Here is a 57671-nt window from a genome sequence, read left to right as displayed (position 1 = left end):
AAGATCCGGGGAAAATTACTTGGTGATGGATCGGTATAAAAAGAACGCATCATTCTTTAACTACATTTTTATCAGTTCGGCCAATACGCAATCATCAGAAGTAGCCCAGGTATTAGCGCATGAAGAAACACATGCCCGCCTGTTTCACTCTGCCGACAACCTGTATATGGAGGTTGTGAAAGCGTTTTTTTGGTTTAACCCATTCGTTTATCTTATTGCAAATGCTCTGAACGAGGTTCACGAGTTTGAGGTTGACCATTTAATGAAAGGCGTTTTCGACACTAAACAATATGCATCGTTAATACTCAAATTATCTTCTTTTTCATCTACAGGCCTCGTTAATCAATTCAGCGCATATAGCTTAAAAAGCAGGATTGTGATGCTATTTAGCGCCCATTCGCCGGCGGTAAAAAAGTTATGGTACCTGGCTATTGTACCGGTATTGGCAATGTACGGCTATTGGTCTTCGGTTGAAAAGGTGTACGGCAAAGCCCTGAAAAAGGATTTTGTATTGGTGCTCGATGCGGGCCACGGCGGCAGCCAGTACGGTACGGTGGGCACCGGAGGTTATACTGAAAAAGACCTGAACCTCCAGATTGTCAATCAAATCAAAGCCATAGCCGAAAAACAAGGCATCCGCACAATTTTAACACGGCCTGATGATAGCGAGCTGGATCTGCGCGGCAGGGTTGTGTATAAAGGTGACGCTTTCATCTCTATACACCTAAACGCGCCCGGCTATTGGGCCAGACATACCAATGGAATGGAGGTGATCATTGACAAAAACGAATTGTATCCATTGAATAAAAAACTGGCCCGCCATTTAAAAACCAGCTTACAACAGTTAAGCGGAATAAACACCCGGCGAAAAATGGTTATCAGTGAAACCTCGCCCGATAATACGCTGTATATTTTGCGGCACAATAAAGCGCCGGCAGTATTGTTAGAATTGGGCTACATGACCGATCCTTCCGATCTTAACTATATCACAAACACAGATAACCAGCATAAAATAGCCGAAAAGATCATCAATGCGGTAGTAGCTTACGGCACAGGCGAATAATATTTAAGCCTAATCCACATTTTAGGATTGATAGGGGTTCTGCAATAATCCACACATTTAATTCAATACCATGAAGGTGATTTTATCAGCCTTATTGCTACTGCTTTCCCTAAACTCAATGGCTCAAAATACCGGGAAAGTGGAAATAACAAGGGGCATCATCAGCGGAAAAGTTGTCACCGTAAAGGATGGCCTGGCGATTGAAGGCGCAACGATTATCATTAAAAGCCAGAAAGACAGCTTGTATAAAAATGCTATTAATAGCGACCAATCGGGAGCCTTTGAATTTAAAAACCTCCAAAGCGGAACTTATTCCCTGCAAATAAAACATTTGGGCTATAAGGAAGTTACCATCGGGCAGCTGATTATCAATGCGGTAAAACCATCCGCAAATCTGTCCGAAATTAAATTGGAGTTGGCCGAAAATGATTTAAAGGAAGTTGTGATCAGGGCCGGACAAAAACCTTATACCGAACAGAAAATAGACCGGACCATTGTAAATGTTAGTCAACTGCTTTCAAACAACGGTGTAAGCGCCGTTGAGGTTTTAAATAACGCCCCCGGGGTTAGTGTTACAGACGATGCCATATCATTGCGCGGAAAACAAGGCGTAACGATATACATTGACGGCCGGCAAACCTTTTTAGACGGAACACAATTGGTAAACTATTTAAAGTCCCTGCCTTCGGGCACTATCGAAAAATTAGAACTAATGCCGGTACCGCCAGCAAAATATCATGTGGAGGGCAACGCAGGTTTGATCAATATCATTACCAAAAAAAATCATACTGGGGGATTTAACGGCGGTTTGACAGCCACTAATGGGCGAGGACATTACGACAAAGCAAACTATAGCTTAAATCTTAATTATAAAACGGGGAAGCTAAATTTATTTGGAAATGCTGCTTACACATCTAATAATAATTATTACAAGGTAGACAGGGAAAGAGATTTTAGTTTTGCTAATCCTGCGGACAACTACACAATCAAACAAAATAACCTGGAAACCAATAACAGGAAAACTACACGGTATAAGCTGGGTTTTGATGCAGCGCTCGATACAAACACCAGCATTGGGTTGGTAATTGATGGTTCCGTAAGTCCCTATAAAGAACAGGGCAATTATTTGCTGCAATTTAATCATGCCTTGCCCGATTCAATTATCAAAACACAAAGTGACCTTAACAGGCCTACCAATGATGTAGCGCTCAATCTTTATTATCAGCATAAGTTTAAAAAAGCAGGAGAAAACATCAGGATAGATGCCGATTATCTGCACTACACCGACAACGCCCTGCAACTGCTGAACAGCGATACATACCTGCCCAACAGCACGGAGCTTGCAAACAATTATAACCTCATCACACAAAATCCTTTTGAGGCAAATGTGTACAGCTTAAAATCAGATTATGAAACAAAAACCTTTGCTGATATCAAATTATCGGCAGGATTACAAAGCATTTACTCTAAAAGGGGCAGCAACGGTATTTATTTCAACCGGCCCGGCATACCAAACGATTCATTAACAAGCAGTAATACCTACACAGAGCATATCAACGCCGCTTATATCAGCCTCAATAAAAATCTGAAGAAATTCAGCTTTGAATTAGGTTTGCGGTTCGAGAACAGTAGTTCGCAAGCCAGGCAGTATAATTATGCCGGCATACCCTATCCTGCTTTACATTTAAACTACAACAATTTATTTCCAAAGCTTTATGTTGCCTATAAATTAGATACCGCTTCGGTAAACACTTTTAATTTCTCTTTCGACTACCAGATCAACCGGCCCGATTATTCATCTCTTAATCCGTTTGCGTTTTATTTCGACAGGTATACTTCTTTCCAGGGAAATGCTTCGTTACTGCCCGAAAAAACAATTAACTTCGATTTATCATTTACTCACTCGGGCATTTTAACCGTAGGAACATCTTTTAAAAAAGGCCGCAATACGATCATCCAGTTTTACTATGTGAACGGCCAATCGCTGGTTAATACCTCATTGAATATCTGCAGCAATTATAATCTCGCGCTTTATTCCACAGTAGCTGTACCAATTTTTAAATGGTGGACGGCAAACCTTTTCGGCCAGGTTTCAGAGCAATTATTTCGGGGCGAAGCAATCAATAATGATTTTCTTTATAACAGGGTGTTTACCTTCGAGGCATCTGGTAATAATCAGTTTAAAATAAACAAAGGCTTGAGCGCAGAAATAAGTGGATTTTATCGTACCCGCACAACATTTGGACAAGGATATTATCTGCCGATGTTTCGGGTAAACACAAGCCTGCAAAAAAAGATATTTAACAACAAGGCTACTATTACCCTTGCCGGCTCAGATATTTTTCATTCGTGGAAGATCCGGCGTGAAATCCGGGTAAATAATGCATGGATAACAAGCAATATTATTAATGATACCCGGCAGATAAACCTAACATTGGCCTACCGGTTTGGATTGGAAGGCAAAAAGCGGATAAACAAAAGTGGTTTGGAAACGGAACGAGGCCGGGCTGGCGTAAATTAATATTTGATTGATAATGAAACTAACAATAAGCATCGCTGGATTACTTTTGGCTTCCCTTTTAGGCTTCAGAGCAACCGCGCAGGTAACGGATACTACAAAAGTTAACGCGTACCCTAAAAGAGAATTCAGAGGGGTTTGGATAGCAACTGTTGAAAATATAGACTGGCCTCAAACCGCTACAGAAAGCACTGCCCAGCAGCAGAAAGAACTCGTTGACATTTTTGACCAGCACCAGGCAGCTGGCATTAACGCCATTATGTTACAGGTAAGGCCTGCCGCCGATGCATTTTACGCTAAAAGCCGCGAGCCATGGTCAAAATGGCTTACCGGCAAACAGGGCAAAGCACCCGATCCCTTATATGATCCTCTCCAATTTGCTATAGAACAGGCGCACAAACGTGGCATGGAACTGCACGCCTGGTTTAACCCTTACAGGGCAACTAAGGATGCTAATTATGCTGCTTTAAGTCCGCACCACATTACCAACATTAAGCCCGAATGGTTTTTTACCTACGGCGGCCAAAAGTTGTTTGATCCGGGGATTCCCGAAGTTAGGGAATATATAGTGCGGGTTGTACTTGATGTGGTGGATAATTACGATGTTGATGGTATCCATCTCGACGATTACTTTTATCCCTACCATGTAGCCGGCCAGCAAATCAACGATTCACAAACATTTGCCAAATATGGGTCGGCATTTACCGATATCAGGGAATGGCGGAGGGATAACGTTAACCGATTGGTTAAAATGCTAAGCGATAGCATTCATCAGCATAATCCGCGGTTAAAATTCGGCGTAAGCCCCTCTGGCATTTGGGCCAATAAATATCAAAATCCAGAAGGCTCTGGTACACGTGGTGGCGACTCCTATTACGAACTATACGCCGATTCCAAAAAATGGGTAAAAGAAGGCTGGGTTGACTATATCAATCCGCAATTGTATCGTTTGCTTAATGACCGCTCGGTTGCCTTTAATGTTTTGGTTGATTGGTGGGGCAATAATACATACGGACGGCATTTATACATTGGCCAGGGCCCCTACCGCATTATTGAAAACAAGCTTGCAGGGTTCAGGCTGCCATCTCAATTACCTAATCAGGTTAAATACCTGCGCAAAAACCCACGCGTACAGGGCAGTGTTTATTTCAGTTCAAACTCGCTTATTAAAAACCCGCTGGGCTTTACCGACTCTTTAAAAAACAACTATTACCGTTACCCGGCGCTCCCTCCAGTTATGTTATGGCTCGATTCTGTAGCGCCAAATCCAGCCCACCGGGTTGCAGCTACTTCTTCTGCTGGATCAGTAACCCTTACCTGGCAGCAACCTTTGCCTGCCACAGATAATGAACCTGCATATGGCTATGTAATTTATCGTTTTGATGAAAGCGACAACCTAATAACCACCGACGATCCAAAGAAAATTATCCATATTCAATACAACACCGATACTACTTATACAGACAGAGGGATCATCAAAGGAAAAACATACCGCTATGTTGTTACCGCGATAGACAGACTTAAGAATGAAAGTGAACACTCCATTCCTATTTTGATTAAAGTCGAATAATCCAAACATATTAATTGCGAACAAATTCTACGGTAGATTTTATTGCTAATAACTATTATTTCAACGAACAAGATTTTTTGCGGATTTGGAACGGATTTTATTTCGCAGTGCCCTTTAGTAGCAACTAGTACGTTAAATGCTCTTAACATTTGTAATAGTTAGTACTCGAAATCGAGTACTACAGCTTTAGGGATCCCCTAAACTGGGTGGAATTCGAACCACTTTTTAGATCAAATGCGTGCTTTAAACGAATTAGAGCACTTTTAATTATCCCTGACTGTGCAATTTTCGAACCGCACTGTTTATTGTTCGAGTGATCATATGACTGAGGTTATTGGTAGTCCGAGTAGAAATAAAGCCAAACCGCTTATTGATTGATATAAAAATAATAGCAACCCTTTTAAGCTGCATCCAGAAATTAGCTATATTTTGGATATCAACAAGTTATGACTATCAAAGTATCAAACAAGTAACATCCTATTCAGTTATAAATATGATTCACTAAGTTCAATGGTATTGCAACTGATATTTGCTGCTTTAAAATTGAAGCCTGCACGTTTTACGGTTAACACGGCAATGTAGGGGATCAAATCTGGCGGAATGCTGTATTCCTAAATAAAAAATCTCATTCCAAATATTGGAACGAGATTCTGAGCTTATTTAATTTAACTTTTAACGCAGCTGTGTAAGCGACGAGGATTGATTTATTAATCGTGATTATCTGATGTATCGTAAGAATCAGATCCATCGTGGTCAGTGGAGTTATCCGCGGCCGTTGACGTATCATTATTCGTTGACGTATCGCCAATACCTGATGTATCATATGATACTGACTGTTGCCCGCCTAGCACTGCATACAAGATGCTGCCGGATTGTTCTTTAAAGTTTGATAAACTTTCTAAATTGATTTTTTTCATGATTTTCTTTTGATAAAATTAATCTGCTGATGCGCTGGTGTCACCGGCAGTACAATCGTCGTTATGCTGGCTCGAATCCGAGTATTCCGAAATATCATTCGAATAAGAGTAGTCGTTTTGATCCGATTGATCATTATCGTGTGATTGAAGAACACCACCGTAAGTTGCAAACAAATTGGTTGCAATTTGATTTTTTGTGTTGAAAATCTGAAGATTTTCTAAGGTAATTGTAGGTTTTGTCATATAAATTAGATTTAGATTATAAGCTCATTTAAATATAAAAATAAACTTTGATAATATAAAATAATACGACAAAACTTGATTATTTTTTTTTTAATAAATAAAGTCAATCATGGTTATCACTGCTATCCAAAGTTTCCGAATCATCCGTTGATTGCGAATTGTCATCCAATTGTGATACATCACCTGACGTTGAGGTGTCTTGTGAATAGGATACATCACCGTCGTGACAATAGACACCACCAAATGTCGTGGACAAAATTGTGATTTGTTGCTCTCCACTTCTAAAATCCAAGAGATTTTCTAAACAAATTGTTTGTTTTTTCATATTCTATTAATTTATTACGTATTTAATACAAGGTCATGCAAACAAATAAGATCGCCTTTTGAAGTAAATAGTTGTGTCGACTTTTTTTATTCAGATAATATTGGACATCGCGAATAGTTCATTGAGGACCTGGCAATAAAAGAGGAAAAAAGGCTTTTAGTTTGATAACTCCAATTGATTTGAAACCAATTTATAATAAAAGCCTTTATTCACCAATAACTCAACATGATTACCAGCCTCCACTATTTTACCGTTATTAAAAACATAAATCATATCTGCATTTTTTACAGTACTTAATCTATGAGCGACAACAACGAGCGTTTTACCCGTGCTGAACTCATTAATGTTTTCCATTATTATACGCTCGTTTTCCGTATCCAAGGAACTTGTAGCTTCATCAAAAAACAACACTTCAGGATTTTTATATAATGCCCGCGCTATCAAAATGCGTTGAATTTGGCCTCCACTTAAACCAACACCGGAACCGCCGATCTTGGTGTTATATTTTTTTGGCAAGGATTCTATATAATCCTTGATGTTCGCCAGATGGCAAACTTGCTTAACCCGTTCCAGATCCACTTTTTTCGAATCCAAGCAAATATTCTGTAATATTGTTGCTGAAAATATATATCCATCCTGCATCACAACACCGCATTTTTGCCGCCAACTGTTTGCTTCTAACTCTGCTAAGTCATTACTGTCTACGCTAATAATTCCTTTAGACGGTAGGTAAAATTTCAACAACAATTTAACCAATGTAGTCTTCCCGCTTCCGCTATTACCAACAAAAGCCACCTTTTGCCCCTTTTTTATTTCAATATTGATGCCGTCCAAAACATTAACCGGAGAACTTTTATCGTATTTAAAATTCAAATTAGAAATCAATATTCTTTCAAATGCCGAAACTGTTTTTAGGGTATGACCATGAGGGAGGAATTCATCATCCTCGTCTTGTCTCTCCTTTACTTCATTAATCCGATCAAAACTGAAATATGCCTCGTTCCATCCTTTAATAAATTCAAAAAATTGTGTAAAAGGAGATGATAATTGACCTAACATAAATGAAATACTTAACATTTCACCAATTGATATCTTCCCGTGGATGACCAAAAAAGCGCAGTAAAATGTTACTAATGCACTTCTGGTTTGATTTATCAAGACATTTCCTATATTTTGCCTCTGCTCCAAAAGCATCGACTCTTTGTTAATCGCGTAGATTTTTTTTTGATCAACACCCCAATCTTCTATTTTGGCTATTTGTGCATTATTCAACTTTAGTTCCTTCATTCCATAAATCACTTCATATGAAGAATTTGAGGAATCCTTGTATGCTTCAAAACGCTTATATTCTATTGATTTACGCCTCTTAACAAACATGAACATCCATAAAATGGAAAATACGGTGATGCTCAGGAAGATTAAAAAAATCTTATAATCATATTTTAAGATCAAGAAAGAAAAAAAAGCAAAGTTGAAAACCGAAAATATGGTTCCAATCAAATTCGTTGTCAGGAATTTTTCAATGCGCGAATGATCAGCAATTCTTTGCGTAATATCGCTCGCGACCTTATTGTCGAAATAACGAACGGATAGCCTAGTTAACTTTAAAAGAAATTCTGTTAATATATTTATATTAATTCTAGTCGTAACAACATATAATAACCTACCCTTAACCATGTCGAACACTGAACTGCCAATAAATGCCCCAATCTGAAACAACAAGAAAAGTGAGATAAGTGACAGGTCTTTATTCGGGATGCCCGTATCTACAATTTTTTGTGTAAGTACAGGAAATACCAGATTAAATAATGAAGAGATTATCGTTATTAACAATATCAATGAGAACGAGGCTTTGTGAGCTTTAACATATTCCCAGTAAAAGTGCCTCGATGGCTTCACGTAATTTAACGCATATTCATCGTATGTTTCCATGAAGTCCTCGCCCGGCTCGAAAAACACGATCAATCCTTCACCGTCGGCGTTGTCACTAACCCACTTTTCTCTAAATTTTTTTTCAGATACTTTATATTTTGAAAGTGCGGGATCGGCAATAAAGAATATGTATTCGCCTTTTTTTGTCTCGGAAATCTTGTAAAGTACCACATAGTGATCTGGATTCCAATATAATACCGCAGGTAACAAGTGCTCTTTAACCAAATTTTCCACTGTCCCCTTTGATACAAGTGTTTTTAACCTGATCGCTCCTGCACCATCTTGGATGCCAGCAAGGCTAGCCCCCTGCCTGGTTGTATTTACCAAATCTCTCAGATGTGAGACATCATAGTCTGCGCCGTAGTATCTAGCTACCATTCTTAAGCAAGTAGCAGCGCAATCCATATGATCAGCTTGGTGATAAAAGACAAATTTGCTTTGCAGACTCTTCATTAATGAATTAAATGATATTTTCCATCTATTAATTCTACATCTTGTGAAAACAAGGTCGCATACCTCGTTTCAGATTCTTTGACTTCCTCTATCATATCCGGACTAATAAACCATAATTTCTTAAACTCATCAGTTCTAACTACATCTGTAAGTGTATTATTTGTACTATATTGACCAAAATGCCTTACGTTCAATAAGGAGTTTTTAATATACCCATCTCTGGAAATACAGACTTTTTGGTTATAAAAAGTATTGAACTTCTGACTTTCCATAAAAAACTTCATATTGACAATGTACACATCATGGGGAAAATGTTTTTGCTCGACAGTTTTCCAATCGCTCTCAAGGAAGAAAATATTATTCTTAAAATCATAATCCGCACTTGCTGAATTATGAACGTTAATTGTTCTAAGCTTCTTAAACTCGCCTGCCAGACCGAGTAAATTGACTTTACTTATCTTTTCGTTTTGAGTCAAATGAAGCTCAATCGACCGTATGGTAGAATTGTTTGTGTATCCAATCAATGTTCTTAGTTCTGAGAAATCAGGGTTACAGTCAATATAACGGAATTCAATGTGTTTACAACGCAACATATTCAATTCATTAATTACGGACTTTAAATCAAATTTGTCAGCTCCGTATTCTATAACCGCTGTCGATATTTCCTCCGGCGAATGATATTGATCGGGAAGAGCAATAAATCGCTGAGGGTGATCGGTAAAAAATCCTAGGCCATTCGATAAAATAAAATCTACATGCTCCTTGAAAAACGCTAAAGAGTTGACCACTTTTCTAGTTTTATGATAGCTTTCGTCCCTCATATATTCTATCAAATCAATCATCGAATTTGGAATGAACATAAGTGACCCTTTTTGTAAATCATATATAGCCCCTTGTTCTTTACCTCGAACCGGGATACAATGGGCGTGGAGAATTAAATGCTTACTCATCTGTTTCAATGGTTTCTTGAATTCTTAAATCCAGTAGTAGATTCGAAATTGGTTTATGTGACGGGAAATTCGAGTACTGATTCGACTGAAAAAGCTTAGAACCACTAAACTTCACACGTCGATATAGTTCTCCAATAAATTCCGTTTCCTTTTTAACCATAGATCTATAACCTAATGGTATTTTAAGCAAGAGCTCCTCATCAAACGGAGTATCTTCATCATTTGAAACTATGCTAGCTGCAATTTTTTTATTAGCCATTCTGCGATTATTTTATCTATATAATAGTTGCTTTGATTTGAGGGTGCCAAATATTGACCGACAGGGTTGACTTCAATAAATGTAAAATTGTTCTCATCGTCTACCAAGAGATCAATTGAGCCTGTAACTAAATCAATTTCCTTCATTAATTTAGTAATATCCAACTTTACACTTTCCGGCAGAGCATAAGGAATCCAACGCAATTCCTTCGTATTAAAACTTCGTTTGATGTCAATGTTGCGATCTTTATTGCTTGAAACCGCCGCTGTCGCATAAAAATCACCGTCAATATAAAAGACCCTAACTTCATATTGACTAATTACAGCCTCCTGAAATAAAGAGGGGAAAAACGAATTTTGAAGCTTTTCAATCTTTTCCTCAGTATATTTTGTAGTGTAAGTGTTGTAAGTGTATCTGCCGAACGTATAGTAACTTAGTCTTCCTATCGGTTTATTTATGATACCCTGGCTGCACGAATTATGAAATTTGACAACATCATTTTTGTTATTTATTATAGCCGATTTGGGCGTTTTAATCCCTAATTTACTTGCAATGTAGGTAATCGTCAGTTTATTAACATTGACAACTTCAGGTCTGGGGAACCAAATTTTTTCTTCAAATATTTTATATAAAAATTGAGTCAATCCATTTAATTCTTCATTTGACTCATAAAATATTTTTCTGGAAATTTCCCCCAAGGTTTCTTTATTTTCGAATTGCAGATAGCGATAAAATCGTCTAAAAAATATCACCTTAATTTTGTCTGTAATGTCTGTCCCAGCTATGGAAAGCCTACCGGTATTGACGTCTAAATTATATTCATGACTCTTCGTCAATAAATCTTCGACACAAATTTTAACAAATGGAACCTTATAATATAATAGCCAGTCAATAACTGGATCTGTACCTTGTTCATAATAACTAAATGAGAGGATAACTATCATGGAAAATTAAAATCGCTAAGATGATAAGTGGTTAAGTAATTTATTAGTTTTTTATTCTTTCGTTAGTATCACTATTTTCCTGTCCCGGAGCGTTAATACTCACGCGTTTTCCTTTTCTTAATGAATAGGTTAAAGAAAGGCTGGCTCTTCTGTTGTCATAGAAATTTGAAAATGTTCCTACATATCCACCGAAATTGTTTGATCCACTTTCTTTATTGGCATTAAAAATATCCTCAACTGCAGCTCTCATGCTTAAATTACCGTCTAAGAACGTTTTTATATATCTTATCGTCACGCCACTTTTGTGGTTTATGGTAGATGATACCGTTATCACTTTAGGAACATAAAACGACCTGATTTCGAATCTGCTGGTCTTATCACAGCGATAAACCCCATTTAAGTTAAATGAAATATCACTGGTGTTCTTCAGCAGATTCTGAGAATTTATCGTCAAGTGGCTTGATGCGGATTCGGCATTCACGCTAGGTGTGAGGCTAACAGTTTTTATGTTGAATGGATAAGATACATTGATCGAGCGGTAATGCTCGGCACCAATGTTGATATATTGATTTGTAATAGTAGTAAGTGAATCGTCAATTATTGGCAACTGCGATATCACATTATGCATACTACTATAATTGGCGTTGATGTATACCCCTTTAATAGTAAATGACGCATTAAAATCGTCTATCAGTGTGGGGGATAACGTCGCATCTCCGCGGAATGCTTCATAAGGAGAAGTAAAATAAAGAAAAGGACTTAACGCCAGGAATGTGGGCCGAATAATTCTTTTCCTATAATTTACGGAAACAATGTAGTCATCGTTATGAAATTTCCGCTGTAAAGAGATGGAAGGGAATAGGTTAAAATATTTTTTATCGGTCACTGAATTATTATTTATCTCGCCCTTAGTACTCGAATTTTCCGCTCTAAACCCACCTTGAAAACTGAATGCTTTCTTGTCATATAAGAAAGAAACATATCCGGCAGCAACTGATTCATTATATGAATAGGCGTTATTTAAGTCATTTTGGCCGTCATAATACTCGTGGTCTTTGGTGGAAGTATATTTCAGACCAAGATCTAAACGCCCCGTACTTTTTATCAATGGTTTGCTATAGTTTATGTACACTGAGGGCACCCAGAGGCTAGAGTTGGAATGCGTTGATTGATCTAATCTGGTACCGATGGAGTCGACAGTTGAATAAATAGACTGATTTGTAAATAAGTAGTTTTGTCTGTTTGTAGCTCTGTTGACATCGACATTAAAAGAAATATATTCCTCATCTTCATCAAATGCATGTTTAAAATAGCCACTATAAATTGAATAGGATAAGTTTTGTTTACCCAAACTGTTGTTCAAGTATGAAGAGTCCGGAGATGTGTTATTTCTAAATTCAAAAAATGAGTTAGTTGAATTTTTCTGGTTTGACTGTGTGTTATAGAAACTTAGTCCTAAAATGTTTTTCTTATCAAAATTATAATTGATGTCAATTTTGTTTAGATAAGATCTTTTGCGGTTCAATGCTTTCGACTCATTGATGAAATTTGTCGTGTTTCGAAAAATTCGCGACGACTTCTCGGTAGAATACTCATTTGACAGATCGGCAAATGAAAGTAATTGAAAGGTGAATTTTTTAACTTTTGCCTGGGAAAATAAATTTATTCCAGTTCGCGCATACTTACCTTGAGAATATGTTAACCCTGGACTTAGCGTAAACCCATCTGTTGTTTGTTGTACAGTATTTATATTTAAAATTTTAGCCGAACTTTGGGCGTCTGACTTAGCCGAGGGGTTAATTATTTCGACCGATTTTATGGCAGAAGATTGAATCGACTTCAAGAATGATGAAATTGAATTACCAGAAATTGGAATATCTCTTCCGTTTATCTGAAATTTTACTGATCCATTGCCGTTGACAATAAGGTGATTATTGCCATCAATAGTAACACCCGGTATTTTTTCTAAAACTTCTTCAAGATTACTTCCTAAAAACAACCTGTTATTTTCGACTGTGACAATTGACCGGTCAACGTTTTGTACGAGCAATACCCTTTTACCCTTAATTGTAACCCCTTTTAACACGTTGTTTCTTAGTCGGGACGTATCGGCTTTTTGTTTAGTTGTATCTTTAATGATAATGTTTTGGTGCCTTCCTGTATCGAGTTGAATACAGCTACGTCTTCTATGGGCTTCATTTAGTTTCAAATCGCCTTTTGCTAAATATACTCCCGATGTGGCGAAGGAGTTGTTTTTAAAAAAAATGCAAATAAGAGTCGCTAAAAGTATTTTTAGATGTTTATTCATAAGGCTTAAATCACTTTGGCAATATATTTAATAAATTCAACAAAAAAATTATTTTTTTTTAAAAAAATTAATATTGATGTGAATTATCATATTTTACAGTGAATAATTTACATTTTTTTGATTATTTTTAGCAAATTTCACATGAATTTGTTTATTTATAATCTGCCTCGTTTATGAAAATTTTAAATCAAAACAAATATTTAAACAATATTTTTATCACGTTGTTATTCTCGTGCTTCAAATTGAATGGAATGGCACAAACCGTAAGCATCAAGGATTTGCCGAGAGTATCCATCGACCAAACCGTGAATACTTCAGCAAACTCTTCATTTGAAAAGCTTATTAATGAGATCCATAATTTTAATAATTATCCATCATTAGACAAATTCACAGGCGAACATATATTCTTTATGCAGGATTCCGTGTTTGGAAATGTTCCATTCAAACTTTATATCCCGGAAAACTATGATCCCAGTCAGCGCCATACTGTTATTTTATTACTTCATGGAGCAGTGGGGCAATCCAAATTTTCCGATGCTGAGAATTCAAAAGTGCAGCCGGATGACGATCCTTTTTATTCGAAACTTTGCAATTCCAATTTCATCGTCGTAAAGCCATTTGCTGATCCCGGTAAAGGGTTTGATTGGGCTGCAAATTCATTTGGAGGTAGTAAAAACTATACTTTTAGTACACTTGAAAATATCATTTATGAACTAAAGAAAACAATCAATTTTGATGACAGTAAGGTATTTGTGTTTGGACATTCTGATGGATCGGATGGTGCTTTTGCATTTGACTTGTATAAACCTACAATTTTCGCTGGTATGATTGCTTATAATTCTAAGCTTTCCAACATATTTGCTCATGATCTTTATATCGCTAATGCGGTCAACCGCCCACTTCGCCTTGTACATTCGGACAAAGACGATATTAGACCAATTCAACAAACGAGAGATATTGTTAAAATTCTGGATTCCTTACATGTGCCCTTGGAATACAAGGAATATTTTGGTTACACGCATGAAGACAAACATTTAGATATTGATTATCCCAACAGTATTAAATTCATTACGAATACATTCCGAAATCCATACCCCAAACAACTCTATTGGGAGACCAGTAATTCTTTGTTTGAAGGTCTTAGTTGGATAGAAGTTAATAGTTGGGATTTAAACTTACCCAGAGCTGCTTGGCACAAAATATTCAACCTTAAAGCATACAATAAAAAAATGCAATCCTATTTTCCGTTTGACTATTATAAGTTAGATGAAAGTGCAGCTATAAAGGCAGAAATTCACAATAACACAATTAACATTTTAACATCACGTATAACAAAATTTACACTGCTTATAAGTCCTAAAATGTTAGACTTGAATAAACAAATAAGCGTGGTTGTTAACAATAAAGAATTGTTCAAAAAATTAGTCAAGCCGGATAAAAATTTCTATTTAGGACAATTGAAAAAAAGTCAGGATAAAAGCATTGTTTGGGTAAACTCCATAACAATCAATCTTGTTAATTAGAATAATACTAATTATTGTGAAATTTAGGTTCGCAATAGAGTATTACAAAGTAACTCTTCGAAACTTCAAAGATTTATTCCCTGAAAAAGTTCCCGGTAGTACGCGTCACCGGGAACTGATAAAGAAATTTGTATGGCTGTTTAAATAGCGACTTACAATACGTTATCGTAGCTCAAAGATTCTGTGTCCGTGCTATTTGAACTATCATTGCTATCGGATGAGTCATAGCTGCTCGAACTATCGAAGGTGCTGGAATCATCATGATCTTGCGATGCTTTACCGCCAATTGTAAAATTAAAAGTTTCAGCGGTCAATGATTTGAAATTGGTTAGGCTTACTAAAGTTAAGGTTTTCATAAAATAAGGATTATTTAAAAATTAAAATGGAATGCAATTATTTCTACCAAACATTGTCCAAACTAAATGAAAAGTCATTTGAGACTGAATTGTCATTTTCATCAGATGAATCGAAACTTTGTGAATTGTCAAAGGTATTTGAATCGTCGTGGTCAGTAGACGCATAACCTCCAAATGTAGTGTTGTAGGTATCCGCTTTAAGGCTCTTGTAGTTACTTAAACTTTTTAAATAAAGGTTCTTTTTCATTTTTGGTATTGTTGATTTGTGAATTATTTATTTTTTTAAGATTTTTTAGGTTTTTGACTTAAATAACAGATGAAGATTAGGCTATTTAATAACATTCATCGTATGTATTAATAATAAGACTAGGGTTGACCACATATTAACTCTAGAAAAAAATGCTACTGATGTAAATCAAAGCAATATATGAAAATAGTATTAACTTTAAATAATTTATTTTTATAAATTTTTGATTTTTTCAGTGGCTATTACCTATCGTTTAAATATTCTAAAAGAATCGATAATAAATAACACTCGATCTAATTTCAATAATACATTCGATGTAGAATCTCAACACCATGTTTAGAAGAAATCATTTCATGGCTTATACAATCGAGTAAGGCGTGGTTACGCGAATTCCATTTAGGATGTATATTTTATCGAATAGCCGCGCAAGGCCGGTCGCCGAGTCCAGCTAAATCATTATTCTTGATTCTCAAACTGAACGCCCGCAAACTAAAAACAAAAGTTAAATACGCTACACCGAACAAAAACACCGGCCTAACATCAGGTGCGAATTTTGAGAAAATTAGTGATTCTTTTATGATGCCTTACTGGTCGGAATTCGAACCAACTATTAGAACAAATGCGGGTTTTAAGCTCATTAGAGCACTTTTAACATCCCCTAACTGGGCGGAATTCGAACCACTTAATTGATCAAATGCGTGTTTTAAGCGAATTAAAGCACTTTTAACAATCCCTGACTGGGCGGAATTCGAACCGTACAGTTTATGGTTCGAGTCCTTCTCGGGCTGCAAAACACCCTAAATGCTACCCAATAACTGAACCTTCCTAGTAATATTGGAAGGAAATTATTAAAACAGGTCATCGCTATTAGATCAGTGACATGCGCCTAATATTAATTGCTGGGCAGGAGAGCTTATAATCTGGCGAAGGGACAAATGGTTTGGCGATCAGTTTAAAGTTGCTTTATTTGTTTATTATAAACTAAAGTCATTTCGATTTGATTAACTTGCATACTTGTTTCCCCTAACCTTACAATGAAAACTGTAGATATAAATGAATTCCCGGCAGATGCTAGGCCTTATATAAAAGAGATCGCGGAGCGCCTCTGGTCGAAGCATGCGGCAGTCATGATCGGATCAGGTTTTAGCAGGAATGCCCAGAAAAATGACCATACCAAACCGGACTTCCCCACGTGGCCCGGTCTTGGCGATCTTTTATATGAAAAACTAAATGGCAAAAAACCAGGCACGAAAGAAACCTATCTTAATATATTAAAGATAGCTGATGAGGTCCAGGCCGCTTTTGGTCGACCGGTGTTGGACAAACTCGTCATTGATAGCTTACCAGACCTTGATCATAGTCCCTCCGATGTCCATATTGGGCTGCTCAACTTGCCCTGGACCGATATCTTTACGACGAATTATGATACGTTACTCGAAAGAGCAAGTCAAAATGTATATAATTATAAGTACGACCTTGTTGTCAACAAGAATGAACTAATATTTGCTGAGCAACCGCGGATTGTCAAGCTACATGGCAGCATGCCATCAGAACGGCCATTTATTGTCAGTGAAGAAGATTACCGAAAATATCCGCATGACTTTGCTCCTTTTGTCAATACGGTTCAACAGTCTCTACTTGAAAATACCTTTTGTCTACTTGGCTTTTCTGCGGACGATCCCAACTTCTTAAACTGGATCAGTTGGATAAACGACAATCTAGGCGTCAACAACGCGCCTAAAATATATCTCGTGGGGTCGTCGAATTTATCCGACGCCCAACGCCGCCTTCTTCAAACGCGCAATATTATTGTCGTCAAGCTGAACGAGGAAGGACAACAGCCGGCTCACCAGGAACTTTTACAGAAATTTCTCGATTACTTGCAGCACTATCGCGAAAACGAACGCCCTCTTGACTGGCCTGATAAGCCCGTCCATTATACTGAGAATGATCTGCCACATAAGACATCTGAAATATTGCAGCATTGGACTGATCTCCGTCTCAGTTATCCAAACTGGCTGATCGCCCCGCTTCAGCAACGCAAAGACCTTTGGAGCGTGACGCGTAATTTCCGATTAAGCAGGTCAAAAATTTCAGAGATTTTAGGCCCTGAAGATATCCAACTACTCTATGAATACAACTGGCGGATGGAGCGTTGCCTTTGCCCCATACAAGATAGTGATCTGCCGAGCTACGAGGCCTTACTTCAAAAATATGAACACCAAGTCACCGAAAACATCACGAACAGGCGAGGCGGTCAGCTAGAAGAGCAATGGTTGTCTATCTATTTCAATGTTTGGCGTTATTATCGTGAAGAAGGCTTTGTCAACCGATGGCAAGCCTGTGCCTCCACTATGGACAGCTTTCTTCCATTTTTAGAAGGGGAAAGGATAGCGAGTATCTGGTATGAAAAATGTCTTTTTCATCTTTATGCGCTGGATCATCAGGTTGTTACAAAATGTATTTCGGAATGGCCGCCAAATCCGGGCCTGCCTTATTGGGAAGGTAAAAGGGCCATGCTACTCGCAGAAACCGGTAACGCGAGCGAGGCGGCACTTATTTTGGAGCAGGCTTTGGCCAGCGTACGTAAGCGAACGCCGAGGGTCGATAACCTAACGGATTTCACATGGGTCTCACAAGAAGCGTTATTAATGCAATTGCTCCGGTATGTAACTAGAAGCATTACCGCTGCAAAGGACATACTACGCCTGGAGGCCGATAGCAAAGATTTTGTAGATCGCCAGAACAATTTGAGATTGTTTAATTGCGATCCGTGGCAGGAACTGGAAACCTTCGAGCTCATGCTTGAACATCCAGCCCGTGATTTCACAGAAGTTGAGGACGTGCAAGAATTTCGAATCGGCAAAAAATCAACGACACACCATCTCGGAAGCACTAACAAAGACCTGCTTTCAGCCTACCAGTTTATACGGTATTTGGAAGATACAGGTATTCCACCAAAAATCGGAAATTCGACCTATGGTGATAAACCCTTAAAAGAAGCCATACTTCGAATTGGTCCTTCTTCGACGTCATGGGCATTGGGATTGATCATGCGTTCCGGACAGGAAAAAAGTGCGAAGGAACTGCTCACAAGGAGTTTCATCAATAAAGTACCCCGGGCAGAATGTAACCGACTGATTAGCTATTTTCTTGATTTGGGTTATAAAGTGTTAGCTCAACCTATTGAAAGCAAAGAATCACAGAGAAAGAGACATGCTGTGCCGTTAATTTTATCGCGGCTGCTCGTTAAAAGCAGTTTGAAGAATAAACGGAACCTTATTTGGGGCGAGGGTATAACATTTATAGATGATGCAAAAGCGTTATCCGCTATTTTCATGATCATATTTTTTGCCATAAAGTCTTACGAAATGATGGTTGGCGATAAGCAACTTGAAATTATGCCATTGCTCAGGCCATTCAGCCTGGCGATGATCATTTTATGGTGGAACGTCTTCGTCAAGGTAGTCGCCTTTCCATGCGAGGTAGTGGAAAATCAATCCAAGGAGAAATGGAAAGGCGCACAGACCGAAGCGGATAACCTGCGGGTGAAAAGGGCGCAGTTGATGAAGGAAATGGCTGACAGCCTTTATAATTTCCAGGCACAGACGGAAGTTGCTGCCAAGGAATCTGATACATGGTATGACCAGGCCTGGGATCAAGTAACGAGTACCGTCAAAAAAGGAATTTCTACCATTGTTACCCCGATACTCGAATTGAAAGAGCGACTACAGATCAGCATACAATTGCTGCTTACGCAACTGCTTGAACTGCTTGCCGTATGGATTCTGCGAATAGCTACTTATTTTGTGTTCTTCATACAGGTGTTTTATTCAAGCATCCTTGTGCTGCTCGGGCCGTTTGCTGTCGCGGTCAGTATCTTGCCCGCGTTCCGGGATAGTTTTACCACGTGGATCGCCCGGTTCGTATCGGTGAACCTTTACGGGGCGATAGCTTATCTCATTATGTGGTTATCTGCCTATATTCAGCAATATGCTTTAACCGTTGAGATCAGCCGCTATGAAGGTCTGCTCCACGGAACCGAAACGATAAATAAAATGGCTGAATTAACTCGTTTCGCAGGTAACGGTATATTATCATTTGGTATAGTTATCATTACTTTCCTGATCGGCGCTATCGCTATGTTCACGGTACCCAGCATCTCTACCTGGATAATTTCCACTTCAGGTATCAGTTCTGCCGCCTCTACTTTCGGAAGGCAAACTGCCGCTGCAACAACGTTGGTAAAGAAAACCGTTGCCGGAGCGTTATAAGATTTCTAATAAGCCGCCTATCTCGAGATTGGCGGCTTACAAAAAACGATTTAATGAGCTTTATTAAAAGGACTAGTGCAACTACCGAATTTAATAGAGACATTATTGGTTATTAATAATACTTCATATATTTATTGAAAAACCTTACTCACTTAAAATGTTCGTTGATTATTATGAAATTCTCGGCATTGATTCCAATGCGACCGATGACCAAATAAAAAAAGCTTACCGCTCAAACGCTATAAAATTCCATCCAGACAAACATTTCGATGATCCTTTTTTTACAAAGAAGTTTCAAGAAATAAAAGACGCTTATACAATCTTAATTGATGCTGATAGTCGTTCAAAATTCAATTCTGTTTATAGCGAATATTTTAAAACCACTATAAACGAAACTCAAGAACAATCTACCACATACTCCTACTCATACCGTAACACAGAAAAACAGGAACGAAAAAAAACCAACGAGCAAGAAGAAGAAAGGTTTAGACATGACCCTTTTAAACAATTTTACTCGCCCTTTGATCGAGAACAGCAAGAAACTCCGAAATATAACCCAACACAAAGCTTTTGGGGAGAACCGTTGCCAAAGAATTTAGAGTTTTTTAAATTACCTGCAAGGATCGGTAAAATTATAGTTGGTTTTTCTGACCTAATTCAGGATGCACAGCCCATGAATTCAGGTCAAAAGGCTAAAAAAAATATCAAATTCTTTTTCTTTGGATTGATACCAGGTCTATTTATTTACTTTATAGCTCGACTTGAAGATCCTCTTTGGATAACCATTTGGTTTGCCGTTCCTTCACTTGGAGCCTTATTGTTAAGTGCCGCTAATAATGATTTCGCTCACACGAATCTGTACATTGGCATAAACGGCTTTGCCCAGTTTTCGTTTGTGGATAAACGGAAAAATTTGCCCATTGATTTAGAGGTTAATTTCAATGACATGACTGATTTTTATTCCCATTATACAGAAGTTAAAAGGAATTATGTATATCAACATACGAATTACGTTTACGTCTGCCTAAACAGAACAACCGGCAAAATACTCTTGGCTAGGGATGGTGATTTTAAGAAAACCACCGATATAAAAAACCAAGGGGTAATGTTGAACTTTTATAGAACTATTGAAAAATATTGGACTGTATATCTATTGGATCGGCTGGAAAGTGACTTGCAAAAAGATGGCTATATAATATTTTCACTTTATTCTCACGAAAAAAACGCTTTCCAAAAATATATAAAAGTAGGCATTGGTTTTATAACGTTTATCAAGCCAGCTGGACAAGAATTCACCTATAAGTTCAATGATATAAAGAAAATGTACTCAAAAGGAGGAGAGCTACGAATTCAACATAAAAACTTTGAAAAAACTTTATTTTTCTTCAAATCGGGAAATGAAGATGTTATCCCAATGGTTAACTTATGTAATAGATTATTTTTCTATAAGGCGATAGAAATTTTGTTAGGCTATTCAATATAATTGGCAGATATCATTGAAGAAAAGAAATAGTTCGAATAAACAGAAGAGAAAGTATGAATATATTGGTGCCAATTATTGCTCTTTATATTTATCGCTCTTAAAAAACGTAGAATGGTGATGCTGAAAAATATAGGGGTAAAAAATTATCGAAGCTTTGATTTGAACGGCGTTTTTTTAGATAACCTATCAAAAATCAATGTTTTAGTCGGAAAGAACAATAGTGGTAAATCAAACTTTCTCCGATTTTTAAAGCTTATTTCAGAAAACATAAATAATATATATAAGTTGGGTAATTTAAGCTACATCGACACCCATGTTAGCGGCGAAGTCGTATCTATAGGATTCAGCTTTTCCCATGCAGAGTTAGACTTCCCTCATCGAATTAATGATACTCAATTTGATACCTCAAAGTTAACCGATTCACTAAGTGATCCGTTCAAAGTTTGGCTTCCCTCAAATAAGGACAGAGTTAGCAGTGATATTCTACCACAAGAGCTACAAAGTCTTAACATCACGCAATTAATGTCTTTTAAAAAGGAAAGTGGGACATTTAGTACGGAAAGGATTTTGAACGATTTAGCTGATTTAATTGACCAGAATTTTTCTGCTCGAATCAAAACACTTAAAGATCTTATATATATACCCGATTTTCGTATTATCAATCCATCTCAATCTCATAATTCAGGGAATTCCAAAATTAACGGTTCAAACATAATCGAGGAACTGCACCAAATGCAGCACCCGAACCCCGGTGAAGATTATAAAAGAGAAAACTTTGACAAGTTGGAACGTTTGGTTAAATCATTGCTTAATACTAACGATTTGCAACTCGAGATCTCACATGACAAAAAATCTATCCTGATTAAGATGCATGGGAAAAGATTGCCCTTAGAGAATTATGGTTCAGGGATTTATCAAATAATTTTACTCTGTGGCGCACTGTTGGCTAACGACGATAAGGTAATATGCATGGAGGAACCAGAAAGTCACTTGCATCCCGAATTGCAAAGAAAGTTCTTCGATTTTATATCAAATGAAACGGAAAACATTTATTTCATTACTACTCATTCCAATACACTATTAAATTACTCATCAAATATTTCTATTTACCACATTGAACATGATAAAAATAAAAGCCATATCTCAAAAATAGAAAATAGCAAAGCCGCGTATAACTTATTAGATGATATGGGATATAAGGCGAGCGACTTAATCCAAGCAAATGGTATAATTTGGGTTGAGGGGCCAAGTGACCGCAATTATCTATTAAAATGGCTTTCGTTAATTGATGGTACTTTAAAGGAAGGATTACATTTTTCAATAATGTTTTATGGTGGAAAAAATCTCGCGAATGTTTCATTTATTGGTTCAATAGATGACGAAAACAAGGATGCTATGATTGACATTATTCCATTGTTGAAGATAAATAGACATGCATTTGTTGTGATTGACAGTGATAAACTTGGGCCGAAGACAGAAATAAACGATACAAAAAAAAGGATTCAAGCGGAGATTGGCGAAGATAGATGTTGGATTACAACTGAAAAAGAAATTGAAAATTACATTAGCGCAAATGTCATCAGAAGGTGGCTAACTAAGTTGGATAAATATAATGGGACAACCATAAACGACTCTCTTCCATTATTTGGAGACATCGTGAAATCGGCGGATCCGAAGAATCGATTAAACTATAATTTAAAAAAGACGCTTTTTTCTAAGCAAATTTCTGACGAGTTCCATTTGGAAGATTTAGAGACTAAAGCTGCTAAATCCCTTGATCAAGCAACATAGAAAAGTCGAAAGAGAAAATATGCCTTTAAACGCTAAAAAGGCCATTTTCTTATCGAAAATGACCTTTTTTATACTTGTGGTACCAACTGGGATCGAACCAGTGACACAAGGATTTTCAGTCCTTTGCTCTACCATCTGAGCTATGGTACCAAACCGTTCCCGTGATTGGGGAGTGCAAATGTAGGTTTTTTTTTATGTTTGAAAACTTTTTTTTGAAAAAAGTTTCTATTTAGCCGTGTTTTTTAAATAAGTACACAGGTAATCAGCCAATTAATTTTCAAATTTTTTTTCGATCTCAAAACATTTTGCACTTAGAACAATTCATTTAACTTTGATAAAATACTATGCACGCATAATGATTGCTCAATTTATATTTATTATCATCCTGGCGGCCGCTGTTTACCTGTTTAGCAAAAATGTGGCTAAAATAAGGCGTAACATTTTATTGGGTAAGGATACCGACCGTAACGACCAGCCCGCCCTGCGCTGGAAAACGATGGCAAAAATAGCCCTGGGGCAAACCAAAATGGTTAAGCGCCCCGTAGCAGCGGTAATGCACTTTTTTATTTATATCGGTTTTATCATTATCAACCTCGAGGTACTGGAGATCATGATTGACGGCATCTTTGGCTCGCACCGCATCTTTTCGCGCCCGCTTGGTGGTTTGTATGGTTTCCTTATAGGCGCATTTGAGATACTGGCAGTGCTGGTGCTTACGGCCTGTATCGTTTTCCTGTGCCGGCGCAATGTTGTACACCTGAAAAGATTTACCGGTACAGAAATGACCCAATGGCCAAAATCGGATGCTAATTATATCCTTATTACCGAGATTTTGCTCATGACGGCTTTCCTGACTATGAACGCCGCAGATTATAAATTACAATTACTACACTTTGGCCATTATGTTACTGCCGGAAGTTTCCCTGTAAGCTCTTTGCTGGCGCCGTTGCTTCCTGATGGAGCTTCGGCATTGGTAATTACCGAACGGGTTTGCTGGTGGTTTCACATCATAGGGATCCTGTGTTTTTTAAATTACCTGCCCTACTCAAAACATTTTCATATCCTGCTGGCGTTCCCGAATACGTACTATTCAAACCTGAACCCTAAAGGTAAATTTACCAATATGGCATCGGTTACCAACGAGGTGAAAGCCATGCTGGATCCCTCGTTCGTGCCTGAAAATACCGGCGAACCAGCGCGCTTTGGTGCCAAGGACGTAACTGATCTTACCTGGAAAAACCTGATGGAGGCTTATACCTGCACCGAGTGCGGCAGGTGCACCTCGGTTTGCCCGGCAAATATTACAGGGAAACTGCTTTCACCGCGTAAGATCATGATGGATACCCGCGATCGGATCACCGAAATCGGGAATAATATTGATAAACATGGCAAAGATTACAACGACAATAAATCACTGCTTGATAATTACGTTACCCGCGAAGAGCTTTGGGCTTGCACCAGTTGCAATGCCTGTGCAGAGGCTTGCCCGGTAAATATCAATCCGCTGGAGATCATAACCGAAATGCGCCGTTATATCGTAATGGAAGAATCGCAGGCCCCGGCAAGCCTAAACAATATGTTTGGCAATGTTGAAAATAATGGCGCCCCCTGGAAATACAGCCAGGCCGACAGGTTTAACTGGGCAGAAGAACAGTAGGCGGTTAACAGTTTTTAGTTAGCAGTTTGCTTTTTTAATTCAAATTTTAAATCCGAGATGGAAAATTCGAAATCCGAAATAAAAATACCTACCATGGCCGAAATGGCTGCTGAGGGCAAAGAACCCGAAATTTTGTTTTGGGTTGGTTGTGCCGGTAGCTTTGATGAGCGTGCCCGCAAAATTACCCGCGATATTTGCAAGATACTGCACCACGTAGGCATTAGCTACGCTGTTTTAGGTACGGAAGAAAACTGCACCGGCGACCCAGCCAAACGGGCAGGGAATGAATTTCTGTTTCAGATGCAGGCCATGATGAATATCCAGGTGCTGGATGGTTATAACATTAAAAAAATAGTTACTGGTTGTCCGCATTGTTTCAATACCATAAAAAACGAATATCCGGGTTTGGGTGGCAATTACGAAGTGATCCATCACTCGCAATTGATCCAGCAGTTAATTGATGCCGGCAAACTCAAAGCCGAAGGCGGAGAAAGCTTTAAAGGAAAAAGGATCACCTATCATGACCCCTGTTATTTAGGTCGTGGAAATGATGTTTATGAAGCGCCGCGGGCAGCATTGGAGATATTGGATACTGAGCTGGTAGAAATGAAGCGCTGCAAATCAAACGGCTTATGCTGTGGTGCCGGTGGTGCGCAAATGTTTAAGGAACCCGAGCCAGGCAAAAGAGACATCAATATTGAACGGATTGCCGATGTTATTGAAACTAAGGCCCAGGTGGTAGCCGCTGCCTGTCCGTTTTGCATGACCATGCTTACCGATGGCGTAAAAAACCAGGATAAAGAACAGGAGATAAAGGTGCTGGATATTGCTGAGATCACCGTGAGAGCTAATGGTTTATAGATATGTCAGGCAAAAGGCTGTTTTTTTACGCTGCATTAATCTTTTCGTTATTGCTCGCTGACGCAAAAAGTAATGTTCTTTTAGCCCAGTCTCTAAAAAACACTTCTGAAGAAGACCGATTGACTGATAAGTTGTTTGAATTGAAAGAAATAAAAAAGCTGGATAAAGAACTAAAGAAATACAAGGCCAATGCATCGTTCATGACGCGGGAAACACCTTCTGTCCAATCTCCTTATTATGAAATTTCGGTAGGTTACAATGGCCCTTGGCATTATGAAACACGGTATTGGTTCAGAATAAAGAACTCTTATGTAAACAAAGAAGACATCAGGCCTTACTTAGAAGTTTTGGATGTTGTATCAGGAAATTACATTTCATTGGCCAAATTCAGAAAGGCGCACAGAAATTAAACTTCTATAAACTCTTCACCCTCAAATAATTCAGCGCACTCTTCAGGCTATCAAACCGGGCCAAATTCATATTGTGCACCGGTAAGCCAAGTGTAGTAGCCATTGAGTCGATATTACCCTCAGGGTCTTCGTAGGTTTGTACAATGATATCATCAGCTTGCGTATTGAATTTTACTGTACCCGTAGTGTCGCTGCCCACGTAACCAACATTGGTTAAGCGGTGAAGGTTAAAGGAAAAATATTCCTGTTTACCCTGTTGATAAGTTTTTCGCAAACGTAAAAAATAGTCGCTGGTAAGGGTTAACTCCCACTTTTTGAGGTTGATATCAGGCGTGGGGTTAAATGAGCCGTTGAGGCATTTATTGCTCCAGTTTAACCATTCCTGTTCGCTCATTTCGGCTTTAAAACCGTAATTTAGCACACTAAGGGCTAAAAGTGATGTAATGAGTGCGTTTTTTCCAATTGATGGCAGAATTGATATTTTCATGACAACAAAATGTAACCCGAAGTTAATAAATTGATATTTTTGAAAATGAAATTTTCTCCACAGTCAAGAGTTTGGATCTATCAGTCGGACAGGAAATTAACCGACCAGGAAGTACAGCAGATCCAGCCCGAGCTGGATAGGTTTGCCGCCAACTGGACAGCTCATAACAACCAGCTTAAAGCAAAGACCGAGATCAGGTATAACCGTTTTTTTATATTGATAGTTGATGAAAGCCAGGCAGGCGCCAGCGGGTGTTCTATCGATAAATCGGTTCATTTTATGCAGCAGGTTCAACAGCATTTGGGCATCAATCTTTTCGACAGGTTTAATTTGGCTTATCGCGAAGGCGAGGAAGTGCTTTCATTACCACGGCATGATTTTGAGGCTAAACTGAAAGACGGCAGCATCAATAAGGAAACTGTTGTTTATAATAACCTGGTACAAAACTTAAACGAGCTTGAAACTAAATGGGAGGTGCCTTTCAAAGATAGCTGGCATATCCAGTTATTTCGTGACCTGGTAGCCAATTAATTAACCCGCTGATCAAATTTTTAAATTTTACTGTACTTAAGCCGTGCAAATGTTTACCTTTGGCACAAAATTTAGATATAAATCATCTATATTGATACTTTATAAATAAGCTATAAAAATGAAAGGCTTCATCTCAACCAAAACTTACGGATTTTTAAACTACGTTGTAGCCCTGTTAATGATTTCATCATTATGGACTTTTGATACAATTCATGTTGGCGGCGCTGCTTTATTCCTGCCTCTGATCATTGGCTGGTTACAGTTGATCATGGCTATCTTTGCTAAAAACGAAATGGGTTTTATCAAACAATTCCCGATGGTTATGCACAATGCCGGTGACGTACTTATGGGCTCGTTTTTGTTTTGCTCGCCATGGGTTTATGCCTTTTCTGATAAATTGGTAGCTCCGCAATTGATTTTTGGTGCTTACCTTTTAATTGTTGGTTGCTTTACCAAAGGCTCTCCATTTATTAACGTGCAAAAAGAAGAAGATCACGGCGTAAGCTATAACGCATAATTATTTTTCTAAAAAAAGATATAAAACAAAAAAGGCACTCAATGGGTGCCTTTTTTGTTTTATATACCAAGCTCCTTTGCTTGTTGCTCTTCGCGCTGATTGCGCATTATTTTGGTGAAGCCGCGGTGATTATGTTCTTCATCAAATAAGGGAAAAAACAATCCGCTCCCCCAAAAACGTGTGCCGTCCTTTCGCACATGGTAGCGCTCATCAATGGCCCTGCCCATACTTAATGCCTTTTTTAATTCTATTTCGGGTTTACCGGCGGCAATATCTTCAATAGTAAAAAATATCCGGACATTAAGGCCCAAAGCTTCCTGTTCGGCATAGCCAAGAACTTTCTGGGCACCGGTATTCCAGCTATTGATATTCCCGTTTTTGTCGGTAGTTATCACCGCGTAATCTTCAAGACTGTCCAGTACCTGCCTGAAAAATTCTTCGCTCATCCTAAAATAGGTATCATCAAAAATATCTTTGTCGGTCACTTCATCATCAAATGATTGGTATTCTATAAAAATACTGGTTTTGTCAACTCCGCATACCAACTGCATAGGCTCACGTGTTATGCGGTAAAATGTTTCAAAGCCAGCGGGCAAATTGTTAAGCTCCGGCTTAACTTTAACAGGTACAAGAGTAATATCAACAACCTCTTCGGTTTGTTGGTTTACTGTTACTTTTACCAATACATATTCGTAGCCCTTTTCAATCAGGTCACCAAGTAGTTGCGAGGTTAACGGAGTGCGCATTTGTGATAGATTACTTAATGAAAAACATTTTTAGAACAAAAATGACACCATTTATGGCGAAACGCCCCTTAACCCGGGGCAATTACAGCTAAAACACTTCATTAAGCCCTAAAAAGAAACCGCTTGAACCATAAGTTCCCCTGGCATAATCAATACAAAGATTGGAGCGCGTGTATTTATTAAACAACAGTCGCAATCCTGCACCGCCACCGGGTTCCCAGTATCTGAATAGTTTTATGCGTTGCTGATTGTCAGCTGTTTCGGCATTAACAAAAGCAACACCGCTGAGCAACTTATTGCTTGTTAACGGAAACCGGTATTCGGCCTCATTATATACAAACGACATGCCCTTAAAACGCCCTATGATAAACGCCCTGCCAATACGGCCATAGGCATCGCTGCCGGTTCCGGGCAGTTCAAGATAGGGCAACGCCCCGCTTAACAAGTAGTTTGACCAGTGCCACACGGCAAACACATGTTCGGGATGGGTTGATGACAGGCTCCAGTACTTTCTGAATTCGAATTTTAACTGCATGGCATTGCGGTTGCTGCCCAGCCAGGTTTGGTTGCTCCTCAAAACTATATCAGCATAAATACCCCTGAACGGGCGATTGGGTTGATCACGATTATTGAACTGGAAATTGAATAGTAATCCATTTGCCTGGTAAGAACTAACGGGGAAACCATTGCGGATACTATAACGGTAATTGTGTGTTTGGGTTATAGGAATATCCTTGCGGTCATCATCTATATGGCTATAATAATTAAAGCTTAGCCCCGCACCTACGTATATATGATGAGCCAATTTACGGTAGATGCGCTCGTTGGCTTTGATATACAAATAGCGGATGGGAAAGGCATCAGGGTTGTTTTCAAAGTGTGTATTATTCATAAAAAAGCTCCCTTCGCCAAAACTGCGCCTGCCGGTGCCAAGACCGTTATCCATGGCAACGGTTTTCCCTATTTGTACGGTGCCCTGCAGGTTCCATTGGTTTTGTGCCGAAAAAGCGTTTTGCTTAAATTCAAAAGTAGAAAGTCCGCTTGTTGACAAGTAAAAACCTGCATTGATTACCGAAAGGGTTGTATTTGCAGGATCACCAAAGTATTTCCCTCCGGATGAAATTACCCCTACAGCAAAACCCACACTTGGATTATAAGCGGCAGAAGGCAGTACCGACCAGTAAGTACGGTTTTGTGTTTGTGTAGTTGCTACTGATGGTTTACTGCTTTTGCCACTGAAAAAGGCAGCCAAAATACCGTTGGCATCTACCTGTGATTGTAAGGAGTCAACCGGATCGGCCAGGGTTTGGGCAAAAAGCTTACAGGTACTTAAAAGTACGAACAAAGTAAGGGTAAGCCGGTAAACAGCGGGAGCCAATTGATCAGGGGTTTATAAGTGTTCCTGCTAAGATATTTATATCATCCGAATGTAAAAAACTTATTACAAAATAAAACTCCCCCCTATTTCGCTGTTGATTTTCACCCGCTTAACTGCTCATTCAGCCTTAAAATTTATTGTTTTTAAATTGTATTTTTGAAATAAGGCGAATAACAACAAGGTGCCAGCCGTTATGAAAAAGGAAACAGAACGGAAATATGTAATGAAAATATGGCGGTCAATGAAACGCCATCTCCGCTCTTTTATCAAAAACGGCGAACAGGAAGATTTGCACCATTTTCGTACCGGGGTAAAAAAGCTGCGGGCACTTTTGATCCTCGCAGATAGCGCAGAAAAATCGCCCGGGCTGGAAAAACGTTTCAAACCCGTTCGTAAAATATTTAAGCAGGCCGGCGAAATCAGGAATGCTTATATAAACCAGGAGCTGGGTAAAGCAGTAGGTGAAAACACCGATTTTATGAGGGAACAGCAGCAGATCATGGAAACCGCTACCCTGGCCTTTAATGCAGATAAAGACCAACACCGGTTGAGGCTCCGAAAAACACGTCGCAGTATATTAAAGCGGATCAGGTCGGTTAGTAAACTACACCTTACATTGTATTACTACCAACAACTGGAAAGCATTGCAACAGCCTTAAACCAGCTGCGCTTTGATGAAAGCCTGCATACCTGTCGTAAACAACTGAAAGTACTGTTATATAATTATACGCTGGCCGGTCCGGAATTAGAGATTTCTTTCAATGAAGCTTATATTGACCAGGTGCAGGAAGCTATTGGCAACTGGCATGACAATCAACTGGCTCTTGAACTTTTTGCAACCGGGGAAACCGGCAGTAGCGACGGGATAGCTAATGGCCTGAAGAAACAGTCGGCCAGGCTCAAAAAACAACTCACTTTGCTCACCCGCAATTTTCAGGAACAGGCAACCACTGTAACCGAACTGCCCATTCCACAAGTTGATTAAAGCCTATGTTTGCTGCTGTTTGCGTTTGTACTCACTTGGCGTGCAACCGTATTTGGCTTTAAAAACGGTAGAAAAGTAATTAGGTGTAGAAAATCCTACCATGTAGGTTATTTCCGAGATCGGGTAACTCTCGTTCATTAATAAATACTTTGCTTTTTTTAGCCGGCGGTTTAATATGTAATCAGATATGCTGCAGCCAAGCAGCGCCTTAACTTTACGGTAAAGCTGAATTCTTGAAACACCTATCAATTTACATATCTCGTCGACATTAAAATTTTCATTGGCTAAATTTTGCTCTACGATACCTGCAAAATCATTCAGGAACTTTTTATCAAGCGCCTTGGATACAGGCACAGTAGTTTTACTTACGTCGCTGGTAAAATGTTCTTTTAGCATCACCCTGCTTTTAATTAAATTTTTTACGGAGGCAAACAGGTATTCAAAGTTAAACGGTTTAACAATATAAGCATCGGCCATACAGGTTATACCGTCAATCTGCTGTTCAACGCTGCCTTGTGCAGTTAAAAGAATAATGGGGATATGCGAGGTACGGATATCTGTTTTTAATTTCACCGTTAAAGTTTTACCAGACATGCCCGGCAATACTACATCAGATATGATCAGATCTGGAACGCGCTCAAAAGTTTCATTTAACCCGCTTATGCCGTTATCCGCCGTAAATATCTCGTAAGTAGTACCCAGTTTTTCACTCAGGTAATTTAACAGGTCTTTGTTATCTTCAATGATCAGGATAGATTGCTCCCTCGGGGCTCCGAATGTTTGTCCTTCATCCGCTACGGCAATGGGTGCGGCCAGGTCTGTAACATAAACTTTCGCCCGTTCCTCAATATCTGTTTGTGCGGTGTTAGCGTGCCCCTGCACATCACGGTCAAAGTGGTTATTACCCAATAATAAGTTAATGATAAACGTAGTTCCCTCCCACTTTTTACTTACTACATCTATACTGCCCTGATGCAAAGAAATAATTTCTTTTGACAAAGCAAGCCCCAAACCCGATCCCCCAGATAAGCTATTCTCGGCCTGGTAAAACTGCTCAAATACATGAGCGGTTTCCTGTGCTTCCATACCTATCCCATTATCCTGTATGGCAATATCAACCGAGTTATTTTCTTTCCTTTTGAAACTTACCTGTATCCTGCCATTATCGCTGGTAAATTTTAAGGCATTAGCTATGACGTTAAAAAATACCTTATCTAACAAGTTGACATCATACCAAACCACTATCTGTTGCTCATCGCTTAACAGGCTGATGCTGATATTGCGTTTCTGCGCATTTTCCTGAAAGCTGGTTATGATTTCCCTCGCAAATTCAACAATATTGTTAGGCGATACATTGATCTGCTGTTTATCGTATTCTATTTTACGATACTCTATCAGCTGATTAACCAGGCGCAACAAACGGTATACGTTTTTATGGATCAGTTTCAGACTTTTGCCGGCCACAAGGTTCAGTTTTTCATTGGCCATCATATCTTCTACCGGCGAGAGGATAAGCGTGAGCGGGGTGCGGAACTCATGGGAAATATTGGTAAAGAACTGCAGTTTGGCTTCTGTTGCCACCTCAGCTTTTGCCGACATCTCGATCAGCTGGTTACGCTGCTGTAAAATTTCGTTGTTTTTAACTTCCAGGCTTTTATTGATCTTCCGGTTTTCCATGAGCCAGTAAAATGCAAGGCCACCAAAAACAATGGCCAGCACCAGCGATATTACAATTACATTTAAAACCAATTGCTGGCTATTATACACTTCGCGCTGCTCTTCCAATAACGATTGTTGCCGCTCAATATCCTTTTGCTGGCTGTTTATTTTGCCCCATTGCATTTTCATTAACTGCACGTTTGAAGAGTCGATAACAACCGACTGCAACAGGTTTTCCCGGGCGAAAGATTCTTTATTCAGGATCCTGAAGGCAGTCATAATGGCTTCCTTACCTCCTGTAGGATATATCATACTGGCGTTGATGTTTTTTGAAGCAACCATTTGCAAGCCTCCTCCATTGCCTGGTAAGGCATCAACCCCCAATACTTTAACACCCCGGATTTTGAGTTCATCGAGCACTTCCCTTGTGCCATGGGCCATAACATCATTATGGGCAAATATCACATTAGCATTTTTTATAACCGGTGCTATCCTTATCAATTGTTTTTTAGCGCTATCCTTCAACCAATCGCCATATACCCTGGCAGCTATAGTTATATCAGTATATTTCTTAAGGCCATCAGAAAAGCCGCGGTCCCGCTCAATTGCCGGAGAAGAGCCTGGCAGCCCCATTACTTCTACAATGTTCCCGCTGCCTTTTAATATAGAGCCGGCATATTCACCTGCCATTTTACCAATCTGGTAGTTATCAGCACCAACATAAGCCGTATATAAAGCCGATGACGTTTTGCGATCAATCACAATTACCGGGATCCCTTTACTATAGGCCTGCTCCACTATTCCGGTAAGGGGTTGTGCCTCATTGGGCGATATGATCAGCAGGTCGATACCGTCGTCAAGCATCTTCTTTACCTGTTCAACCTGCCTGGCGCTGTTACCGTCGGCATCGGCATAAACGAACTGCGCATCTGGATGTAATGAAAGCTCCATCCTCATTTCATCAAGCATAGTACGACGCCACAGGTCAGAACCGATACACTGTGAAAAGCCAATTGTATACTGCGATGTTTTATCTGTCTTTTTACATCCGGCAGCAATAAGCACCATAAAACAGATCAGCAAGATGCCGGTCAGTAAGTTTTCAGCATGCCATTTGTTGAAAAAGGCCATAACATCAGTTTGGAAGAAAATGGTAATTAACAGGATTACTTATTGGTTTATTTTTTCCCTTTGAGGGTTAAACAAAGTAAAGATATCTATAAACGTTCCTGAAAAACAAATTTAAGGGGGCAGGCAGCCTTCGCAACAACCATGGTAATGTAACCAAATTGAAAGTAACGGGTAACATAAACAAACATCGGGCTACAAAATAGCAACATCAATAATTTTATCTAACTAAAAATCAACAAGTTAAATACAGATTGATTTTTATACTTTATTGATACGAAATCAATAACCCCTGCACGGCCTATTGCCCTACTTTGGCCTCAATAAATCCAATATAACACCTTTTATAATTATTATGAGAAAACACTCCGTCCTGGCCTGGTCCATGGTCGTGGCCCTTGGTGGCTTCCTTTTCGGGTTTGATACCGCTGTAATATCAGGCGCCGAAAAATCTATCCAGCAGTTCTGGCACTTATCCGTAGTAGAACATGGGCTTACCATATCTATCGCATTAATAGGAACGGTTATCGGCTCATTATTAGGGGCACGGCCATCAGATCTGTTTGGCCGCAAAAACACGCTTTACTTTGTAGCCGCAGCGTATTTACTATCATCATTAGGCACTGCACTGGCCGATAGCTGGTATGTGTTCCTGGTTTTCAGGTTATTGGGAGGCCTCGGCGTTGGCATATCATCAGTTACGGCACCTATCTATATTTCAGAAGTTTCACCGGCCGACCGCCGGGGCAGGCTGGTGGGTTTGTTTCAGTTTAACGTGGTATTGGGGATACTGATCTCGTACCTGTCCAACTACCTGATAAGCCAGGTTGGCGAAACTTCATGGCGATGGATGCTTGGTGTGCAGGCCTTTCCTTCAGCATTGTTTTTTGTGCTCATCTACTTTATACCCGAAAGCCCGCGCTGGCTGATCCTTAAAAAGGGCGAAATGGCAAAAGCACTCGGCATACTACGGATCATTAACCCGCTCAACTGCGATCAGGAGTTGGAATCTATCAAAAATTCAACTTTAAATGATACGGCTTTAAGCGGCAGCCTCTTTTCGGGTCAATATAAAACACCTGTTATACTGGCCGTGCTGTTTGCCTTTTTCAACCAGGTATCGGGCATAAATGCCATCATTTACTACGCACCGCGCATATTTGAAATGGCTGGTTTGGGTGCCCATTCATCTTTATTATCAACAGTGGGCCTTGGGGCAATCAACTTTGTATTCACCCTTGCGGCCATTAATATTATTGATAAAGTAGGGCGCCGTATCCTGATGCTTATTGGCTCGGTTGGCCTTATCATTTCCCTGTTCCTGGTAGCCTATACTTTTTACTCGGGGCACATGAGTGGCTTTGCCGTGCCTGCTTACATGATGCTGTTCATCGCATTCTTTGCGTTTTCGCAGGGCGCTGTTATCTGGGTATTTATATCAGAAATATTTCCAAACCAGGTACGGGCAAAAGGGCAAACACTGGGCAGCTCAACCCATTGGATCATGGCGGCATTGATCGCTTTCTCCTTTCCGTATTTCGCCGAAAAACTTGGCGGCACAATAACATTTTCCTTTTTCGGCACCATGATGATATGCCAGTTAATTTTTGTGTGGAGGCTGATGCCCGAAACCAAAGGCCGGTCGCTGGAGCAAATTGAAACTAACATGGTAATGCATTAATCAAGATCTGCGATGATGAACTTACATACAAATACCTTAACACCGGCCATTTGCTATGGCGAAATACTCTGGGATGTTTTGCCGGATGGCCCGCAGCCCGGCGGGGCATTGTTAAATGTTTCGTACCATCTTAATAAACTGGGCATGCCTGCAAGCCTGGTAAGCAAAATAGGTAACGATGCTGATGGCCAAAAACTTGAAAACCTGCTCGATAACTGGGGGATAAAAAAGCACCTGCTGCAAACAGATACCGAACACCCAACCAGCCAGGTGATAGCCAAAATGAATAATGGCAATGAGGTATCATACGAAATCATTTTCCCCGTGGCCTGGGATTTCATCAATGACAGCGAGCATATTAAAACACAGATCAAGCCTTCAACCTATTTCGTTTTCGGCAGCCTTGCGTCGAGGAACAGCGTATCGCGCAATACTTTGTTTGAGCTGCTGGAAAGTGATGCTATCAAAGTATTCGACATTAACTTGAGGCCGCCTTTTATAAGCCGCGATCTGCTGGCCGACCTGCTACACAAAGCCAACATCGTAAAATTTAACCAGGCCGAACTTGAGATGGTACAGGGCCTGTTCAGGGGTTCGTTTTGGAAAGAATCGGAACAGATCAAATTTATACAGGATCATTTTAACATACCCGAAATCATAGTTACCAAAGGCGAGTTCGGTGCTTCCTATTATAAAGAAGAAAAGGCCTGGCACATTGCCGGGCGCGAGGTAAAGGTAAGGGACACCATAGGCAGCGGCGACTCATTTTTAGCAGCATTCATAGCCAACCATTACCGTGGCGCATCACCCGAAATATTATTAAAAAATGCAATAGCTATGGGCGGCTTTATTGCAACAAAGAAAGGAGGTTGTCCGGATTATAAAATCAAAGAATACCAAGACTTTATAAACAAAATGTTTTAACCAAACCAATTACACTTAAACAAAAATCAATGAGAAAATTATTACTTATCTGTTCCTTTCTTATACTGTTAATAAGTGAAGGATACGCGCAATCCCGAACCATTACCGGGACCGTGTTAGATAACTCCTCGAAACCTATAGACGGAGTTACCATAGTGGTTGTTGAAACCCAAAAATCAACACTATCAGATGCCAGCGGAAAGTTCAGCATCGCAGTAAAAAACGGCCAGTCGGTGCGGTTTTCGTACGTGGGCGCAAAGCCAATAGTCATAACTATTACTGCCGATACCAAAACACTTGATGTAGTATTTAAAGATGCCGAAAACAAGCTTAATGAGGTAGTTGTAACCGGTTATACTTCTGAAAGAAAGAAAGACCTGACAGGCGCAGTTGCGGTTGTTGATCTGGCACCGGTAAAAAACAATAGCTCAGGAAATACAATGCAGGCATTGCAGGGCCGTGTTGCGGGTTTATACATCGAAAAAGACGGATCGGCAAATGGTGCAACCAGCAGAATCCTAATCAGGGGAGCCAATACTTTAGGTAACAATAACCCACTATACATTATCGATGGGATACCTACCACCAGGCCGGAAGTATTTCAAAACCTGTCGCCTTCAAATATTGCATCGGTGCAGGTATTAAAGGATGCTTCGTCCGAATCAATTTACGGTTCACGCGCATCTAACGGCGTTATCATCGTTACCACCAAAAACGGCGGCAATACAGATGGTAAGGTGCAGTTTCAGTTCAATAACAGCACTTCCATCCAGTCCGAAAAATCGTTAAGGTTTAAAATGCTGAACGCCGTTGACAGGGGCAAAGCTTTGTGGCAGGCATCGGTTAATGACGGGCAAGACCCCGCCGCAGGTTACGGAGAGATCTACAATTTTGACTGGAATAACAACTTCAATAATCCTGTTTTAAACAGCGTTACCCCTAAACCATACGTTGGCGGTGATCAAAATACTCCCGTTGGCGATACCGACTGGCAAAGCGTGTTGTATAAAACAGCCTTTGTTTACAACAATGATTTCACGGCTTCGGTAGGTAATAAAAACTCATCTATCCAGATAAACTTTGGAAACATAAAAAATACCGGTCTTGTGCGCTTTACCAAATACGGACGTACCACCGGGAGCATCAACGCCATAACCAAAGCCTTTGACAGCAAAGTTACTTTTGGCGTTAATATCAAAATCACCAACTCAAACGAAACCCTTACCACAACAGATCTGGGTGGTGCCACAACTCCATTCCTGGCAGTTACGCTGGCACCAACCATCCCTGTATATCAAAAAGATGGCGTAACCTATGCCGGCGAATCGGGTGCAGGCTACTCTGACAGGAACAACCCGCTGCATATGCAGGACCTTGCAAAATGGAATAACACCAACAAGTTAAACACTTTTGGCAACGTGTTTTTAGAAATACAGCCCATTAAGAATTTATTCTTCAGATCAAATTATGGCGCGGATAATTCCGACTACCTGAGCAAGGTAATTACACCAACTTTTTCGGAAGGTGCCCTAAACCGTACTACCAACAGCTTATTCTTTGATCAAAATCACTATTTAAGCACCACGCTTTCAAACACTTTAAGATATAGTTATGATTTAAACAACAAGCATCACTTTAAGATATTGGTGGGTACAGAGTACGTTAAAACCTTTACTGATTTTCAAACAACCTTAAAACAAGGATATGCCATTCAAACAGAAGACTACTTTACGTTAGATGCCGGCACAGGAAATACCATTGTTACCGGCAGATCGACTGGTAACCAGTTGTTTTCACAGTTTGGCCGTTTTGATTACAACTATGCAGGCAAATACCTGGTGTCGGCTACCGTTCGTCGTGATGGTTCATCAAGGTTTGGCGCAAATAACCAGTATGGTATTTTCCCTTCTGCTTCACTGGGCTGGAAAATAGACCAGGAAAATTTCATGAAAAACGGGAGCCTTTTTTCTGAACTGAAATTAAGGGCAGGCATAGGCCGCGTAGGTAACCAGGAAATCGGCGACCTGTCGCGTTATGCGCTTTACAACACCCGTTATGGCACTACCCAAAATCAGCTTACCCCCGGCTTTTGGGAGCAATATATGAATGTGGGTACTGCATATTCGTTATCCGGAGCCAATACAGGTTCATTACCATCCGGCTTTGTTCAAACGCAGGCAGAAAACCCTGCCCTTAAATGGGAAACTACCGACGAGCTAAACACTGGCCTTGACTTTGCCATATTAAACGGAAAAATCTCCGGTTCATTTGATTATTTCACCAGGAAAACCACCGGTATCCTGATTACCCCTCCGGTTGCATCGGCCTTGGGCGAAGGGCAATCTAAAACTGTTAACGGAGCATCAAAAACCAATAAAGGCTGGGAGTTTTCGGTTACCTATCACGGTCAACACGCAGGAGACTTTAATTACAACGTTACTTTAAACTTCTCTCATTTCAGGGACAAGATCACAGATTTGCCGGAGAATGTTAGACCCGCCTACCCTGGCAATATAGACAACACCATCATAGGCCATTCGCAGTTTGACATATTTGGCTATAAAACGGCCGGTTTGTTCCAATCGCAGGCCGAAGTTGATGCAGCGCCAACGCAAATTGGCGCAGGGCCGGGCAGGATCCGTTATGTTGATATCAATCACGACGGAAAAATTGATGCCAACGATCAAACATGGATAGGTACTACCCTGCCAGCCTTAGAGTACGGCGCAAGAATTGATCTGACATACAAAAAATTCGACCTTTCCATATTTGGATCAGGCGTTGCCGGTCGCAAAGGGTTTGATGTATATACGCTTTATAATAATTTGATGCACAGCCGCGAAAATGTTGGCCCCGGTGTATTTGACGGCTGGACACCGCAACATACCAACACCACCGTGCCTGCATTAACACTGAAAGACAATAACAATGAAGGCCGTACTTCTGATTATTTCATTGTAAACACTTCCTATTTCAAACTAAGGAACATTCAAATTGGATATACCATTTTACCTAAAGCTGTATTTACCAGGCTAAGGGTGTTTGCCATGGCCGAAAACATCTTTACTGTAAAAAGCAGCAAGTACCTGAGCCCCGATCCTGAGCGGATTGATCTTAATCCTATCCCCATCCCACGGATCTTCAGTTTTGGCGTCAACGCATCATTTTAACGAAAAAAACTATTCAATATGAAAGCGAAAATATTAGTAACAACTGTTTTATCGGGGCTGATAATTTTAAGCTCCTGTAAAAAAGCATTAGATTATACACCAAAGGGTGTACTATCATCTTCAGATTTAAAATCACCCGATGCTGTTGAAGGTTTGGTAACTGCAGCTTATGCAGCTATCGGAAACGGCGATATGATTGGGCCAATATACAGCGACTGGGCTTACGGCAGCGTTCGCTCAGATGATGCCTACAAAGGCGGTGGCGGTACAGGCGATGTTGGCGAGGTAGATGCTTTGGAGCATTACAACCTGGTAACCCCCTCTATGGATTCGTTTGTTTCACGAACCTGGAAAAACCTGTTCAAATCAATTTCAAGGGCAAACGTAGCGCTTAGGGCGGTTAATTCACTTTCGGATGCTGATTTCCCAAACAAAAAGATCCGTTTGGCCGAATTGAAGTTTTTGCGTGCTCATAGCTATTTTACCATGAAGTTGCTGTACAAAAACATTCCCATTTTTGACGAAACTGCAACTGCTGCCGATATCCTCAAAGTTTCAAATACTTTATCAAATGATGATTCATGGAATAAAATCGCAGCCGATTTTCAATATGCAGTTGATAATTTACCAGCCACACAGCCTGATTTAGCAAGGGCCAATAAGTTGAATGCCCAGGCTTATTTAGCCAAATTAAAATTATACCAGGCATACGAGCAGGATAATAATCACCATGTGATCAATATCAATAAAACAAGGTTACAGGAGGTTGTTACACTTACACAAGCAGTTATAGCATCTGGTAAATACTCGCTAAGCCCCGATATTGCTGATAACTTTTTACCTGAAACAGAGAACGGCCCCGAATCGGTATTCGCCATACAATTTACCATCAATGATGGTACTACCGCCGGGCGTTTAAATTTTGAAGATGGGTTGAACTATCCGCACGGGGCACCTCAATATGGCTGCTGCGGGTTCCACGCTGCAAGCCAGAACTTAGTTAATGCCTATACAACTGATGCCAACGGCCTGCCTAATTTTGATACGTTTAACAATAGCATAGCCGATTTATCAAAAGTTACCGTAGACCCACGGTTAGATCATACTGTTGGTATAGACGGGCATCCGTATAAATATGACAACACCAAACCATTCAGCAATAGCTGGGTACGTGATCCGGGTGTGTACGGTAATTTCCATACCATGCGCAACCAGCAATTAGCCACAAGCTCATCTTATTTTAAGCTTGGGCCATTTATGGGCTCGGCTAAAAACTATGATATCCTGAGGTATGATGATATCTTGTTAATGCAGGCCGAAGCTTATATTGAGTTAGGCCAGCAGGCAAATGCGCTGCCGTTAATAAATCAAATCAGAAACAGGGCTGCTGCCAGTACCGGACGCCTTAAAAAACTGGACGGGACCTTTCCTTCATCTTACAATTTAAAACCCTACACTTCGGCAAACTGGACCCAGGACTATGCCCGTAAAGCGCTACAATGGGAAAGGCGGTTGGAATTTGCAACCGAAGGCGCACGTTTCTTTGATTTAGTTAGATGGGGAATTGCAGAAAAAACTTTAAACGACTATATTAACGTTGAAAAAGTGAGAAGGCCATTTTTAGCAACGGCTAAATTTACTGCCGGTAGAGATGAATATCTCCCAATTCCACAATCAGAAATTACATTCACCAACGGTTTATATAAACAAAACCCTGGATATTAAACTATAATAAAATAACGAAAACCCGGTCTGATATAGCAGGCCGGGATTTTCGCTATTAAAGTTTTTGCATTACCCTGCTCAATATAAAACCAATAAAAGCTTAAATTATGAAAACAAAATGTGGCATATTAATGCTGATTGCATTTACTATCGTAAATGGTATCTGCAAAGCCCAGGATTCGCCCCAAAAAACTTACACAGAGCAATACCGGCCGCAGGTACATTTTTCGCCCGCTGCACATTGGATGAACGACCCTAACGGTATGGTTTATTATAACGGTACCTATCACTTGTTTTTTCAGTATTATCCAAAAGATATTGTGTGGGGGCCAATGCACTGGGGCCATGCCGAAAGTAAAGACCTGATCCACTGGAAACAATTACCTATCGCTTTATACCCCGATAGTCTTGGATATATCTTTTCGGGTAGTGCTGTTGTTGATGCCAATAATACATCCGGTTTCGGTAAAAATGGCAAAACACCCCTGGTAGCCATATTTACCCATCATGACCCTAAAGGCGAAAAAGAGGGTACCGATAAATTTCAAAACCAAAGCCTTGCCTACAGCCTGGATGGCGGCAGCTCATGGACTAAATACAGCGGCAACCCGGTGCTCAAAAACCCGGGAATCAAAGATTTTCGCGACCCTAAGGTGATGTGGTATGCCCCGGAAAAAAAATGGATAATGACCCTTGCAACGCAGGACCATATCTCCTTCTATTCGGCCCCCGATCTTAAAAACTGGAAAAAGGAAAGTGAATTCGGGCTTAAAGAAGGTGCACATGGAGGCGTATGGGAATGCCCCGACCTATTTACGCTAAAAATGAACGGAAAAACCTATTGGATCCTGATCGTAAATCTTAACCCCGGCGGGCCCAATGGAGGCTCGGCAACCCAATATTTTGTAGGGAATTTTGACGGGAACAAGTTTAGTCCCCTTGATTCAAGCACCAGGTGGCTTGATTACGGTCCGGACGAATATGCTGGTATCACCTGGAGCAACACCGGCAATCGTAAAATATTTTTAGGATGGATGAGCAACTGGCAATATGCCAACCAGGTACCAACAAAAACATGGCGCAACGCAGCAACTATCGCACGTGAACTCAGCCTGCAGCAAAGCAAAGGGCAAATTTTACTGGCTTCCAGGCCGGTAGCCGAGCTAAAAAACATCGAGACGAAACCTATTGCATTAAGCCAGCTTACGGTTAACGGTTCTCTTGATCTTTCTTCAAAAATCAATAAGCTCAAAAGCCGCTATGTTTTAAAACTAAGCCTCAATACTTTGAAAGATTATGGCATCAGGCTATCAAACGCCAAAGGCGAAGAAGTGCTTATAGGTTATGACCAAACGAAGGAGCAATATTATATAGACCGTACCAAAGCCGGGAAAATGGATTTTCAAAAAGACTTTTCGGGTCGCTTTACTGCACCACGGTTAAGCACAGCTAAAAATTCGGACCTCACTTTGGTAATCGATAAATCATCTGTAGAGTTGTTTGCCGACGGTGGTTTAACCACCATGACCACAATTTATTTCCCAACCGAAGACTTCAGCAAACTTGCCATTAAAACAAACGGAAAATTGATGATTGATAACCTTAGTATTTCGGGCCTGAAATCTATTTGGAAATAACGGTTAGCACAGAGCCAAAGAACAAAAAGATTTGAAACAGAATTGCACTCTCCAAGTGGAGGTGCAATTCCTACAGATTTATTCTCTGTGATATGGTTTAGGTAAAAGATTATTTATTCTGAACTTAATCAGTGTATTACTCCGTTTTGTTCAATACAAAAATACTAATATTTTTAGCAAAACAAAATCAAATCTTAAATTTTTCTCCCCCCATCTGAAGTCTCTTCCGATAAATAAAGTACAAAAGCAGCAAGCCTTCTTCCCCCAAAAGCTTGCTGCTTTTATATGCACTGTATAACATTAGCTATTGGCAACAGATAATCCCTTTATCTACATTTGTTTAGCTGATGATTCTTGTTAAATAAACAATCTTGCTAAAGAATTACAGCCCACAACACTTTTTCTAAATAAACAATGCACCCATGGCAACAGATTCATTTAAAATAACCATACATATGGTTTCAAGTGTTGACGGCTATATTGCCAAAAAAGACAATAGCGTTTCGTGGTTTGAAACATCCGACAATTATGAGCAGGGTGTTAATGTTACAGAAGAGGATGCAAAAGAGTTTTTAAAAACGATAGATTGCTATATAATGGGTGCCCGTACCTATGAACACGCTTTAGAACTTTCAAAATCATATGGCTGGGCTTACGGAGATGTACCAACTATTGTATTAACCCACAGAAAACTGCCCGTTGACCGGCCGAACATTAAAATCTATTCGGGCGATTTGCACATGTTTGTAGATGAACAACTGAAACCAAACTACAAAAATGTTTGGCTGGTAGGCGGCGCCAAACTTGCCAAAGATTTCATCCGGTTAAACCTTACCGATGAAATAAGACAATCAATCCTGCCGGTTATTTTAGGTGAAGGCATTCCGTTTTTTGATCAGATAGGGCAAGAACAGGCATTACATCTAAAAAGTGTAACAGCCCATAAAAGCGGCATGGTAGAACTATGCTACGAAGTAAGAAAATAGATGTAAACCGTTAATACACAAAAACACTTTATTTGTTTGCGAATTTATTTTATTTTCACTCTTGCAAATAGAATTGATTTGCCCCTTATCATATGAAGTATTTTTTTTTCTCGTTTTTACTACTATTTGTTTTATCTAAAACATCATTTGCGCAAAAAGTTGAACTCATAAATTCAGGCGAACTGATTGATAAAGCTGCAACGCTTTACGACTCCAGTCAGTATAAACCCGCGCTTAAATTGCTTGGCAAAGTAAACCGCAGCGACACCAATTACGTACGGGCCATTTATGAAAAAGCTATCAACTGCGAAGCCGACAGCCAATTTACCCAGGCAATAAAATATTGCAAGGAAGGCCTTTCCATGAAAGAGCAGCGTGAATTTGAACCCGACCTTTATAACACGTACGGAAATACGCTGAACGATATGCAGCAACCCGAAAACGCCATCAAAGTTTTTGACATTGCCATAGCTAAATACCCGGCTTACTCCCTCCTGTATTTTAATAAAGGCGTTGCGCTGATTGCATTAAAACGTTATGCCGATGCCGAAGCACAATTTGAAAAAACTTTACTTATAAACCCATATATGTATAGCGCTCATTATCAATTAGGTTTAATGGCATTACAACAGGGTAAAATAATACAGGCATTTTTAAGTTTTACGGGCTATTTAATGGTTAACCCCGAGGGTAAATATTGGTCAAAGTCGATCAATATGTTAGATAAAATAACAAAAAGTACCGATGATATACTTGAATTGAAAAACAAGCGCTCAGGCCCTCAGGATGAAGCTTATGGAGAAATAGAAGAAATAGTGCTTTCAAAAATAGCGCTCGACAAATCATATAAAACCATTATATCAATTGATGATCCTATTTCAAGGCAAATGCAGGCCGTTTTTGAAAAAATGGAATACAAAAAAGAGAGCAGGGACTTTTGGGTACAGTATTATCTCCCGTTTTATAAAAAAGTTTACAGCGAAGGCAAATTTGAACCTTTTGTATTCCACGCCTTCTCCAACGTAAATATCCCACAGGTGCAGGACTACAATAAAAAGAATAAAAAAGTTCTTGATGCCTTTGTTAGCGATGCCGCAGCCTATTTTAACCTTGTAAGAAGCACCCGCGAACTGAATTTTACTAAACGGGATTCAATTAAGGTTAAATACTATTTTGAAGATGGTAAATTTATAGGAAGGGGAACCTTAATTAATAATGGCCAAACAGTAATTGGGCCATGGGAATCAGATTACCCTGCAGGCAATAAAAAATCAACCGGTAATTACAGTTCTGCCGGTAAACGGGAAGGCCTGTGGACTTATTATTTCAGAAACGGAGACATCAGGGCAAAGGAACTTTTTAAGGAAGGCAAGCTAACCGGCGTGCAGGAGTATTATTACGATAACGGCAATCTAACCTCGCGCGAAACTTATGTAAACGGAGTTGCGGAAGGGCTGGTTACCACCTATTACTATAACGGCAATACACGTTCATCTGTTAATTATAAACTTGACAAAAAAGAGGGTGAAGAGAAACAGTTTTACGAAAACGGTAACCTGGAAATAGTTAACCACTATACTGCCAATCTACTTAATGGTCTGGTAACAGAATATTTTAAAAGTGGCAAAGTTAAAAGCACTACGCATTATGTTGCAGGAAAAATAGATGGACCTTACAAAGCCTATTACGAAAACGGGCACACGGATACCGAAGGGCAATTTATAAAGGACAACCCGGAGGGTGATTTTACCTACTATTATGCATCGGGCAAGGTTAAAGAAAAGCGGCATTACATTGGTGGGGCCGAAGACGGCCCACATCAGGAGTTTTATGAAAACGGGCAGATACTGACCAGTTACACCCGCAAAAAAGGAAAAATAGACGGCGAAGCGATAACTTATTATGAAAACGGTAAAGTGCTTTCAAAATACGTTTATAATAACGATGTTCCAAGGCTGGTAGATTATCTTAACCAGGCGGGTAATAAAATTTATACAGCCAATATAAAAAGTGATGCTATTAACATCATTTCGTACCATACCGACGGTTATAAAAACGCACATGCTTACTATAACGCAAAAGGCGAATTGGATGGGCCGGATACTATATTTTATCCATCGGGTAAAATAAACCAGATAAACCAGTATAAAAACGGGGTTATGAACGGCCCTTCTGTTACTTACTTTCTTAACGGAAAAATTAAATCAGAAATTAACTTAACAGATGGTAAGCATGACGGGTATTTAACAACCTTTTATCAAAATGGCAACCCCGAATCAGAAGGCTGGCTTCGTGAGGGACAACACCAGGGCGAATGGCTTTTTTACGACGAGGGTGGCAAATTAAGTAACCGGTCATACTATTTAAATGATGACGTTTATGGCTATAAAGAAAGCTACGATCACAATGGTAAAAAAAACATGGAAGAAAAATACCATTTGGGCTGGCTCGAAAAAATAACCCAGTATGATACCTTAGAAAATGTAATTGCAGTTGATACATTTCCAAAATGTACGGGAAAGTACCGGCTGCTATATCCCGGGGGGCAGTTAAGGGTACAGGGCAATTACGTTAACGGCAACTTTGATGGCCCTTTTAAATCATACTATACCGATGGCTCAACAGAAAGCTCTTATTTCTACAAAAAAGGCAGCATTGACAGCACTTATGTAAGCTACTACTACGGAGGCAAAAAATACAGCGAAGGACGCCTTCGCAATGGCGATAAGATTGGCGAATGGAAAGCATACGATGAAGACGGCAAATTGAGCAGCGCCGCTAATTATGCTGCAGATGAAATTGACGGAGAAAAAACCTACTTTTTTGAAACCGGCATAAAAGATTATATAGGCAATTATAAAAACGGTATCCTTGACGGTATCTCAAAAAAATATGACCCCGATGGCAGCCTCGCTTACCAGGTAAGATTTAGCAACAATCTTGCAGTATCCTATTCATATTTAGGGCCCGATGGTAAATTGGTACCCGAAAAACCAATTGACTTTTTAAATGGCTCCATAAAAGCATATTTCCAAAACGGAAAACTCTCCCGCGAATGTGCCTATAGTGATGGTGTTAAAAATGGCAATGATGCCATTTATTATACTAATGGCCAGGTACGCTCTGCCGATAAACCTGCATATGGCACGGCCGAAGGCTTAACAAAAAACTATTATCCCAACGGAAAAACAGAGCTGGAATACTATTATGTAAATGACAACCCCGATGGCACTTGCAAAGAATTTTATAACAACGGGAATTTGAAAAAGGAAATACATTATATAAATGGGATAAGCCATGGCCCAACCAGGTATTTTAATGAAAACGGTAAGCTGGTTAAAACACTGAACTACTACTATGGTAAACTTTTATCTGCTAAAAATGAATAGGCCGCTGCTGTTGTTTTTTCCTTTATGTCTGTGTTTCTCTTTGTTTTCGGGTTTAGTAAAGGCCCAAAGTTTTGACGCCTTACGTAAGCAGTTCCCCGATGAAAAAGCCGTGCTTTTAAACCGTGTTTATGAATATAACATTGATTTAAAGAACGGCGAACCGTATGTAACAAGTAAAGAGTTGCAGCAGATAGAATACCTTTTGGGCAGTGCCACAGCCTATATGGGCAAATTTGGTTTTTCGCACAGCGATTTTCACCAACTGGTATCATATGAGGCATTCACCCGAACTCCCGATGATAAAAAATTAAAGGTTAGCGAGTTTAAAACCAATACTGATAAAGAGGGATTTGTTTTTTACGATGATATTAAAGAAACAACCTTTCACTTCCCCTCGGTTGAGCCCGGCGCTATAGGAAACTTACAGGTATCATGGTTTAATAAAGATCCGCATCTTTTATCGCCTTTTTATTTCACAAGCAACATACCTACCATTAACAGCGAATTAAAATTAACCGTATCTAAAGATATATCGTTAAAATATCAGCTTATAGGATTAGATACCAGCAATATAACGGTAAGCGTAAAAACAGAACATCGTAATAACGTTTATACATTTCAGTATAAAAACTGCCCGGCCGATAAAAGTTACGATGATGCGCCCGGTTTTGCATGGTATTCGCCCCATGTGGTTTTTTACATCGGAAGCTATAAAAATAACCAGGGAAGCAACACCTCATACTTATCCAATGTAAACGATCTGTACCATCTGAGTTATAATTACATAAAAACTGTAAATAACCAAACCAGCCCCGAGCTTAAACATATTGTAGATTCTTTGACAAAAGGGATAAACTCTGAAGAACTTAAGGCAAGAAACATATATGCATGGGTTCAAAATAACATTAAATATGTTGCTTTTGAAGATGGAATGGGCGGCTTTATACCCCGTGATGCAGGCTTGGTCTGCAGCCGGCGTTTTGGAGATTGTAAGGATATGGCCAGCATCCTTACCGAAATGCTTAACGTGGCAGGTGTAAAAGCCTACTTTACCTGGATAGGTACGCGCGACTTACCGTACAGCTTTATCAAAACTCCACTACCGTTGGTTAGTAACCATATGATTTGCACTATCAAGCTTAACGATAAGTTCGTTTTTTTGGATGGAACAGATCCCACCTGCGTTTTCGGAATGCCATCGTCGGCCATACAGGATAAAGAAGCTATGATAGCTGTAAACGAAAAAGATTTTCAAATTTTAAAGGTGCCTGTTATTGAGAAAAACAAAAACGTACTGATTGATTCAACCTGGTTAACGCTCACCCCTACCGGCATAAAGGGCCACGTAAAAAAGGATTTTAAGGGATACTTCGCCATGGAGATGCATGGCAAACTTATTTACTGGGACAAAAAAAACATGGCTGAAATTATGGAGAACCAACTTGAAAGGGGATCAAATAAGTTTAAGCTCGACACCTTCAATATTGATAAAAAGAAAAGCGCGGGAGAGTTTTCTATGTCGGCTGATTTTAGCTTACCCGCTTATGCTAAAAAGCTGGGGAATGATTATTACCTGAACCTTAATCTTTTTAAGTTTTTTCAGAGTTCACGTATCGATTATCCCAAACGAAAAGTACCTATAGAACACGATTTCAACTTTGAAACTAAATATGTAACCTTATTTAAAGTACCTGACGGTTATAAGGTTTCATACTTGCCACAAAGCAAAAGTTTCCATAATAAAACCTGGGGTTTTGATTTAAAGTATGAACAGAAAGACAATTATGTAATACTAACCCAGGAGTTTGATAACGATCACCTGATGACTACAAATGATGAATTTGAACAATGGAATAAGGTACTTGAAACCCTGTTCCCGCTATATAAAGAAACCTTAAGCCTCACAAAAATTTAGTACAATGATAAAGCAAACCCTGTGCTTGTTGACAGCAGTACTGTCAATTGAGTATGCACAAGCTCAAACCGGCCAAGTTGAAAAAGAAAAATGGGCCGAAAAACCTGTAATTAATAAGGTTGACAGTAAATATGATAAAGAAGCAGCAGTTATAATCTCAGACAAAAGGCGAGTTGAATTCGTGGATCAGCCAAAAGACATGATCGACGAGTACTATACCATCCATAAAATTATCCATATCAATGACGATAAGGGTATCGAAAACTTTAATAAAATATATCTCGGAGTAAGTGAAAATGCGGATATAGTTGAAATTAAAGCCCGCAATGTACTTCCTAACGGAAAGATCATCGAGCTCGATAAAAACAACATCAAAGACATTAAAGATAAAGACGACGAGGTTTACAAGATTTTTGCCATGGATGGTCTTGAAAAAGGCTGTGATGTTGAATACTACTACACCTACAAAAAAACAACTTCATTTTTTGGTCGTGAAGTACTGCAACAAAGTTTCCCGATACTGGAAAGCTCTTTCCAGATTGTTGCCCCAAAGCGTTTAAAGTTTGAAATCAAGCCTTATAATTTTGAAGTTCCCGTTACGGATACCGTGATTAATGAAAAACGGTTTACGCAATGCAACTTCAAAAACACCGCGGGTGCCGAGGAAGAAAAATATGCAAGTTACTATGCCAATTTAAGGAGACTTGAATATAAACTCTCTTACAACCAGGCAACAACCAATGGCGAACGTCTTTTTACCTGGAACATCCTGGCTAAAAGGCTATATGGGGTATACACAGGAAATACCGATAAGGAGGTAAAATTAATTGCCGACCTTGTTAAGAAAAATGGTTGGGATGCAATTGGAGATGAAAAAAGCAAAATAATTGCTGTTGAAAATTATATAAAAAAGAGTTTTTCATACAACGAGGATTTAAAAACCGAAAATGACAATGTTGTTGAGAAAATCCTTCAGAATAAAAATGCAGGTACAATAGGTATTATGCGCCTTTACAGCGGTATATTCCAAAATCTTGGTATCAAATATCAGTTTGTTTTAACCGGTAGCCGCGATAAGTTTTTAATAGATAAAGAATTTGAAAATTGGAATAACTGCGACTACCCTATATTTTACTTTCCGGCTGAAAACAAGTTTATGGCCCCTACCCGGCCCGATCTTCGCTATCCGTGGATAAATCCTGTATGGGGTTCAACAAATGGTCTTTACTGCAAAAGCACTACGCTCGGAACTTTCTCAACCGCAATTGCCGAAGTAAAGGAAATTCCGCTGGAAGATTATACAAAATCTGCCCAGAACATGGATGTTAAGCTTGCGTTCAGCAATGACCTCGATTCATTGATTATTGATGAAAAACAAATTTTTTCAGGGTATCCTTCTATCGGTTACAGAAATGCATTCAACTTTTCAAACGATGAGCAAAGAAAAGATATCATTAAAGATATTACCCAGAGGTATTCCAATTCTGAAAACCTGCTATTCTCCGAAATATTAAACCAATCTTTCGAAAGCCAGGGCAATTTGCCGGTTATATTACATACAAAGGCAAAAACCGGCACATTGATAGAAAGAGCGGGTAACAAACTGCTTTTAAAAATCGGAATGGCCATTGGTCCGCAGATTGAAATGTACCAGGAAAAACCACGACAGGAGTCGGTAGATACCGGTTTTGGGCACACTGAAGAAAGGAAACTTGAGGTTACCATTCCGGAAGGCTACCAGGTGAGTAATTTGAATGATTTAAAAATCAGCCAAACCTACAAGGATAACGGCGAACTAACCATGGGTTTTGTATCTGATTACGAATTAAAAGGCAACCTGCTGGTTATTCATATTATGGAAGAATACAGAAAAACAGGTTACCCACTTAGCCAGTTTGCTGATTTCAGGAAAATCATCAATGCTTCTTCAGATTTCAATAAGGTTGTTTTAGTACTTGAAAAAAAATCATAAGCTCCAGGATGGCAGTACTAAACTGCTGATCAAAAAGCATATACTGAGATAATCAAGGGCGCTTATTAAGGCCCCAAGTCAAAAAAGGTTGTTTTCGAAAAGGAAACAACCTTTTTTTATTTTCGGGCTTATTTTCGAAGCCATATTTCCTATTATTTTATCTGGTTCATATATAATAATAACCCCTATAAATTCCAGCTTTGTCCCCCATTGGTAGGGTTTTAAGTGTGTTAATTTGTGTCACCAATTAACCAATACTCTCATTAACTATCGGGAGAAGAACACCTATTAACCTAAAAAATCTTTATTATGAAAAATTTAACTTTTGTTTCAATTGCATTTATTGCGATTACATCGTTTTTTGCGTGTAGAAAAGATAATACGGGCACCGCTAACTCTACCACAAATACTTCGGCAAGCCGGCTTACAACTAATACTGTATCGTGGGTAAATGTTATTCCTGCAACATCCTTTAGCTCATACAGCACTTACTGGAATGATCTGTACCCATGGGGATCAGACCATAACGGATCTGCCCGTATGCGCTCACAAGATATTTCAGTTTCCGGAGGTGTGCTTACCTTAACCAGCGAACCCAGCGGAAGCGTTGGCAACAGCAGTAAAGACCCATACTTACCCATCCACTATTACTCAGGAACAGTTTATGCCAAAACAGTACCGGTTGTAACCGACTCATGGCCTAAATGGCATTTTAAAGGTGAATTTCAGTGCGAATCACAAACCGGAACATGGCCGGCCTTTTGGGTTACCGGTGCTGACTCATGGCCACCCGAAAGTGACTTTATGGAATTTAAAGGAAGCGCTACCTGCTGGACAAATACCTACAAAAATGCAAGTGGTGGCTGGTCAAGCGTGGGTACAGCAATTTCCATCCCCGGCAACTGGCACACCTATTCGGTTTATATGACCAAAACCAATACAACCGATGTATCTATCGAATACTGGATAGACGGTGTTTTAAAAAGCACGCAAACAGGCGCTAACTTTGTTGGGAAAAACCTGAATATCATTATTGATTACCAAATGGAAGGATCGTCCGGATCACCGGGCCCTACCGGCACCACCTACATGCGCGCAAGGAATGTGATAGTGGAAAAAAGCGCTACATTATAATTTCAACCAAACCATAGGTTTGCTTTTCCGGTAGCTGTAACGTTTGGGTTAATTAATACTAAAGGGGGTATGTATTATGCGGCTGTAAAATACATACCCTTTTAGTGTATTTACTATAAAAGGAATTAATAACCCTAATAATTCCCCCTGGTTGTAAGTTTAAGCATAGTAATACTATCCATTTTTTTAAAAAGCGGATAATATATCCTAACTTATGCGCCTACATCATAACAGCCTATCATGTTCAGATTACTCTTTATTGACGACAGTAAACTTGACCATATTATCCTGGATAAACTCATAGCCGGGATCAAAGATTTCAACCCCGTTTTACATAGCTACGACGGCGAAGAAGCGTTAAAATCTTTTTCGGATAATCCTGCAAATCACCCCGACGTTATTTTTCTGGATATCCGGATGCCGAGGTTTGATGGCTGGGATTTTTTGGAAGGTTTTGTGGATTTGCAATCTGCACTACCGGTTAAACCGCTGCTCTATGTATTTTCGTCGTCAATTGACCCTACCGACAAGGAGCGGGCGCTCAGCTACGATTTTGTTACCGGCTTCTTCAGTAAACCGGTTTCACGGCCGGTGCTTGAACAGGTATTGGCGGCTTGTATTGAGCGCACGAGATAATGAAGATAATTATTCATTTCACAAGTGTTCAATTTTAAAAAGTGTAAACACTTCGCATTTTCCACCAAACACAAATAATTAATAATCAGCAATTTACATTTTGTTTAAATTACACCAAATCGCGATTTGAACAAATAAATACTGATAATCAACCAATTACAAAATTACATTTTCAAAAGTTGAACAGCTGCTTTTTGAAAATTGAACACTGACAAGATATTGTCACTAATATCTAATTTCCCAGCAAATTTTCCACAGACACCGCAGGTGTGCCCGACAAAAGCAAAAGGAGTTGTGTACCTCTGGCACACTAAAAATCTATCTGGTATTTCTACAAACCTTTTGCACCGCTGGTGCAACTTACCAAGTTCTTAACGGACAGATTCTGTGCTATTAAATATGCTGAATAACCACTATAATCCCGGCAACAATACAAGTGATACCCACTATAAACAGTTGGATATCTGCCCCGAGAAGGCTCTTCCGTCCGTTTAAGATATTTCGCCCTCTGATATACGCTAACCAGGCTCCGTAAATTGCTACTGCAATACCTCCGACAACATATAAAATATTCACCTACTTTGCCTCCATCTTCCTAATAAAATTACTTATTCCAAAATTATCCACGAAAAACAAGAACCGTCTTTCCTGTCGGGCCGGGCACCGGGGGCATCGGCCGAGGTTAGGCTGCGGCCAAAAGGATCGGCAAAAAGATAACGATGGGTGGCCAGCGACATAAGCATGAGGTCGCCCCGCAGCATATCCTGCCATTGAAACTGCGATGCTTCGCCTTTTTCTTCGTTTTCAAGCCGTACTTCGGCCATTCCGCCCAATCCCTTTACGGTAACCCATCTCCCATCGGTAACGGATTGCAGCGCAATGCGGCCATGCCCGCGGTCAAACACCCGGAAACCGGTAGCATTGTTTCCGGCAAACGGGCTATTTTGTGCCACCGGTCTTAAAAACCCCTTCCAGTTAACCAACACAGTTGAATCGGCAAGGCTTTTAAACGTAATCACCTTACCATATGGAATAGGCCTGGTTAAACCGTTTGCCCTTGGTTCATCAACCACAAACGAGTTAAAATCAGCATAACCTCCATTTTTACCTAAAAGGTTAAAGTTAAAAAGGCAATACCGCTCTCCCTGAAATGTACGGCCATTATAAATCATGATATATTCATCGCCCAAAGTGGTAAAGTTTTTACCGTCCTCACTATAACTGAAAACTGCTTTTTCGGTGTCAAAATTGCAGCTTGCACGAAACCAGATGCGCGGACTCTTTACAACCGCGGTCACCGTTTTATTTCTTTGTTGATCAAACTGCCTGATTTCAATGGTATCATGATTTTTAACCGCCGCTATCCAGGCATAGGGCATATTTAATAAGGCAAGCCCGGCAAGGTCGCCCTGTTTAAGGTTTTTCAGATCTGCCTCTATGGTAACAACCGATTCCGGTCCGATTGCCCGTTGGGTGAGGGTATTTCTGGCATTCCAAAAATCAACTGCGGGGAGAGATTTTAGCCGTAGATATCCCTTTCTTTCAGACAGTGACCAGCGGTCATCTACAGGAACATGGTTCCATTGCCATACCGGTTGAAGAGTTTTTGAAGAAAAGTCGTCGCTTCTGCGGAAAGTTGCATGAGGCGCTGCATCAAATCCGGTATTGGGTTTTACCCAGGTTTGCGGGCTCCGGGTAAGGTTACCAGGCAAACCGAAGTATGGCCATTCCTTTTCCCAGGTAACCGGCGAAAGGCATAACAATCTGCCAACAGAATTATGATCCATCATTGACCATCCCCACCATTCACCCGACTGGATCTGAACAATCCCCCCCTGGTGCATCGGGATAGCACCAACCAGGTTCTCTACCGGGGGCTTTACCTTAAAAGGTGCTGTTCCCCGTTCGTTATCAAGCCTGTACCCTGTTCCAATACCGAGATTTTCCTTTGCACTCATGACATTAACTTCGTAAGGACCGCGGGGATTTTCGGCCCGTAAACATACCTGGTAACAAACAGGATCGTAATTGGTATTTGTTATGTAATACTTACCATTGATCTTATAAAAATGTGAACCTTCACCTGCTCCGCTTCCTTTAGGAACTATTACCTGCTCTGAACCCGGTTTAATATCCGTCATTTCATCGTTTAGTTCGGCAAGGTGCACTTCATCATACCCCCAGATAATGTAGTTTTTACCATCGTCATCAAACAAAACAGAAAGATCATGGAAACTCTTCTTCATGGATGTTTGTGTCCACGGCCCCGCCGGGCTTGATGCTGTAAATAACTGGGTGCTAAAATGGTTCACATTGCTAAAAATATAATACTTACCGTTATGATACCGGAAACACGGTGCCCAAATCCCCTGCCCGTAAACATTTTCTCCCTGTTCGAGCCTGAAAGCAGGCCCAAGATCAAGTTTATTTACTGCATAGCTTATAAATTCCCAGTTCACCAAATCTTTTGAGTGCAAAACAGGCAAGCCTGGCATAGTATGCATGGTGGTTCCGGTGAGGTAGTAATCATTCCCTACCCTGATCATATCCGGGTCTGAAAACTCATCATAAAACAGGGGATTGGTAAAAGTACCGTTTCCATTATCAGAAATCCATGTTGTTCTCTTTTGCGGTTCACCTGCTTTTACCACGCCTTGCTGTGCCCCACCAGTTTTAATAAACAAACAAAGGCTTAGTATTAGTGTAGCCGGTATTTTAAAACAGTAAAAATATCTCATAAACTTAGTGTAGGTAAATAGGTAATGAATGCCGTAAGAGATAAACATTCTGATTATCTCTTAAACAGATTCCCGCTCAATCTTTCCGTAAAAATTGGATCCCATCCACATGCTCGCCAATAAATATATTAGCCATATCGCCAGTTTTATAAAAGGCCGGTTTACCCGGCATTTGATCATAGATCAGGGTGCCATTTATCTTTAGGTTTTCAAATATAATATTCCTGATCTTGTGTTGATCGTCATATCCGGCTATAACAGACATATTAGCGTGCGTCCCGTTATAATTAACATTTCTGAACAGTATATTCTCAATCCCCATCCCCGGAGAAGTGTTATACTTATGGTTATACATCACCCTTAAATTAAATAATTGCCCCTTACGAATATCCTCAATCTCCACATTTTCAAAGCTCACGTTCCTGATCAGGTTGCTGTCGCCTGCATTAAGTGATATGCAGCCCTGGTAATCGACCTGGTTCTCGTGATGGTCAAGAATAGTTAGGTTTTGAACCTTGATGTTTTGTAAAGTATCGGGATGATCGGTATCTCCGTGCGTGCCTATCAGCAGTGGGTGGGCTACATCTGCCCATAAAATGGCGTTATTGATGGTAATATCCGAGGTATTACCGTAATAGTCCCATCGGTGGCCGTAAATGGCGATGCAATCGTCAGAGTTTCGCATGTATATATGATCGAGTTTTATATCCTCGCTGCAAAAAATATCGATACCATCGGCATTACCGCTGGAACTGAAGGCCTTGAAGTTACTTATGCTCACATGCTTCGATTCGCCCATCAAAATAGAATAACCCGTCGGGAGCTCAATAATTCCGTCGACACTGATGTTATTGCTGTTCTGGATGATCAGATGATCGTTCCTGAATTTGGATGGTGTTGTTGCAGTTTTCTTTAATGCGCTGCTGTCGCTTTGTACCGGGTGCTGTGTAAGAATACCGCGACCACAAATCCTTATATTCTCTGCATGGTCAATAATTAATGATCCTTCAACAATGGCGCCACCGGCTACATAAATTGTTTTACCTGAAGGAACCACCATTCGGCCAACTTTATGAATCCCCGGGCCAAAATAAAGCGTTTGTGCATCGTTTTTTGTTGGGCGATTGGTTTCTATCGGGTTTGCAAAAATCTGCAGGTTCTCAAAAATATTCCCGTTTACCTCTAAGGAAACGTATTGCGAAGGGTTTAACTCAAATTCTATAAAATCGCCCTTCACCTCAGGTTTGATACCATAATTGGCAGGCCTGATCCTTACATCTTTGATAACACCCTGGTTTAGCTTAACCCGCAACCTTACCGGGCCCGAACAATCAAAATAACTAAAGGCAGTTTTTTTAATAATTTGTTGTGCATCAAAACGGGCTGCCACATTGGCCTTGTATACATCAACCGGAAGCCAGTTGCCTTTGCCCTGCCGCACATCTACCTTGATTGTATGATTAACTAAATTGCTTTCCGGTGCTTTATAAGTTATAATTTGTGCTTTGGCTGTTTGTAACAGCAATATGGTTGCGCACGTAAGTGCCAGGAATTTGTTCATATAAGCTTTTATAATGTATAGGGAAAGACAGTGATGACGGTTATCTATACTCACTGAAAAAAGCCATATGTAGAAAAACATGCGTATTTGTCGAAAGCCGTTTAAATGTACAGACGCATGATATTTGCCTTCTATATGAAATTGCGATATGTTGATCATAGCGTAAAGCGGCTTGCCCCGCGTAGAGCACAACCGTCAACTAAAGCAATTGGCAAGAGATTTTAAGAAGCCCTCTTGAGAGCTATCGTGTGGACACATCTTTTTAATCTTATCATTAACAGAAACAATGTCATTTCGACGAGCCAAGGGTGGGGTTTGTGCGCCAGAGGTGAGGAGAAATCTTCTACGCCCTGCTTTTACAGATATGGTTGTAGAGCCTGATGTAGAAGATTTCTCTTTCGCCCCTACGCTTTTTCCTGCCCTGCTCAATCGTATGACATCTTTGTTAAAGATATGTCCACACGATAGCTCTCAAGAGAGTAATGACCCATAAAAAGACAGTGACTGGAAATGACAAGCCGTACAGTTGACTCACCCGGTCTACGCTACGCTGGACCACCCTCTCTATCCTTCGGATAAAGAGGGTAAGAAAGAAACAAATTAAAATCCCCTCTTTACGCTTGCGTAGAGAGGGGTGACGAGCGTAGCGATGTCGGGGTGAGTCGATATGGCGGTTAATTCTTCACTT

At 39.9% G+C, this 57671-nt stretch carries 38 protein-coding genes and 1 tRNA gene (1 of these 39 running past the window's edge); 24 read left to right on the top strand and 15 right to left on the bottom strand.

Annotation, left to right across the window (positions count from 1 at the left end):
• The 3 genes from BMX50_RS30615 to BMX50_RS30605 all read left to right on the top strand — a co-directional run.
• Positions 1–1063, top strand: partial view of an N-acetylmuramoyl-L-alanine amidase gene (locus BMX50_RS30615; RefSeq protein WP_091220396.1) — the 3' portion only. Its footprint begins 383 nt before the window's first position; only the last 1063 of its 1446 coding nucleotides appear in the window; the start codon falls outside the window, past its left edge; the stop codon is at positions 1061–1063.
• 70 nt (positions 1064–1133) lie between these two features.
• Complete coding sequence (locus BMX50_RS30610; protein WP_091220395.1) at positions 1134–3584, top strand: TonB-dependent receptor; 2451 nt, start codon at positions 1134–1136, stop codon at positions 3582–3584.
• A gap of 13 nt (positions 3585–3597) precedes the next feature.
• Positions 3598–5151, top strand: coding sequence for a glycoside hydrolase family 10-like protein (locus tag BMX50_RS30605; protein WP_091220393.1), 1554 nt, complete (start codon positions 3598–3600; stop codon positions 5149–5151).
• 707 nt (positions 5152–5858) lie between these two features.
• On the opposite strand, the gene BMX50_RS30600 is transcribed toward BMX50_RS30605, so the two are convergent.
• The 8 genes from BMX50_RS30600 to BMX50_RS30570 form a co-directional block, all read right to left on the bottom strand.
• Positions 5859–6068, bottom strand: a complete 210-nt coding sequence (locus BMX50_RS30600; protein WP_091220392.1) for a hypothetical protein — start codon at positions 6066–6068, stop codon at positions 5859–5861.
• Between the two features lie 18 nt (positions 6069–6086).
• Positions 6087–6311, bottom strand: coding sequence for a hypothetical protein (locus BMX50_RS30595; RefSeq protein ID WP_091220389.1), 225 nt, complete (start codon positions 6309–6311; stop codon positions 6087–6089).
• Between the two features lie 103 nt (positions 6312–6414).
• Positions 6415–6636, bottom strand: coding sequence for a hypothetical protein (locus BMX50_RS34365; protein WP_143065301.1), 222 nt, complete (start codon positions 6634–6636; stop codon positions 6415–6417).
• A gap of 156 nt (positions 6637–6792) precedes the next feature.
• On the bottom strand, positions 6793–9021 hold the full coding sequence (locus tag BMX50_RS30590; RefSeq protein WP_091220386.1) for a peptidase domain-containing ABC transporter: 2229 nt from the start codon (positions 9019–9021) through the stop codon (positions 6793–6795).
• A complete protein-coding gene (locus tag BMX50_RS30585; RefSeq protein WP_091220384.1) occupies positions 9021–9971 on the bottom strand; it encodes a hypothetical protein in 951 nt (316 codons plus the stop codon). The genes BMX50_RS30590 and BMX50_RS30585 overlap by 1 nt, the downstream gene beginning before the upstream one ends.
• Positions 9964–10230 carry a hypothetical protein gene (locus BMX50_RS30580; RefSeq protein WP_091220381.1) on the bottom strand — a complete coding sequence of 89 codons (267 nt, stop codon included), beginning with the start codon at positions 10228–10230 and terminating at the stop codon, positions 9964–9966. The genes BMX50_RS30585 and BMX50_RS30580 overlap by 8 nt, the downstream gene beginning before the upstream one ends.
• Complete coding sequence (locus tag BMX50_RS30575) at positions 10200–11174, bottom strand: ATP-grasp domain-containing protein (RefSeq protein WP_091220379.1); 975 nt, start codon at positions 11172–11174, stop codon at positions 10200–10202. The genes BMX50_RS30580 and BMX50_RS30575 overlap by 31 nt, the downstream gene beginning before the upstream one ends.
• Positions 11175–11217: 43 nt before the next feature.
• Positions 11218–13482, bottom strand: a complete 2265-nt coding sequence (locus BMX50_RS30570; protein WP_091220377.1) for an outer membrane beta-barrel family protein — start codon at positions 13480–13482, stop codon at positions 11218–11220.
• A 173-nt stretch (positions 13483–13655) separates the two neighbouring features.
• Between BMX50_RS30570 and BMX50_RS30565 the strand changes: the two genes are divergently transcribed.
• The 4 genes from BMX50_RS30565 (at position 13656) to BMX50_RS30530 (ending at position 23156) form a co-directional block, all read left to right on the top strand.
• Positions 13656–15005: an alpha/beta hydrolase-fold protein gene (locus BMX50_RS30565; protein WP_091220374.1), complete on the top strand. Its 1350-nt coding sequence runs from the start codon at positions 13656–13658 to the stop codon at positions 15003–15005.
• A gap of 1637 nt (positions 15006–16642) precedes the next feature.
• Complete coding sequence (locus tag BMX50_RS35135) at positions 16643–19882, top strand: SIR2 family NAD-dependent protein deacylase (RefSeq protein WP_208864836.1); 3240 nt, start codon at positions 16643–16645, stop codon at positions 19880–19882.
• Positions 19883–20039: 157 nt separating this feature from the next.
• Positions 20040–21365 (top strand): J domain-containing protein, encoded by a 1326-nt coding sequence (locus tag BMX50_RS30535; RefSeq protein WP_091220366.1) that lies wholly within the window; start codon positions 20040–20042, stop codon positions 21363–21365.
• 111 nt (positions 21366–21476) lie between these two features.
• On the top strand, positions 21477–23156 hold the full coding sequence (locus BMX50_RS30530) for an ATP-dependent nuclease (RefSeq protein ID WP_091220362.1): 1680 nt from the start codon (positions 21477–21479) through the stop codon (positions 23154–23156).
• Positions 23157–23233: 77 nt separating this feature from the next.
• Here BMX50_RS30530 and BMX50_RS30525 read toward each other — a convergent pair.
• Positions 23234–23306: transfer RNA gene (locus tag BMX50_RS30525), tRNA-Phe, on the bottom strand.
• A 205-nt stretch (positions 23307–23511) separates the two neighbouring features.
• Between BMX50_RS30525 and BMX50_RS30520 the strand changes: the two genes are divergently transcribed.
• From BMX50_RS30520 to BMX50_RS30510, 3 genes are read left to right on the top strand one after another with little or no spacing between them, the layout of a single operon-like run.
• The gene (locus tag BMX50_RS30520; protein ID WP_091220360.1) at positions 23512–24813 is read left to right on the top strand and encodes a 4Fe-4S dicluster domain-containing protein; all 1302 of its coding nucleotides are present in this window, start codon (positions 23512–23514) and stop codon (positions 24811–24813) included.
• A gap of 57 nt (positions 24814–24870) precedes the next feature.
• A complete protein-coding gene (locus BMX50_RS30515) occupies positions 24871–25674 on the top strand; it encodes a (Fe-S)-binding protein (RefSeq protein WP_091220357.1) in 804 nt (267 codons plus the stop codon).
• Between the two features lie 2 nt (positions 25675–25676).
• Positions 25677–26084 (top strand): hypothetical protein, encoded by a 408-nt coding sequence (locus tag BMX50_RS30510; protein ID WP_091220354.1) that lies wholly within the window; start codon positions 25677–25679, stop codon positions 26082–26084.
• Between the two features lie 4 nt (positions 26085–26088).
• On the opposite strand, the gene BMX50_RS30505 is transcribed toward BMX50_RS30510, so the two are convergent.
• Entirely contained in the window at positions 26089–26571 is a 483-nt protein-coding gene (locus tag BMX50_RS30505; RefSeq protein ID WP_091220352.1) for a hypothetical protein, read from the bottom strand.
• A gap of 45 nt (positions 26572–26616) precedes the next feature.
• Between BMX50_RS30505 and BMX50_RS30500 the strand changes: the two genes are divergently transcribed.
• Positions 26617–27102, top strand: coding sequence for an ABC transporter ATPase (locus tag BMX50_RS30500; RefSeq protein ID WP_091220349.1), 486 nt, complete (start codon positions 26617–26619; stop codon positions 27100–27102).
• 118 nt (positions 27103–27220) lie between these two features.
• Complete coding sequence (locus BMX50_RS30495) at positions 27221–27619, top strand: SPW repeat domain-containing protein (protein ID WP_091220347.1); 399 nt, start codon at positions 27221–27223, stop codon at positions 27617–27619.
• A gap of 59 nt (positions 27620–27678) precedes the next feature.
• On the opposite strand, the gene BMX50_RS30490 is transcribed toward BMX50_RS30495, so the two are convergent.
• A complete protein-coding gene (locus BMX50_RS30490) occupies positions 27679–28365 on the bottom strand; it encodes a PAS domain-containing protein (RefSeq protein WP_091220345.1) in 687 nt (228 codons plus the stop codon).
• Between the two features lie 88 nt (positions 28366–28453).
• Entirely contained in the window at positions 28454–29743 is a 1290-nt protein-coding gene (locus tag BMX50_RS30485) for a BamA/TamA family outer membrane protein (protein WP_091220343.1), read from the bottom strand.
• 193 nt (positions 29744–29936) lie between these two features.
• On the opposite strand from BMX50_RS30485, the gene BMX50_RS30480 reads away from it, so the two are divergent.
• Positions 29937–30728: a CHAD domain-containing protein gene (locus BMX50_RS30480; protein WP_091220340.1), complete on the top strand. Its 792-nt coding sequence runs from the start codon at positions 29937–29939 to the stop codon at positions 30726–30728.
• 3 nt (positions 30729–30731) lie between these two features.
• Here the strand turns inward: BMX50_RS30480 and BMX50_RS30475 are convergent, their stop codons facing one another.
• Positions 30732–33518 carry a hybrid sensor histidine kinase/response regulator transcription factor gene (locus BMX50_RS30475; RefSeq protein WP_244281147.1) on the bottom strand — a complete coding sequence of 929 codons (2787 nt, stop codon included), beginning with the start codon at positions 33516–33518 and terminating at the stop codon, positions 30732–30734.
• A 352-nt stretch (positions 33519–33870) separates the two neighbouring features.
• On the opposite strand from BMX50_RS30475, the gene BMX50_RS30470 reads away from it, so the two are divergent.
• The 11 genes from BMX50_RS30470 to BMX50_RS30420 all read left to right on the top strand — a co-directional run bounded on the left by BMX50_RS30470 (position 33871) and on the right by BMX50_RS30420 (position 52684).
• On the top strand, positions 33871–35196 hold the full coding sequence (locus BMX50_RS30470) for a sugar porter family MFS transporter (RefSeq protein WP_091220338.1): 1326 nt from the start codon (positions 33871–33873) through the stop codon (positions 35194–35196).
• 12 nt (positions 35197–35208) lie between these two features.
• Positions 35209–36120, top strand: a complete 912-nt coding sequence (locus BMX50_RS30465; RefSeq protein WP_091220335.1) for a carbohydrate kinase family protein — start codon at positions 35209–35211, stop codon at positions 36118–36120.
• A 29-nt stretch (positions 36121–36149) separates the two neighbouring features.
• Positions 36150–39290, top strand: a complete 3141-nt coding sequence (locus BMX50_RS30460) for a SusC/RagA family TonB-linked outer membrane protein (protein WP_091220333.1) — start codon at positions 36150–36152, stop codon at positions 39288–39290.
• A gap of 18 nt (positions 39291–39308) precedes the next feature.
• Positions 39309–41015, top strand: coding sequence for a RagB/SusD family nutrient uptake outer membrane protein (locus tag BMX50_RS30455; RefSeq protein ID WP_091220330.1), 1707 nt, complete (start codon positions 39309–39311; stop codon positions 41013–41015).
• 107 nt (positions 41016–41122) lie between these two features.
• Positions 41123–42652 carry a glycoside hydrolase family 32 protein gene (locus BMX50_RS30450; protein ID WP_091220329.1) on the top strand — a complete coding sequence of 510 codons (1530 nt, stop codon included), beginning with the start codon at positions 41123–41125 and terminating at the stop codon, positions 42650–42652.
• A 422-nt stretch (positions 42653–43074) separates the two neighbouring features.
• The gene (locus BMX50_RS30445) at positions 43075–43638 is read left to right on the top strand and encodes a dihydrofolate reductase family protein (protein ID WP_091220326.1); all 564 of its coding nucleotides are present in this window, start codon (positions 43075–43077) and stop codon (positions 43636–43638) included.
• 92 nt (positions 43639–43730) lie between these two features.
• Positions 43731–47027 carry a hypothetical protein gene (locus BMX50_RS30440; RefSeq protein WP_091220323.1) on the top strand — a complete coding sequence of 1099 codons (3297 nt, stop codon included), beginning with the start codon at positions 43731–43733 and terminating at the stop codon, positions 47025–47027.
• Positions 47020–48942, top strand: a complete 1923-nt coding sequence (locus tag BMX50_RS30435) for a DUF3857 domain-containing protein (RefSeq protein ID WP_167668152.1) — start codon at positions 47020–47022, stop codon at positions 48940–48942. Before BMX50_RS30440 ends, BMX50_RS30435 begins: the two co-directional genes overlap by 8 nt.
• 4 nt (positions 48943–48946) lie before the next feature.
• Positions 48947–50914: a DUF3857 domain-containing protein gene (locus tag BMX50_RS30430; protein ID WP_091220318.1), complete on the top strand. Its 1968-nt coding sequence runs from the start codon at positions 48947–48949 to the stop codon at positions 50912–50914.
• Positions 50915–51223: 309 nt separating this feature from the next.
• A complete protein-coding gene (locus tag BMX50_RS30425) occupies positions 51224–52048 on the top strand; it encodes a family 16 glycosylhydrolase (RefSeq protein ID WP_091220315.1) in 825 nt (274 codons plus the stop codon).
• 240 nt (positions 52049–52288) lie between these two features.
• Positions 52289–52684 carry a response regulator gene (locus BMX50_RS30420; protein WP_091220313.1) on the top strand — a complete coding sequence of 132 codons (396 nt, stop codon included), beginning with the start codon at positions 52289–52291 and terminating at the stop codon, positions 52682–52684.
• Positions 52685–53292: 608 nt separating this feature from the next.
• Here the strand turns inward: BMX50_RS30420 and BMX50_RS30410 are convergent.
• Together BMX50_RS30410 and BMX50_RS30405 are read right to left on the bottom strand one after the other, a co-directional pair.
• Positions 53293–55422 carry a glycoside hydrolase family 43 protein gene (locus tag BMX50_RS30410; RefSeq protein ID WP_091220308.1) on the bottom strand — a complete coding sequence of 710 codons (2130 nt, stop codon included), beginning with the start codon at positions 55420–55422 and terminating at the stop codon, positions 53293–53295.
• A gap of 76 nt (positions 55423–55498) precedes the next feature.
• Positions 55499–56983, bottom strand: a complete 1485-nt coding sequence (locus BMX50_RS30405; RefSeq protein WP_167668151.1) for a glycosyl hydrolase family 28 protein — start codon at positions 56981–56983, stop codon at positions 55499–55501.
• Between the last annotated feature and the right edge of the window lie 688 nt (positions 56984–57671).

The sequence above is a fragment of the Mucilaginibacter gossypiicola genome, assembly GCF_900110105.1.
In the GTDB taxonomy this organism is placed as follows: domain Bacteria; phylum Bacteroidota; class Bacteroidia; order Sphingobacteriales; family Sphingobacteriaceae; genus Mucilaginibacter; species Mucilaginibacter gossypiicola.
The sequence above is the reverse complement of the archived record's forward strand: the minus strand, read 5'-3'. Positions and strand labels throughout refer to the sequence as shown.

Bases quoted from the DNA above. Each gene is read 5' to 3' on its own strand.
- BMX50_RS30610 (WP_091220395.1), top strand. From the start codon at position 1,134: ATGAAGGTGATTTTATCAGCCTTATTGCTACTGCTTTCCCTAAACTCA.
- BMX50_RS30605 (WP_091220393.1), top strand. From the start codon at position 3,598: ATGAAACTAACAATAAGCATCGCTGGATTACTTTTGGCTTCCCTTTTA.
- BMX50_RS30600 (WP_091220392.1), bottom strand. From the start codon at position 6,068: ATGAAAAAAATCAATTTAGAAAGTTTATCAAACTTTAAAGAACAATCC.
- BMX50_RS30595 (WP_091220389.1), bottom strand. From the start codon at position 6,311: ATGACAAAACCTACAATTACCTTAGAAAATCTTCAGATTTTCAACACA.
- BMX50_RS34365 (WP_143065301.1), bottom strand. From the start codon at position 6,636: ATGAAAAAACAAACAATTTGTTTAGAAAATCTCTTGGATTTTAGAAGT.
- BMX50_RS30590 (WP_091220386.1), bottom strand. From the start codon at position 9,021: ATGAAGAGTCTGCAAAGCAAATTTGTCTTTTATCACCAAGCTGATCAT.
- BMX50_RS30585 (WP_091220384.1), bottom strand. From the start codon at position 9,971: ATGAGTAAGCATTTAATTCTCCACGCCCATTGTATCCCGGTTCGAGGT.
- BMX50_RS30580 (WP_091220381.1), bottom strand. From the start codon at position 10,230: ATGGCTAATAAAAAAATTGCAGCTAGCATAGTTTCAAATGATGAAGAT.
- BMX50_RS30575 (WP_091220379.1), bottom strand. From the start codon at position 11,174: ATGATAGTTATCCTCTCATTTAGTTATTATGAACAAGGTACAGATCCA.
- BMX50_RS30570 (WP_091220377.1), bottom strand. From the start codon at position 13,482: ATGAATAAACATCTAAAAATACTTTTAGCGACTCTTATTTGCATTTTT.
- BMX50_RS30565 (WP_091220374.1), top strand. From the start codon at position 13,656: ATGAAAATTTTAAATCAAAACAAATATTTAAACAATATTTTTATCACG.
- BMX50_RS35135 (WP_208864836.1), top strand. From the start codon at position 16,643: ATGAAAACTGTAGATATAAATGAATTCCCGGCAGATGCTAGGCCTTAT.
- BMX50_RS30535 (WP_091220366.1), top strand. From the start codon at position 20,040: ATGTTCGTTGATTATTATGAAATTCTCGGCATTGATTCCAATGCGACC.
- BMX50_RS30530 (WP_091220362.1), top strand. From the start codon at position 21,477: ATGGTGATGCTGAAAAATATAGGGGTAAAAAATTATCGAAGCTTTGAT.
- BMX50_RS30520 (WP_091220360.1), top strand. From the start codon at position 23,512: ATGATTGCTCAATTTATATTTATTATCATCCTGGCGGCCGCTGTTTAC.
- BMX50_RS30515 (WP_091220357.1), top strand. From the start codon at position 24,871: ATGGAAAATTCGAAATCCGAAATAAAAATACCTACCATGGCCGAAATG.
- BMX50_RS30510 (WP_091220354.1), top strand. From the start codon at position 25,677: ATGTCAGGCAAAAGGCTGTTTTTTTACGCTGCATTAATCTTTTCGTTA.
- BMX50_RS30505 (WP_091220352.1), bottom strand. From the start codon at position 26,571: ATGAAAATATCAATTCTGCCATCAATTGGAAAAAACGCACTCATTACA.
- BMX50_RS30500 (WP_091220349.1), top strand. From the start codon at position 26,617: ATGAAATTTTCTCCACAGTCAAGAGTTTGGATCTATCAGTCGGACAGG.
- BMX50_RS30495 (WP_091220347.1), top strand. From the start codon at position 27,221: ATGAAAGGCTTCATCTCAACCAAAACTTACGGATTTTTAAACTACGTT.
- BMX50_RS30490 (WP_091220345.1), bottom strand. From the start codon at position 28,365: ATGCGCACTCCGTTAACCTCGCAACTACTTGGTGACCTGATTGAAAAG.
- BMX50_RS30480 (WP_091220340.1), top strand. From the start codon at position 29,937: ATGAAAAAGGAAACAGAACGGAAATATGTAATGAAAATATGGCGGTCA.
- BMX50_RS30475 (WP_244281147.1), bottom strand. From the start codon at position 33,518: ATGGCCTTTTTCAACAAATGGCATGCTGAAAACTTACTGACCGGCATC.
- BMX50_RS30470 (WP_091220338.1), top strand. From the start codon at position 33,871: ATGAGAAAACACTCCGTCCTGGCCTGGTCCATGGTCGTGGCCCTTGGT.
- BMX50_RS30465 (WP_091220335.1), top strand. From the start codon at position 35,209: ATGATGAACTTACATACAAATACCTTAACACCGGCCATTTGCTATGGC.
- BMX50_RS30460 (WP_091220333.1), top strand. From the start codon at position 36,150: ATGAGAAAATTATTACTTATCTGTTCCTTTCTTATACTGTTAATAAGT.
- BMX50_RS30455 (WP_091220330.1), top strand. From the start codon at position 39,309: ATGAAAGCGAAAATATTAGTAACAACTGTTTTATCGGGGCTGATAATT.
- BMX50_RS30450 (WP_091220329.1), top strand. From the start codon at position 41,123: ATGAAAACAAAATGTGGCATATTAATGCTGATTGCATTTACTATCGTA.
- BMX50_RS30445 (WP_091220326.1), top strand. From the start codon at position 43,075: ATGGCAACAGATTCATTTAAAATAACCATACATATGGTTTCAAGTGTT.
- BMX50_RS30440 (WP_091220323.1), top strand. From the start codon at position 43,731: ATGAAGTATTTTTTTTTCTCGTTTTTACTACTATTTGTTTTATCTAAA.
- BMX50_RS30435 (WP_167668152.1), top strand. From the start codon at position 47,020: ATGAATAGGCCGCTGCTGTTGTTTTTTCCTTTATGTCTGTGTTTCTCT.
- BMX50_RS30430 (WP_091220318.1), top strand. From the start codon at position 48,947: ATGATAAAGCAAACCCTGTGCTTGTTGACAGCAGTACTGTCAATTGAG.
- BMX50_RS30425 (WP_091220315.1), top strand. From the start codon at position 51,224: ATGAAAAATTTAACTTTTGTTTCAATTGCATTTATTGCGATTACATCG.
- BMX50_RS30420 (WP_091220313.1), top strand. From the start codon at position 52,289: ATGTTCAGATTACTCTTTATTGACGACAGTAAACTTGACCATATTATC.
- BMX50_RS30410 (WP_091220308.1), bottom strand. From the start codon at position 55,422: ATGAGATATTTTTACTGTTTTAAAATACCGGCTACACTAATACTAAGC.
- BMX50_RS30405 (WP_167668151.1), bottom strand. From the start codon at position 56,983: ATGAACAAATTCCTGGCACTTACGTGCGCAACCATATTGCTGTTACAA.